Source organism: Enterovibrio qingdaonensis (genome assembly GCF_028683135.1).
GTDB lineage: Bacteria > Pseudomonadota > Gammaproteobacteria > Enterobacterales > Vibrionaceae > Enterovibrio > Enterovibrio qingdaonensis.
The window spans coordinates 1-57,671 of the sequence record NZ_JAJUBB010000022.1; the positions used below are offsets into that span (position 1 = coordinate 1).

At 46.9% G+C, this 57,671-nt stretch carries 54 protein-coding genes (1 of these 54 running past the window's edge); 30 read left to right on the forward strand and 24 right to left on the reverse strand.

The genetic code is table 11. The annotated features are described in order from the left end of the window. The 3 genes from LRP49_RS21065 to punR all read right to left on the reverse strand — a co-directional run. Window positions 1–906 (reverse strand): DUF4238 domain-containing protein (locus LRP49_RS21065; protein WP_274144704.1); only part of this gene is annotated, 906 nt, incomplete at its 3' end. Window positions 907–1,197: 291 nt separating this feature from the next. Next, on the reverse strand, window positions 1,198–1,890 hold the full coding sequence (locus LRP49_RS21070) for an MOSC domain-containing protein (protein WP_274144706.1): 693 nt from the start codon (window positions 1,888–1,890) through the stop codon (window positions 1,198–1,200). Between the two features lie 136 nt (window positions 1,891–2,026). Further along, a complete protein-coding gene (gene punR / locus LRP49_RS21075; RefSeq protein WP_274144708.1) occupies window positions 2,027–2,929 on the reverse strand; it encodes a DNA-binding transcriptional activator PunR in 903 nt (300 codons plus the stop codon). A 156-nt stretch (window positions 2,930–3,085) separates the two neighbouring features. Here punR and punC point away from each other — a divergent pair, with 156 nt between their 5' ends. Continuing rightward, window positions 3,086–4,297: a purine nucleoside transporter PunC gene (punC, locus tag LRP49_RS21080; protein WP_274144709.1), complete on the forward strand. Its 1,212-nt coding sequence runs from the start codon at window positions 3,086–3,088 to the stop codon at window positions 4,295–4,297. A gap of 82 nt (window positions 4,298–4,379) precedes the next feature. Here punC and LRP49_RS21085 read toward each other — a convergent pair whose 3' ends face one another. Further along, the gene (locus LRP49_RS21085; protein WP_274144711.1) at window positions 4,380–5,273 is read right to left on the reverse strand and encodes a LysR family transcriptional regulator; all 894 of its coding nucleotides are present in this window, start codon (window positions 5,271–5,273) and stop codon (window positions 4,380–4,382) included. Window positions 5,274–5,402: 129 nt separating this feature from the next. On the opposite strand from LRP49_RS21085, the gene LRP49_RS21090 reads away from it, so the two are divergent. Further along, on the forward strand, window positions 5,403–6,074 hold the full coding sequence (locus LRP49_RS21090) for a type 1 glutamine amidotransferase domain-containing protein (RefSeq protein WP_274144713.1): 672 nt from the start codon (window positions 5,403–5,405) through the stop codon (window positions 6,072–6,074). 123 nt (window positions 6,075–6,197) lie between these two features. Here LRP49_RS21090 and LRP49_RS21095 read toward each other — a convergent pair whose 3' ends face one another. The 5 genes from LRP49_RS21095 to htpX all read right to left on the reverse strand — a co-directional run bounded on the left by LRP49_RS21095 (window position 6,198) and on the right by htpX (window position 12,908). Continuing rightward, window positions 6,198–7,496, reverse strand: a complete 1,299-nt coding sequence (locus tag LRP49_RS21095; RefSeq protein ID WP_274144715.1) for a DUF1501 domain-containing protein — start codon at window positions 7,494–7,496, stop codon at window positions 6,198–6,200. Beyond that, window positions 7,493–9,040 carry a DUF1800 domain-containing protein gene (locus tag LRP49_RS21100; protein ID WP_274144717.1) on the reverse strand — a complete coding sequence of 516 codons (1,548 nt, stop codon included), beginning with the start codon at window positions 9,038–9,040 and terminating at the stop codon, window positions 7,493–7,495. The genes LRP49_RS21095 and LRP49_RS21100 overlap by 4 nt, the downstream gene beginning before the upstream one ends. 111 nt (window positions 9,041–9,151) lie before the next feature. Beyond that, entirely contained in the window at window positions 9,152–11,452 is a 2,301-nt protein-coding gene (locus tag LRP49_RS21105; protein WP_274144719.1) for a penicillin acylase family protein, read from the reverse strand. Window positions 11,453–11,563: 111 nt separating this feature from the next. After that, on the reverse strand, window positions 11,564–11,926 hold the full coding sequence (locus LRP49_RS21110) for a VOC family protein (RefSeq protein ID WP_274144721.1): 363 nt from the start codon (window positions 11,924–11,926) through the stop codon (window positions 11,564–11,566). A 100-nt stretch (window positions 11,927–12,026) separates the two neighbouring features. Next, complete coding sequence (gene htpX, locus LRP49_RS21115) at window positions 12,027–12,908, reverse strand: protease HtpX (RefSeq protein WP_274144722.1); 882 nt, start codon at window positions 12,906–12,908, stop codon at window positions 12,027–12,029. Window positions 12,909–13,187: 279 nt separating this feature from the next. Here htpX and LRP49_RS21120 point away from each other — a divergent pair, with 279 nt between their 5' ends. Continuing rightward, window positions 13,188–13,364, forward strand: coding sequence for a hypothetical protein (locus tag LRP49_RS21120; RefSeq protein ID WP_274144723.1), 177 nt, complete (start codon window positions 13,188–13,190; stop codon window positions 13,362–13,364). Between the two features lie 58 nt (window positions 13,365–13,422). On the opposite strand, the gene bioD is transcribed toward LRP49_RS21120, so the two are convergent. From bioD to bioB, 4 genes are read right to left on the reverse strand one after another with little or no spacing between them, the layout of a single operon-like run. Next, window positions 13,423–14,103, reverse strand: a complete 681-nt coding sequence (gene bioD, locus LRP49_RS21125; RefSeq protein ID WP_274144724.1) for a dethiobiotin synthase — start codon at window positions 14,101–14,103, stop codon at window positions 13,423–13,425. Continuing rightward, window positions 14,096–14,911 carry a malonyl-ACP O-methyltransferase BioC gene (gene bioC / locus LRP49_RS21130; protein ID WP_274144726.1) on the reverse strand — a complete coding sequence of 272 codons (816 nt, stop codon included), beginning with the start codon at window positions 14,909–14,911 and terminating at the stop codon, window positions 14,096–14,098. Before bioC ends, bioD begins: the two co-directional genes overlap by 8 nt. Continuing rightward, window positions 14,908–16,083, reverse strand: coding sequence for an 8-amino-7-oxononanoate synthase (bioF, locus tag LRP49_RS21135; RefSeq protein ID WP_274144728.1), 1,176 nt, complete (start codon window positions 16,081–16,083; stop codon window positions 14,908–14,910). Before bioF ends, bioC begins: the two co-directional genes overlap by 4 nt. Window positions 16,084–16,099: 16 nt before the next feature. Next, window positions 16,100–17,152, reverse strand: a complete 1,053-nt coding sequence (bioB, locus tag LRP49_RS21140) for a biotin synthase BioB (RefSeq protein WP_274144729.1) — start codon at window positions 17,150–17,152, stop codon at window positions 16,100–16,102. A 151-nt stretch (window positions 17,153–17,303) separates the two neighbouring features. Between bioB and bioA the strand changes: the two genes are divergently transcribed. The 8 genes from bioA to LRP49_RS21180 all read left to right on the forward strand — a co-directional run bounded on the left by bioA (window position 17,304) and on the right by LRP49_RS21180 (window position 25,508). Then, window positions 17,304–18,560: an adenosylmethionine--8-amino-7-oxononanoate transaminase gene (gene bioA, locus LRP49_RS21145; protein ID WP_274144731.1), complete on the forward strand. Its 1,257-nt coding sequence runs from the start codon at window positions 17,304–17,306 to the stop codon at window positions 18,558–18,560. 87 nt (window positions 18,561–18,647) lie between these two features. Beyond that, window positions 18,648–19,214 (forward strand): LON peptidase substrate-binding domain-containing protein, encoded by a 567-nt coding sequence (locus LRP49_RS21150; RefSeq protein ID WP_274144732.1) that lies wholly within the window; start codon window positions 18,648–18,650, stop codon window positions 19,212–19,214. A gap of 68 nt (window positions 19,215–19,282) precedes the next feature. Further along, window positions 19,283–19,915 (forward strand): sigma-70 family RNA polymerase sigma factor, encoded by a 633-nt coding sequence (locus LRP49_RS21155; RefSeq protein WP_274144733.1) that lies wholly within the window; start codon window positions 19,283–19,285, stop codon window positions 19,913–19,915. After that, entirely contained in the window at window positions 19,908–20,579 is a 672-nt protein-coding gene (locus LRP49_RS21160) for a ChrR family anti-sigma-E factor (protein WP_274144824.1), read from the forward strand. Before LRP49_RS21155 ends, LRP49_RS21160 begins: the two co-directional genes overlap by 8 nt. A 355-nt stretch (window positions 20,580–20,934) precedes the next feature. Continuing rightward, window positions 20,935–22,173: a serine/threonine transporter SstT gene (gene sstT / locus LRP49_RS21165; protein ID WP_274144735.1), complete on the forward strand. Its 1,239-nt coding sequence runs from the start codon at window positions 20,935–20,937 to the stop codon at window positions 22,171–22,173. Window positions 22,174–22,417: 244 nt separating this feature from the next. After that, the gene (locus LRP49_RS21170; protein WP_274144737.1) at window positions 22,418–22,966 is read left to right on the forward strand and encodes an ECF-type riboflavin transporter substrate-binding protein; all 549 of its coding nucleotides are present in this window, start codon (window positions 22,418–22,420) and stop codon (window positions 22,964–22,966) included. An 8-nt stretch (window positions 22,967–22,974) separates the two neighbouring features. Further along, a complete protein-coding gene (locus LRP49_RS21175; protein WP_274144739.1) occupies window positions 22,975–24,669 on the forward strand; it encodes an ABC transporter ATP-binding protein in 1,695 nt (564 codons plus the stop codon). Beyond that, entirely contained in the window at window positions 24,666–25,508 is an 843-nt protein-coding gene (locus tag LRP49_RS21180) for an energy-coupling factor transporter transmembrane component T family protein (RefSeq protein ID WP_274144741.1), read from the forward strand. The genes LRP49_RS21175 and LRP49_RS21180 overlap by 4 nt, the downstream gene beginning before the upstream one ends. A gap of 62 nt (window positions 25,509–25,570) precedes the next feature. Here the strand turns inward: LRP49_RS21180 and mlc are convergent, their stop codons facing one another. Continuing rightward, window positions 25,571–26,785 carry a sugar metabolism global transcriptional regulator Mlc gene (mlc, locus tag LRP49_RS21185; protein ID WP_274144743.1) on the reverse strand — a complete coding sequence of 405 codons (1,215 nt, stop codon included), beginning with the start codon at window positions 26,783–26,785 and terminating at the stop codon, window positions 25,571–25,573. Window positions 26,786–27,043: 258 nt separating this feature from the next. Between mlc and queE the strand changes: the two genes are divergently transcribed. Continuing rightward, the gene (gene queE, locus LRP49_RS21190; RefSeq protein ID WP_274144745.1) at window positions 27,044–27,706 is read left to right on the forward strand and encodes a 7-carboxy-7-deazaguanine synthase QueE; all 663 of its coding nucleotides are present in this window, start codon (window positions 27,044–27,046) and stop codon (window positions 27,704–27,706) included. A 47-nt stretch (window positions 27,707–27,753) separates the two neighbouring features. Here the strand turns inward: queE and queD are convergent, their stop codons facing one another. Further along, entirely contained in the window at window positions 27,754–28,116 is a 363-nt protein-coding gene (gene queD / locus LRP49_RS21195) for a 6-carboxytetrahydropterin synthase QueD (protein WP_274144747.1), read from the reverse strand. A 346-nt stretch (window positions 28,117–28,462) separates the two neighbouring features. Here queD and asnS point away from each other — a divergent pair, with 346 nt between their 5' ends. The 3 genes from asnS to LRP49_RS21210 all read left to right on the forward strand — a co-directional run bounded on the left by asnS (window position 28,463) and on the right by LRP49_RS21210 (window position 31,833). After that, the gene (asnS, locus tag LRP49_RS21200; RefSeq protein ID WP_274144826.1) at window positions 28,463–29,863 is read left to right on the forward strand and encodes an asparagine--tRNA ligase; all 1,401 of its coding nucleotides are present in this window, start codon (window positions 28,463–28,465) and stop codon (window positions 29,861–29,863) included. 185 nt (window positions 29,864–30,048) lie between these two features. Beyond that, window positions 30,049–30,306 carry a hypothetical protein gene (locus LRP49_RS21205; RefSeq protein WP_274144749.1) on the forward strand — a complete coding sequence of 86 codons (258 nt, stop codon included), beginning with the start codon at window positions 30,049–30,051 and terminating at the stop codon, window positions 30,304–30,306. A 333-nt stretch (window positions 30,307–30,639) separates the two neighbouring features. Continuing rightward, window positions 30,640–31,833 (forward strand): amino acid aminotransferase, encoded by a 1,194-nt coding sequence (locus LRP49_RS21210; RefSeq protein WP_274144751.1) that lies wholly within the window; start codon window positions 30,640–30,642, stop codon window positions 31,831–31,833. 79 nt (window positions 31,834–31,912) lie between these two features. Here the strand turns inward: LRP49_RS21210 and folE are convergent, their stop codons facing one another. Further along, complete coding sequence (gene folE / locus LRP49_RS21215; protein WP_274144753.1) at window positions 31,913–32,566, reverse strand: GTP cyclohydrolase I FolE; 654 nt, start codon at window positions 32,564–32,566, stop codon at window positions 31,913–31,915. 269 nt (window positions 32,567–32,835) lie between these two features. Here folE and moeA point away from each other — a divergent pair, with 269 nt between their 5' ends. The 8 genes from moeA to LRP49_RS21255 all read left to right on the forward strand — a co-directional run bounded on the left by moeA (window position 32,836) and on the right by LRP49_RS21255 (window position 41,041). Next, complete coding sequence (moeA, locus tag LRP49_RS21220; RefSeq protein WP_274144755.1) at window positions 32,836–34,071, forward strand: molybdopterin molybdotransferase MoeA; 1,236 nt, start codon at window positions 32,836–32,838, stop codon at window positions 34,069–34,071. A 9-nt stretch (window positions 34,072–34,080) separates the two neighbouring features. Then, window positions 34,081–34,830 carry a molybdopterin-synthase adenylyltransferase MoeB gene (gene moeB, locus LRP49_RS21225; protein ID WP_274144757.1) on the forward strand — a complete coding sequence of 250 codons (750 nt, stop codon included), beginning with the start codon at window positions 34,081–34,083 and terminating at the stop codon, window positions 34,828–34,830. A 129-nt stretch (window positions 34,831–34,959) separates the two neighbouring features. Next, window positions 34,960–36,579, forward strand: a complete 1,620-nt coding sequence (locus tag LRP49_RS21230) for a putative bifunctional diguanylate cyclase/phosphodiesterase (RefSeq protein ID WP_274144759.1) — start codon at window positions 34,960–34,962, stop codon at window positions 36,577–36,579. 198 nt (window positions 36,580–36,777) lie between these two features. Then, window positions 36,778–37,599: a phosphate ABC transporter substrate-binding protein gene (locus tag LRP49_RS21235; protein WP_274144761.1), complete on the forward strand. Its 822-nt coding sequence runs from the start codon at window positions 36,778–36,780 to the stop codon at window positions 37,597–37,599. Between the two features lie 88 nt (window positions 37,600–37,687). Then, window positions 37,688–38,599, forward strand: coding sequence for a phosphate ABC transporter permease subunit PstC (pstC, locus tag LRP49_RS21240; protein WP_274144763.1), 912 nt, complete (start codon window positions 37,688–37,690; stop codon window positions 38,597–38,599). 5 nt (window positions 38,600–38,604) lie between these two features. Beyond that, window positions 38,605–39,450 carry a phosphate ABC transporter permease PstA gene (gene pstA, locus LRP49_RS21245; RefSeq protein WP_274144765.1) on the forward strand — a complete coding sequence of 282 codons (846 nt, stop codon included), beginning with the start codon at window positions 38,605–38,607 and terminating at the stop codon, window positions 39,448–39,450. Between the two features lie 17 nt (window positions 39,451–39,467). Continuing rightward, entirely contained in the window at window positions 39,468–40,232 is a 765-nt protein-coding gene (gene pstB / locus LRP49_RS21250; RefSeq protein WP_274144767.1) for a phosphate ABC transporter ATP-binding protein PstB, read from the forward strand. 362 nt (window positions 40,233–40,594) lie between these two features. Continuing rightward, window positions 40,595–41,041: an META domain-containing protein gene (locus tag LRP49_RS21255; protein WP_274144769.1), complete on the forward strand. Its 447-nt coding sequence runs from the start codon at window positions 40,595–40,597 to the stop codon at window positions 41,039–41,041. 31 nt (window positions 41,042–41,072) lie between these two features. On the opposite strand, the gene LRP49_RS21260 is transcribed toward LRP49_RS21255, so the two are convergent. Both LRP49_RS21260 and metE read right to left on the reverse strand, forming a co-directional pair. Then, window positions 41,073–42,677: a CHASE domain-containing protein gene (locus LRP49_RS21260; RefSeq protein ID WP_274144771.1), complete on the reverse strand. Its 1,605-nt coding sequence runs from the start codon at window positions 42,675–42,677 to the stop codon at window positions 41,073–41,075. Between the two features lie 147 nt (window positions 42,678–42,824). Beyond that, complete coding sequence (metE, locus tag LRP49_RS21265; RefSeq protein ID WP_274144773.1) at window positions 42,825–45,095, reverse strand: 5-methyltetrahydropteroyltriglutamate--homocysteine S-methyltransferase; 2,271 nt, start codon at window positions 45,093–45,095, stop codon at window positions 42,825–42,827. A gap of 106 nt (window positions 45,096–45,201) precedes the next feature. On the opposite strand from metE, the gene metR reads away from it, so the two are divergent. Next, window positions 45,202–46,113, forward strand: a complete 912-nt coding sequence (gene metR / locus LRP49_RS21270) for an HTH-type transcriptional regulator MetR (RefSeq protein ID WP_274144775.1) — start codon at window positions 45,202–45,204, stop codon at window positions 46,111–46,113. A 9-nt stretch (window positions 46,114–46,122) separates the two neighbouring features. Here the strand turns inward: metR and LRP49_RS21275 are convergent, their stop codons facing one another. Together LRP49_RS21275 and LRP49_RS21280 are read right to left on the reverse strand one after the other, a co-directional pair. Next, window positions 46,123–46,317 carry a DUF4250 domain-containing protein gene (locus LRP49_RS21275; RefSeq protein WP_274144777.1) on the reverse strand — a complete coding sequence of 65 codons (195 nt, stop codon included), beginning with the start codon at window positions 46,315–46,317 and terminating at the stop codon, window positions 46,123–46,125. Window positions 46,318–46,482: 165 nt separating this feature from the next. Further along, window positions 46,483–47,154 (reverse strand): hypothetical protein, encoded by a 672-nt coding sequence (locus LRP49_RS21280; RefSeq protein WP_274144779.1) that lies wholly within the window; start codon window positions 47,152–47,154, stop codon window positions 46,483–46,485. 264 nt (window positions 47,155–47,418) lie between these two features. Here LRP49_RS21280 and LRP49_RS21285 point away from each other — a divergent pair, with 264 nt between their 5' ends. Next, window positions 47,419–48,642: a GGDEF domain-containing protein gene (locus LRP49_RS21285; protein ID WP_274144781.1), complete on the forward strand. Its 1,224-nt coding sequence runs from the start codon at window positions 47,419–47,421 to the stop codon at window positions 48,640–48,642. Window positions 48,643–48,654: 12 nt separating this feature from the next. Here LRP49_RS21285 and LRP49_RS21290 read toward each other — a convergent pair whose 3' ends face one another. After that, a complete protein-coding gene (locus tag LRP49_RS21290) occupies window positions 48,655–49,854 on the reverse strand; it encodes an MFS transporter (protein WP_274144783.1) in 1,200 nt (399 codons plus the stop codon). A 117-nt stretch (window positions 49,855–49,971) separates the two neighbouring features. Here LRP49_RS21290 and LRP49_RS21295 point away from each other — a divergent pair, with 117 nt between their 5' ends. The 4 genes from LRP49_RS21295 to LRP49_RS21310 all read left to right on the forward strand — a co-directional run bounded on the left by LRP49_RS21295 (window position 49,972) and on the right by LRP49_RS21310 (window position 54,941). Beyond that, window positions 49,972–50,841 (forward strand): LysR family transcriptional regulator, encoded by an 870-nt coding sequence (locus LRP49_RS21295; RefSeq protein WP_274144785.1) that lies wholly within the window; start codon window positions 49,972–49,974, stop codon window positions 50,839–50,841. Window positions 50,842–50,849: 8 nt separating this feature from the next. After that, the gene (locus tag LRP49_RS21300; RefSeq protein WP_274144786.1) at window positions 50,850–51,386 is read left to right on the forward strand and encodes a DUF6942 family protein; all 537 of its coding nucleotides are present in this window, start codon (window positions 50,850–50,852) and stop codon (window positions 51,384–51,386) included. A gap of 132 nt (window positions 51,387–51,518) precedes the next feature. Then, window positions 51,519–52,505: a DUF2860 domain-containing protein gene (locus tag LRP49_RS21305; protein WP_274144788.1), complete on the forward strand. Its 987-nt coding sequence runs from the start codon at window positions 51,519–51,521 to the stop codon at window positions 52,503–52,505. A 132-nt stretch (window positions 52,506–52,637) separates the two neighbouring features. Beyond that, on the forward strand, window positions 52,638–54,941 hold the full coding sequence (locus LRP49_RS21310) for a YgiQ family radical SAM protein (RefSeq protein WP_274144790.1): 2,304 nt from the start codon (window positions 52,638–52,640) through the stop codon (window positions 54,939–54,941). A 66-nt stretch (window positions 54,942–55,007) separates the two neighbouring features. Here the strand turns inward: LRP49_RS21310 and LRP49_RS21315 are convergent, their stop codons facing one another. Beyond that, complete coding sequence (locus LRP49_RS21315) at window positions 55,008–55,163, reverse strand: hypothetical protein (protein ID WP_274144792.1); 156 nt, start codon at window positions 55,161–55,163, stop codon at window positions 55,008–55,010. Between the two features lie 334 nt (window positions 55,164–55,497). On the opposite strand from LRP49_RS21315, the gene aqpZ reads away from it, so the two are divergent. After that, window positions 55,498–56,190: an aquaporin Z gene (aqpZ, locus tag LRP49_RS21320; RefSeq protein ID WP_274144794.1), complete on the forward strand. Its 693-nt coding sequence runs from the start codon at window positions 55,498–55,500 to the stop codon at window positions 56,188–56,190. Window positions 56,191–56,226: 36 nt separating this feature from the next. Here aqpZ and LRP49_RS21325 read toward each other — a convergent pair whose 3' ends face one another. Both LRP49_RS21325 and ydiJ read right to left on the reverse strand, forming a co-directional pair. Next, window positions 56,227–56,643 carry a VOC family protein gene (locus LRP49_RS21325; protein WP_274144796.1) on the reverse strand — a complete coding sequence of 139 codons (417 nt, stop codon included), beginning with the start codon at window positions 56,641–56,643 and terminating at the stop codon, window positions 56,227–56,229. Between the two features lie 151 nt (window positions 56,644–56,794). After that, window positions 56,795–57,671 carry the final stretch of a D-2-hydroxyglutarate dehydrogenase YdiJ gene (gene ydiJ, locus LRP49_RS21330; RefSeq protein WP_274144798.1) on the reverse strand. Its footprint extends 2,180 nt past the window's final position, so the window shows 877 of its 3,057 coding nt (coding positions 2,181–3,057); its start codon lies beyond the right edge, outside the window; its stop codon occupies window positions 56,795–56,797.

Below are 57,671 nucleotides of genomic sequence, written 5' to 3' on the forward strand. Positions count from 1 at the left end.
TGCGATTGTTTTCTCTGGATAGTCAGGGGTTAGCCTTTCTATCTCCCATTTTGGATAGTCATAGCCATCAGTAATAGACATAATTCGTCTGATACTATCGAATGCCGATTCTGCAGATTGTTTATCTGTAACGTGTAGCGAGAAAGGCGGCTGAGTGTATGCACCCAATATCTCCGTAAACATAGTATCCGAAATGACACCAGCATGCTCAGGACTGAGTACTAGTGAACGATAGGCTGACTTTGCCAGATAAAAGTTGACCATGTGAGCCCACCCTTTGGGCATCTCATAACCCATGGTTGGGTTAATGTTATCGTCAAAAGGATTCCAACTATCACTCATTGGTGTAGCAACAAAGCATAAGTTAGGCGTCAAAGGATAGAGAATGTAGCTATCAGGAAGTTCAATGAACCCTGTTTGTAAAACGGGATTATCAGATCTTACTAAATAGTCGTCGCTATGAGTTTTCAATAACAGCCAGTTTCTATAGGCTACAAAATTCAAATCGAGACACTCTTGGCAACCTACCCGATCACAATTTGGCTCTGATTTAACCCCTGTTAATTCAACCGACTTCTTTTCATATTCCATATAACTAGGAGTGCGAACTAATTGGGACAAGATAAATTGTGCCCATAAAAAACGTTCACTTCGGCTAAGTTCATTGTAGTTAATAAGTTTTTCATAAATTGGAGCAACTTTAGTTTCTAGCTCCTTGTCTAGGGCATTTTCAACAGCCCAAGTATACAAACCTCTCTTTCGACCCCACTGTTTTTTCCCTTTTGGCTCTTTTTTAACGGTTCGTGAGAACTCACACCAAAAGTAAGATATAAAATTAGATTCATCAGCCCAGTATTTGTTACTAAACTTTGGTACATAATGAGACAGAGGTTTTTTCTTTGCCACTAGTTACTTACTCCAACAAATCGCATAACAGTGTATTAGATGACAAAATGTCCTGTTTAAACACGACATTTTGTCTATCAATAACAATGCATTGTACCTTAATCGTTCATTACCGCTTGATTTCACGTCAATTTTTCTTCATTTAAGATATCGGTTTGTGAAAAAGCCCCAAAATGGCATTTTTCATCACTAAGTATTAGCTTCTTCGGTGCTGTAATTATCAACAGTTATAAAGCTTGGTTTGAAAAACAGACAGCAGGGTGCAGACTCATCCACCGTCGCCTCTTCCATTCATTCACTTTCCGCTCGACCTAGCAGCCGGAAATCCCATCGCTCAACATCATTGCTTTCAAGGCGTGCGTTCACTTTAGACATCCAACTGTTTGATAACTTACGTTGCTGTTTTAACGTCAACAATCTGTCTTTGTTGAGCGGATCCCCAAAGAAAATGTCGCACGTTTCATGAAGTGTCATCGCATTCGGTTCTTGAGCAATCAGTTCTAACGGTTCCGTTACGCTGACCATTCCGGGTTGGATAACACGATAAAGCCAACCGCACCGACTTATTTCCTGCATATCAACAGAAAACCCTTCGATACCCCAACGCTTGTTCAGTTTAAAACAGGGTGATCGAGGTTGGCTCACTTCAATAATTGCCTCTCCCCATTGATAGCGGTCTCCCAAACAAACGTTATGCTCGGTCATGCCTTCCGCACTGATGTTCTCGCCCATCCCCGGGGCGACCCAATCAATGTCTTCGCCATATTTATCTCGCCAATACGTATAATGCTCTAACGGGTATTGATGTAATGCCCGCTCTAAACCGCCGTGATGCCGCATATCCGCGCACTCATCACCATCTAGCCCTTCAAGTGATAGGTATACGCGGTCTGTAATGGGCGTCTTATTTATCGCGGTTTGAAACCCATAACACGGGTTTACTTTGCCTCGGTAAATGCCTTTTAGGGTGTGCTTGTTTTTCATATCAGCATAATCCATTTACTGCGCATATTACTCGTTGCTGTGTTGCGAATAACATAGCATCGCTCATGTAAGGGTTTGCCACACGCCAAAGCGCCGTAATGCAACCTGGTTCTGCGGTGAAATCTTTCAATTGAGACTACTCCAGCCACTCGCGATACGCGGTGTCTGCATCGCCTAAATAATCCAATATCCAGTTAATCGCTGGGTTTTCTTTGTCTGTGCGCCACGCAATACAACATGGGCTTTTTACTGGGGGCTCGATGAGCTCTTTTTCCACCAATTCACCCGATGCCAAATACGGTTCGGCCATGTGCGAAGGCATGGCTCCTATGCCTAAGCCACTTCGAAAACACTGAATAGCACTGTGCCAATTCGGTACCGTTAAGCGGCGTTGGTTGTCCAGCAGCCAAGTGGCACGTTTAGGTAAAATTCGCGATGTATCCTCAAGACAGATGGCAGGATATGCCATCAATTGTTCTGTGCTGAGTGGCTCTGGTGCACTTGCCAGTGGGTGGTCTTTTGAAACCACAAACCGCCATGTAAGGATGCCCATATCACGGTAGCTGAGGTTACCGCTCACTGGCACGGCGGCCGTCGCACCGATAGCAATATCTGCACGGTCATACGCCAGTGCGTCCCAGACGCCGTTAAATACTTCCATCGTCAGTAGCAGCTCCACATCAGGAAACGCATCATAGAAGTCGCGCACCAAGGAGTCGACGCGGTCTTCACGCACTACGTTGTCCAACGCGAGAGAGACACTGCGCGTCCAACCATTCGCCACCCGCTGTGTCTGCTCTCTGATCTCATCCATGCGTTTTATGAGCGCGCGCGCTTCTTTGACAAAAAACTCGCCTGCTGGCGTTAAACGGACAGCACGATGCAGTCGCTCAAATAAATTCACAGCAAGCTTTTCTTCCATTTGGCGAACGGTATAGCTCACTGCACTCGGTACTTTATGAAGCTCATCTGCTGCTGCGGAAAAGCTTCCCCTGCGAGCGACAGCATCAACGACCTGAAGATCTTGATAAGAAAACATAATAAGCAGCCCTTCTATCGACGAAAAAACAACCTATTGTGGGTGCCTTATTCATCAAATCAAAATTTTTGAAAGCAGTTGACAAATATTAGCGTTTCACAGTGGTTTTCGCTAGATATACACTCCGCGACCTAGGTAAATGAACGGACAAGTAAAATGAAAAATTCTGTTCCAATGACAACAATGGTTTGGTTCGCTGGCTTGAGCATGCTCGGTTTTCTGGCGACGGATATGTACCTGCCCGCGTTTGAAAGCATTCGTTTTGAAATGGGTACTACTCAGTCGATGATCGGCCTGTCTCTCACCGTATTCCTGTTGGGTATGGCGCTGGGTCAAATTGTCTATGGACCTCTTTCTGACCGCATCGGCCGTATCAAGGTATTGGTTGGCGGTATGGTGTTGTTCACTGTTGCAACGGCTGCTTGCTTCATGTCTAACAGCATCGAAACATTTTTGGCTGCACGTTTCGTGCAAGCATTGGGCGCGTGTAGTGCTTCTGTTATTTGGCAAGCAGTGGTTATTGACCGCTACGACAGCAAAACATCTCAGCGCGTATTTGCGACCATCATGCCTTTGGTTGCGCTATCTCCAGCACTGGCTCCACTTGCAGGTGCAGCGTTGGAAGCTCACTTTGGCTGGCGCAGCATTTTCATCGCACTGGTTGCTTTGGGTGTAATTCTGGCTGTTGCGACGCTACGTCAAACTGAAAGTGCGCCTGTTGCAAACACCGATGAGAAAGTTGGTGCAAAACTGGTTAGCGATTACAAGCACATCGTCAGCTCTCGCAAATTCATCGGCAACATGCTGGTATTCGCTGGCTGTTCTGCAGCGTTCTTCGCTTGGCTGACAGGTTCACCATTCGTGATGACAGCAATGGGCTACAGCGGTGCCGACATTGGCATGAGCTATGTTCCTCAGACTATCGCGTTTATCGTCGGTGGTTACAGCTGTCGCGCACTGCTAAACAAATATGATGGTTCAGCTCTGCTGCCATGGTTTGTTGGTCTGTTTGTAGCAAGCGTTGTGTCGATTTTCGTGGTGTCTTGGCAGACAGACGTAACAAACATCTGGCCTGTTTTGATCCCATTCTGCTTCTTGGCAGTGGCAAACGGTGCGATTTACCCAATCGTGGTAAACAAAGCACTGGAAGAATTCAAAAGCTGTAGCGCAACTGCTGCTGGTCTTCTGAACTTCCTGCAAACCATGATCTGTTTTGTTGCGAGCGGTGTGGTATCGGCACTGGCAATCCACGGTCTGCTGACAGTATCAGCTGTTATGATAGGTGCAGCAGCGGCAGTAGTGCTGGGTCTGGCCCTGAGCTGGAACGGTAACCGAGTTGCGATTGAAGAGAGCGCACAAGCAGCTTAAGTTTCAATCAAGCTAAAAACACCGTCTGCGGTTTCGTAGGCGGTGTTTTTGTTTGTGCTTGCATCTTCGAACCTTTCGATCTCTATTCCCGCCACTCGCTAAAGTGATTCAGAAGATGGTCAATAGCTAGACGCGCTTTAAGCGGTAGGAAGCGGCGGTTTTGATACACCACCCAAGAGGTGATATTTTTCGTCCAAAATGGCGTTAAGATCGGAACCAGGCTTCCTTCAGCGAGCGATTGTTTGAAACTGCTTTTCGGCATATATCCAATACCCAACCCTGCTTTGCATGCATCAACAATGGCATTCGCGTTATTACACCGAAACCGACCTGATACTTTTACTGGTATCTCTCTACCCTCTTTTTCAAACATCCATGTATCGTTATTGGTCACTAAGCATGAGTGCTTTGTCAGTGCCTGAGGGTCGGTTGGCTCGCCGTTTTCCAATAGGTATTCCGTTGAGGCGACAGCCATAAGACTTCGATCTGCTAGCTTTCGCGCCACTAAACCAGAATCTTGTAAGCGACCATAACGGATCGCGAAATCAAACCCATCTTCAACAAAGTTGACACGTCGACTACTAAAGTCCACCTCGACAGTAAGATCTGGATGACACTTTGCGAATTCTACTAATGCAGGAGCCACAAACTGCTCTGCGAATGAGCCAGCCATGCTGATTCTCAACGTTCCCTGCAAGTCGAACTGTGTTCTTGTTACCAATTCGTTGGCTTGCGATAGCCCACTCACCAGCTCCTGACATTGCAGATAATATTGCTGCCCACTTTCCGTCAGCTTTACCGAACGTGTAGAGCGCGCAAATAACGCGGTACCAAGCCGTTGTTCTAAGCGGGAAACTTGTCGCGATACGTGACTCACAGAACAATTCAGCCGGCGCGCTGCTTCGCTGAATCCTTTTGCATCTGCCACTGTCACGAACTCAACGATGCCTTCAAAACTGAGGGAGTGTTTGTTCATTTCATTATTGCCATATAGCAAAGACGGTTTTCAATATTAGTGGATTATCACTCAATTAGCGAAAGTATAAAGTGTGCCCATCAAGCGATTCGATATCTAATTTATCGGCCACGTCAAAAGGATTACAGTATGAAAAAGGTTCTGATCATTGTTACCAATCACGCTACGCTTGGCACGACCGAGAAAGCAAACGGCACTTACGCACCCGAATTAACTCACGCGTTGGACGTTTTTCTGCAAGCAGGTTTTACTTATGACGTAGCCTCAATTAATGGTGGCGACGTGCCTTTTTACGGCGAAGACATGGAAGGCGATGAGGTGAACACCCGCGTCTTTAACAACGATGAATTCCAATCCCGCGTAAAAAATACAATTCCCGTCAACCAACTAAACCCTGACGATTATGATGCGATATTTTATCCGGGTGGTTTTGGCTTACTCTCTGATCTGGCAATGCATGCGCCGACTGCAAGCCTTGCAGCGAAGCTCTATGAAAATGGCGGCGTTGTAGGAGCGGTATGCCATGGCCCAGCAGCATTGCTGCCTATCACACTGAGTAATGGTCAGCCACTTATCGCAGACAAAACGGTCACTGCATTCACTCGTGAAGAAGAAATCGATTTCGGAACCATCGATGATATTCCGTTCTTGCTCGAAGAATCTCTGGCACGCAAAGCAGCCAAATACAGCAAGATCCAACCTTGGGGAGTGCATGTGATTATCGATGGCAAGCTTGTGACAGGGCAAAATCCTGCGAGTGCGCATGGTGTGGGTGAGGCCATGGTGGAGCTGTTGAAGTAATCGCCCTGCATGAAAGGAAAGACGTAAAAGCGTCGGTGTTGAGCAATCCACTGCCACTCAACACTGACGTTTCCCTACAAATCTGATTATGTCGGCGGTGACTTCCCGCCCCCAAAAAAGCAGTTAAACAAGCCCACCAAATTGAGAGAGGCGAGGAAAAATGGTGTTTACTCCCTGCTCACTCAAACCCAGCCACTTCACCATGTAAGCCGCATATTGTTCATGGCTAATTTTCGGAATTAAACGTCCGTCACCATTGTCATCAGGACCATTGCGTTTGAATGCCGGATATTCACCAATGCATTTTCCCCGTAAACCACCGCCAAAGATAAACTGTCCGCCTCCCCAGCCGTGATCTGTGCCTTTTCGTGAGTTGTCATGCAGTGTTCGCCCAAACTCAGACAAGGTACCGGTCATGACATGATCGGCTGTTCCGTCTTCTTCTAGGGCATGATAGAAACCCGCAACAGCCTCGGAGAATTCCTTCATCAGTTTGTCTTGTCTGCTGATTTGATTGTCATGTGTGTCGTAACCACCCACTGCAAGATAGAACACCTGTCGGTTGTGCCCAAACATAGGCGCGGCATCCATCATTTGTTTGATTGCCCGAAACTGGCGGCCCAAGTTAGATTTTGGAATGCGATTGTCCAGCGGATAACTGGACACGACTTTCGCCATCTGTTTTTGCGCAGTAATCGCTTCGGCGACGACGTTCGCGTAGCTTTTGGCTAGCGGGGAAGTGTATGACGCACCAGCAATGGCTTGATAGGTATGTCGCATTGCGGGGCTGGTTAACCCTTTCAGTGACTGGAACCCATTTTTATTCACGTACATAGTACGATTGCTGTGGCCATCCAGCAGCGAGTTTGCGCCAGTGAAAAAGCTCGATGGCATGCCTCCCATCTCATCCATCAGCACATCCGCTGTCATGCCCAGCCAACCTGCTTTGCTGTATGTTTCACCCAGCCAACTGTGCTGCCATGCTTCTTGCTGTTTGTTGTGCGCAAACAGATTCGGCGGCAGCAGTGCCTTACCTGACTCAATATCTAATGGGGTGATTGGCGCAATCATCGGCCCGACATTTAAAACCAGACTCGCTTTTCCCTGTTGGAAAAGTGGCAGTAATGGCTTTAATGATTGATGCAGCCCCAACGCAATGCCCTGGCTGTCGCGCATGCCTGTCTTAAGTAAACGCGCTTTTGGCACCGCCAATTTTTGACGGCTATTGGCGTAGTCTTGGTGATGTTCAGTATTTAAAGGAACGACTTGATGAAAAAAATCATTGCCCCCTTTGAGAAACACACAAACTAGGGCTCTGTAGTCTTCCGCTTCGCTGGCATAAGCACTAAAGCTTGCAGGCACTAACGCCGCAGTGCTCGTCGCGCCCATTGCTGTCATAAACTGGCGTCTGCTCAATGTCATGCGCGATTCTCCATCACATGAAAGTAGGGAGAAGACAAGGCGATAAACAACAGTCTTTGAACTGACTTTCCTGCAACCTGCTTAACGCTGTTATGTTGCTCTGTCAGATGGTGTTTCAAATCGGATGGCATCTGTGCGTTAAAAAATCGTGCTGAGACTTCATGAATAAAACCGGTTATATCACCGTTCACGAGATGATTTTTCAACGACTCCACATCAACATAGAGCTGTTTTTTGTTGGGTGTTTTTGGCCCTTGCAAGTTCAATCGAGTAAGCGCGAATATCTGATTGTGAACATAAATGACATGCGACCAATCGATGATCTCCATCTCGGGAGCCACTAATCCTTGGTTACTCACAACGCCTTGCGGCGCGTAATCAGGCTGATAGAAATTAAAAACGGACGGTGAACCCAATGGGTATTGATTGCACGTACGGAGGTACACCAAGTCTGTCCCCACTAACGGACTGTTTCCGCCAGGTTTTGCATTCAACGCACGGTATATATACACCAGAGAAAGCCACGGTTCGCGCGCTTTACTGATTTGAGGTGGCAGCTTTGAAAACGCATCGTTGTCAGACAAGATCGCCCAAAACACGGCTTTCATGTCACCGCGAACGCCCTTTCCATTGTCCACAAACACTGAGGCGACACGTTTTACATAGTCAGGAGAGGGGTTTGACGTCACCAACTTTTGGATAAGGTTTTTACACAGATTCGGCGGCGTCGACGGGTGCTGGCTCAATATCTCCATGACCTTATCCATTTCTTCTTCCGCAGCGACATTCGCCGGAAATCGATGACCCAGAATGTGCTTTTCCCCGCGGTCATGAAACGATTCGTTAGTCGTCATCGGGTCAACGAGCTTTTTATCTTTGCTGACCCAACCAGTGAAAACCCGGGCGAGCTCCTGAATGTCTTTTTCGGAATAACAAGGCTTGGGCACCCCATCAGCATCCAAGACATAACTGCCATCCAGATTGCGTTCGTTGAGACCCACCGAGAACAATTGCATGATTTCACGGGCGTAGTTCTCGTCAGGTTTCCGCCCTGTCTCATCACCTTTTTTGTTATCTACCATGGTGAGGTAATGCCCCATCACAGATGAGGTCGACACCGCCTTCAGTAACGTTTTGTAATGACTAAAGGCATTGAGACAGAGCAGGTCGTTATAGGCAGCGAGGGCTTCTGCGTGTTTGCTTAAGGTGGCATCCTTATCCGAAGCGACGAAGATTTGGCTCAATACGTAACCTACCCGCTGCCGCAGCTGATCGTTTCCGTATAACGCAATGTCGAGCCAAGCCCGGATCCGCGACGAACGGGAAGGAATTTTCCCTTTATCTAATGCCTCAAACTGTCTCAGGATTTGCATACGGTGGGAACTTTGGGGAAGTGCGATTTGAGCGTCGAACCACGCTTTTGCGCTTTGGTTGATGAGCTTATCCGGCTCGTCCATTTTTGGGCCAAATGTTGTTAGGTCTAACCATCGAGAAGCGCGAGAAAACGTCGAGAGTTGCAAAGAGTCTGTGTCTGTCGATGTCATAACCGCGCCCCAAATATAAAAGACATTGGGAGTGACAACTCACTCCCAACAACCTTCTCATTTTAATGCGAGTCACACATCAACGCGAATTCGATGACAGCACCAAGGTGTCTAAGGTGCAGGACGGAAAGTAATCTCATGTACAGGCTCTCCAGGCAATAAAGGCGTTGAGCCTTGCTCGGCATACTCATCAAACCCTCTCCGATAAAACGGCGATAACGGGTGTCCGCTCTGCCCACCTGGCACCGTTAAGATACCTTCCTTTTCGTTGCCAGGTTGCACAATCAAACGTTGTGACGCACCAAATGACCGCCCTTGAACCGCTGGCATATAACGGTCACCAAAGCCTTCGACTGCTGGCATATCAAGCAATTTGCTCAGTAGTGGCATCTGACGACTGAATGGATGCTGCACTTTCAGTGTGTTTACATCGCCCCAACGCAACGCACTGAGTGGCCCCTGAGTATGTCCCGTCATTTCAAGCATGAGAGCTTGCTTCATGCTTTCATAAGTGGAAATAAAGAACACATCCCAATCGTTAAACCCTTTTGGTAACCAGCTTTTTGGGGTTTGCCCTACGAGTTGCCAAAGTGCCGGCTCCAGTTGCCTCTCAATACTCCATATCGACACACCGTTGTGGTTCAGCACCGTTTCAACAGATGCGAACAAACTATCCATCAAAGCATCACGGTACTTGCGAACCAACGTGTACCCAACAGAGTCAGCGCATGCGCACGCTTGCCAATCCTTTAAGGCTTGGATGTCTTGCGCATACAGTTTTGGTCTTTGTTGCAGTTTTTGCAGCAGCAATTCATGCCAACGCGCTAGAAATTTCGCTTCATTGTCGAGTTGGATGTCATAGAAGTCATCCGCCGCGAAATCGGCTTTCTCATTTAACCTGTCGCGAATTTGTTGGCTGCGCGCGCCTAAGGCGTAGCCACCATTTCCAAATCGGGCATCTTGTTCGACACTGACTACGCGACTATTGCCCGTCCAAATCCTCGCGTTTTCGGGGTTGACCACAAACGGCACATCCGTTGCTTGGTAACGCCATTCTTCATCAAAATGTGCGGCGTTCTTTGGAAAGCTTTGTGGGGCTCGCCGATTTGGAATTGCGCCTGTCGCTTGCCAAGCAATACTGCCGTTTGAGTCCGCTAACACCATGTTCTGAACTGGTATCCCAATCTCTTTTGATGCAGCAAGCCCCTCTTCAACAGTCGCTACACCTTCCAATTTCAGAAGACCCAAATTAACGGCATAGTCTTGATACGCGACCCAAGACAGCGCATAAGGCTGACCATTGAAATAACGCACTGGCCCATAGTTACTGATTTCCAACATATGGGAGTGATCACCTGATTTTGTCGGGATCTTTTCGGTAACGAACTTTGTGCTGTCTGTATCAGCCAGCTTGTACCAATCAGCCGAATCCAAGTAACCATTGGTGAAGCCCCAAGCAACATGCCCATTTGTCCCAACTACCACAGCGGGTGCGCCTGGCAAGGTAACACCGGTGATTTGTCTTGCGTCGCCATCTTGCTGATAATTTAACTGAGCACGGTACCAAATGGTGGGAACATTCATACCCAGATGCATATCATCTGAAAGCATCGCCTTGCCTGACTCGGTCAGTTCACCACCTACCGCCCAATTATTGCTGCCAACCAGTGGCGACTTATCAATTTCAGTCACGACTGCGGCTTGCTGGTACTTTTCGTCAATTTTGGGAATACGAGCGGGGCTAATAGCAAATTCACTGCCATCTAAAGCGGCTTGGTAAGAAGAAGGCTGATTAACGAATGCGACCATTTCAGGACCAAAATTCGTATTCAGAATCTCCATCATCATGTCGCGATCGATAGATCGCCCTTGTAAGTCCAAATACATACTGAAAATGACTAACAGTGAGTCTTCGGGTTTCCAAGGTTTTCGCTCTGAACGCGACAATACATATTCAAAGGAGGGGTAAGCCTGATGGCCCAACGCATCATTCACACCGTCTGTGTAGGCTTGCAGGTGGGCTTGGTCAGCGGGGGGTAACTGCTTTACGATTTCTTGGCTGCGTTTTCTAAAGAGATGAAAGCGTTTATCTTCATCTAATTTAAGTGCGCCATTTCCAAATAACTCGGTCAACTCACCCGCCGCGTTTCGTCTGAGTAAATCCATTTGGAAGAAACGATCTTGCCCGTGTGCATAACCGAGCAAATAAGAAGCATCTTGGCGATTTTCAGCGATGATGATGGCAGTACCTAACGCATCGCGCTGAATTTTACCTTCTTGTGTCACGCCTTTAGAAACCGTCGTGCCAGACAATGTGGGCAGACTCATTGTGAGTATCCCATACACCACGGCTGTCGCCAGAAGTGACAGCAAGATCAGAACAATGATTACGGCTCTGATTTTTCGAAACATTCCGTTGTCCCTGTTAACTATTTCAGACCTGTGTATTTAAAATACAGACAAAGGTCGTAAACGCAACGTGACTCCCCCCGTCATGAGATCATTGAGACAACAATTACCATATTATCCGTGGCTATGAATACCTATTCGATTGCCTTCACTGTCTTGAATATGCGCGTAAATACCGAATTCTCCAATGGACGTTTTGGGGTGCAAAATAGCCGCTTCAGGTAGCCTAGCTAATACGTCATCGATGTCCTCGACACTTAGGTAAATCGTAATTGCCGATGCACCCGGTACGGCACCTTCACACGCGATAAGCGTTCCTGTTGCGCCATAGGCCGCCCCTTCCTCTACAGGAAACCAAGCCATGTCAGTTCCATCCATATCATGTCTTTTAAGCGACATTTGGAATGTCTTTTCATAGAACGCGATAGCACGTTCCATATCTTCAACCGCAATTTCAAACCATCCTACAGGGTTCATTGTATATACCTCCTTTGACAATCAGTGTTCAATAACACTAGCAGGCAGAAACAAAAACGCCCCCCAATTGGGAGGCGTTTTTTTTTACTCTTAAATGTGATTACAGGTGCTCACCACGGCGTAGCGAGTCGATGCGCTTGTCCAACGGTGGGTGCGTCATGAACAGCTCACTCAGCGATTTCTTACCGTTAATACCGAAGGCCATCATAGAACCTTCTAAGCGGCTCTCGTGGCTTACCTTCAGGCGCTCAAGCGCAGCAATCATCTTCTCTTTACCTACCAACTTCGCAGAGCCCGCATCCGCTTTAAATTCACGATGACGGCTAAACCACATGGTCAGGATGCTTGCCAGCAGGCCGAATACGACCTCCAGAATCGATGACACGATGAAATACGTCATCCAGCTGCCGCCTTCGCCCTCACCGTCTTCGTCACTGTTCATGCCGCTAATTGCGCCAGCAATGAGGCGAGAGATGAAGATGACGAAGGTGTTCACTACACCTTGCATCAGAGCCATGGTAACCATGTCACCATTCGCGATGTGGCTAACTTCGTGTGCCAGTACCGCTTCAGCTTCGTCGCGCGTCATGTTCTCAAGAAGGCCGCTTGATACTGCAACCAGTGAATCATCACGCTTTGCGCCCGTTGCAAATGCGTTGATATCGTCTGAGTAGTAAATAGCAACCGTCGGCATACCAATGCCTGATTGTTGAGCTTGACGGCTTACTGTGCTCATCAGCCAATGTTCGGTTTCATTGCGAGGATGTTCGATGACCTGCCCACCTACGGAGCGAAGTGCCATTGATTTCGACATCATCAATGAAATCAAAGAGCCACCAAAACCGAACACCACAGCCATTATCAATAGAAAGGAAAGGTTCCCCTGAGGTATCCCCGTTACGGCATACACAAGATTCAATATAATGTTGAATACAAACAGAACCGCGAGGTTGGTTAGCAGAAATAAACCGATGCGTTTCATTACTTATCTTTTCTCCGATTGATAGAAGCGCTTACACCCCTGATAGTAGGGTCATAACGGCGAAAAACAAGCCTGTGTAACATTTTAAAACACAAATTCTTGCAAACTGTTTTTTCTTGCTATGTTTATACGGAATGCTTGATGGATAAAAGTTAAGCAACGTTAGACTTTGGTCGAGTTGAATTTTCAGCACAGAGGAAATAATGTGTTGGGAAAAGGTAGCGTGTCGTTGAACATGCCATTGCGTTCCCTGGAACGCGATTCTAAGGAGAGAAGAAAATGGCTGACAAAGAAAATTATCGAGTAGCAATCGATATCCTTTGCTGTCACTTAGGTATGAGCTTTGATGAAGCCTGTGCAGAGCTCGGTCTTGCTGATGACGAAAATAGTAAGTTGCAACAAGTATCCGAAATGCAGCAATCACTGATGGGTTTACTACCGGAAGACAACAAGTAATCGGCAGCTCGCTGTACCAATTATTTAAAAGCCAGCTCTTGAGCTGGCTTTTTCTGTTTTATAGCCCCAGTGGAGCAATGTCGATGTATTCGCTAAGGTCTCTCGACTTCACTGAGCACAAGTACGGGATCTCTCCCAGTTTGGGAACCTGCAAATGATGCTCAAGCGTCTTAACGATGTCGCTGTAATGCTCCGTGCCCGGATTCACACGGTTGGCAATCCAACCCACTACTTCGAGTCCATCGCGACGCACCGCTTCAGCTGTAAGATAAGCATGGTTTAAACACCCAAGCTTAATACCGACCACAAGGATCACGGGTAGCTTTTCTTCACGAACCCAATCGGCCAGTGTACTGTCATAGCTAACCGGCACTCGCCAACCGCCTGCACCTTCAACCAAGGCGACATCTGCCTTTGCTTGAATGTCACGCAGACCTTTTGACAGCACTGAAAAATCGACACTGCGACCTTCAATGTCTGCTGCAATGTGGGGGGAGCACGCTGCATCCAACAAACATGGATTTACTTCTTCATACGCCAACTCAACGTTTGATGCTGCACGCAAGCGAATGGCATCTGAATTCATCAAACCTTCGTCAGTTTCTTTACTTCCAGCGGCAACGGGTTTGTACCCCGCAATGCGGTAGCCTGCTTTTGAAATCGCATGCATCACTGCCATTGATGCCACTGTTTTTCCAACTTCTGTATCCGTGCCTGTCACGAAATAGCTTTTAGTCATTATGAATCGCTCCAAAGCCAACCTGGTATGTTGCGGGAACCGAACCGTCTTCATTCTGGAATTTTCGGTATGCATTTTCCAATGCAGTAAACCGCGCTCTTCCACTCAGTCCCGCATTTCGCCCTTCAGACAAGTGTGTTGCTCCAATACCCTTCAAATCACGCATCAGAGCCATTGCAGAAGGATATCTTTCAACAAGTGGCTTACATTCTAGGGTGTAGTTCTGGCAGCCAGCTTGAGCAAGCGCAAGGTTTACCTGATTTAATGTTAAGAACTCATTAACATGTTGATGCAGATCAACGTCCTGCCAAGCCTGTTTTAATTCGTGAAGAGAGCCATTAATAAGTGTGGAAAAAAGTATCTTGCCGCTCGGTTTTACTACGCGCTTTAGCTCCCTTAGCGGGACAGACAAATCTTGACACCATTGCAAAGCTAACGAACTGAAGGCGGCATCAAAGTGGTTATCATCGAACGGTAGATTCTCGGCATCCCCGGAGACATAACGCACACTGTCCCCGCAACGTTGTCTGGCTTGCTCCAACATTTGTTCAGACAGATCAAGGGCAACGACATGAGCACCCAAGTCACGCAATTTCTCGCTGAAATAGCCTGTTCCACAGCCCAAATCGAGTACGGTTTTTCCTGTCCAATCCGCTTCCCGCTTTAAGAGATCATTCCCCACTCTGCGCTGAAAAGCGGCACTTTTATCATACGTGGCCGCTGCCCGCCCAAAGGCTGCTTTGATCGCGGCCTTTTCTTCGGCAAGTTGCTCTACGTTGTCAAACGCGAAGTTTTCCGCTTGGCTCATACATCCTCCATTTCTAACAACGTACGTACCGATGAAGCAAACTTTCTCACTTGCTCCACGCGATGGTTCACGGACAGTGTCGCTCTTAGTCTCGCGGTATTCACTGGCACCGTCGGTGGGCGTATCGCACCCGCCCAATACCCGAGTTCTCTAAGTGATGCCGATATAGTTTGCATCTTGACTACATCGCCAATCACGACAGGTTTAATCGGCGTCATTGTTTCTATAACGCCTGAGATGCCGGAAAGTTCTTCGTGAAATGCATTAGACAATTCGGCCAGTTTTTCTCTGCGCCAAGAGTCCGTGCGAAGGGAGTTTAGTGCATGTAGCAACGCGTGAGCTTGTGCTGGCGGCATCGCCGTCGAATAGACGTAATGGCGAGCGAACTGCGTGAGATAGTCATGGACAGCTTTACTGCATAGAACCGCTGCTCCCATCATCCCAAAAGCTTTCCCAAACGTGACGATCAGAATATCGGGCTTGATCCCCGCGAAATCACAGCTTCCTCTACCCTCCTCACCCAAAACACCCACACCATGGGCGTCATCAACCATCAGCCATGCGTTCGCTTGTTCACATCTGGATTTGATAGCAGTGAGAGGCGCAAGGTCACCGTCCATGCTGAAAACACCTTCAGTCACGACAAAGCGCGCTGATGATGTGTGATTCGCTGCCAGCATCGCGTTAAGACGCTCGACATCGTTATGGGGGAAGCGGAGCATTTTCGCATCCGACAACATGCCCGCCTCCATTAAAGAGGCGTGGTTAAGTTTGTCTTGGATGAGAACATCGTTTTTCTCCAACAACGAAAACAAGACGGCTTGGTTTGCGGCAAAACCACTGCTGAACAAAATGGCTTGTTCAAAGCCCAACCAATCACTCAGTGCTGATTCCAGCTCCGCATGCGGCTTCGAATACCCTGTCACTAATGGCGATGCCGTGCTTCCCGCACTATAACGAGACAAGCCCTCCTGCCATGCTTGAACTAACCGAGGTTCAGATGCCAATCCTAGGTAGTCATTGCTGGAGAAGTTAATGTACTTCTGTCCTTGCTCGTCCAACAGGCTGCCGTGCTGATGCGCAAAGGCATAAACCTGCCTATGAAGATTATTTTGCCGGCGATCCTCGAGCTTTTGCTCAATACGTCGATGCAACTGGCATGTCTGCGTCATGGTTTAAGGATGCTCCCTAAACATTCGCTTCGTAGAACAAATCATCTTTATCAGGGCGAGAAGCAACACGCTGAGCGACCTGACTCATCAACACTTCTTCTTGTACTTCATCCGGTTTTTGGCTGGTTTGCTCTCGGTTGATCCCAAGCTTTTTAAACAGCTGCATATCGGAATCTTCATCAGGATTTGGCGTGGTCAGGAGTTTGCAGCCATAGAAGATGGAGTTCGCACCCGCCATAAAACACATTGTCTGCATTTGCTCATTCATGTTTTCACGACCTGCAGATAAGCGAACTGCTGACTTTGGCATCATGATTCGCGCGACAGCGATAATACGCACGAAGTCAAACGGCTCGACATCCTCAACCGACTCGAGTGGCGTACCTTTCACTTTCACCAACATGTTGATTGGTACACTTTCTGGGTGGTGAGGAAGGTTTGCGAGCTCCACCAGCAAACCTGCACGGTCTGATGTGCTTTCACCTAAGCCAATAATGCCACCCGAACACACTTTCATCCCGGCTTCACGTACATGGGAGAGCGTATCGAGGCGATCTTGGAAGGTGCGCGTAGTGATAATATTGCTGTAGTGTTCGCGCGAGGTATCAAGGTTATGGTTGTAGTAATCTAACCCTGCATCGGCAAGCTCAGAAGCTTGATCCGATGTCAGCATCCCTAGCGTCATACAGGTTTCCAAACCCATCCCTTTTACGCCTTGGATCATGTCTTTTAGATAAGGCATGTCGCGAGCTTTCGGGTTTTTCCACGCAGCCCCCATGCAAAAACGCGTTGCTCCAGAACTTTTTGCCTTTTGTGCTGCATCAAGCACGCGTTCCACTTCGAGTAGACGTTCTTTTTCTACATCAGTGCGATAGTGGGCACTTTGGGGACAATATTTACAATCCTCTGGGCACGCTCCTGTTTTAATTGAGAGCAATGTACTGACTTGAACCTGATTCGCAGGTTGATATTGACGATGAACTTGCTGCGCTTCAAACATCAAATCCATAAAAGGTTTTTCAAAGAGGGCCTGCACTTCCTCGACCGTCCAGTTATGGCGAACTTCCACCTGTAATACCTCGAATTGGTTGATTGATATACGGAAAAACACTCCGACAAAAAGTAAGTGTTTTTCCGTATCACTTGTTCAGTCTAAAGTCCGCCTTTACAATGTCAACATGGAATGAAAATCATGGTTTACAACTGGGCATTATTTATACATGGATATCACTTTCGATCGCGACCATATTTGGCACCCTTATACGTCTACTCTCACGCCTCTTACCTGCTATCCCGTCACGCACGCCAAGGGCGTACACCTGTATCTCGAAGACGGCACGGAACTTATTGATGGCATGTCTTCTTGGTGGGCAGCCATTCATGGTTACAACCATCCTGCTCTCAATCAGGCGGTGACTGAGCAGCTAAGCAAAATGTCCCATGTCATGTTCGGCGGGATCACCCACGATCCGGCGATCAATCTATGCAAGCTACTCGTGGAAATGACACCGGCTGAATTGGAAAAGGTGTTTCTGTGCGATTCTGGTTCGATTTCCGTGGAAGTGGCCCTGAAAATGGCGTTGCAATACTGGCACGCTAAAGGGCAGCCGCGCTCCAAGTTCCTTACGCTGCGCCACGGTTACCACGGTGACAGTTTCGCCGCGATGTCAGTGACCGATCCTGATAACTCAATGCACAAGCTATATAAGGGATTTTTGCCAGAACACATTTTTGCAGATTCCCCTACCTGTGGTTTTCACGAGGAATGGCGTGAAGAAGACATCGCGGATTTCGAATCAAAACTCATCGAAAATAGAGATGTGATTGCAGCTGTAATCCTTGAGCCAATTGTCCAAGGCGCAGGTGGCATGCGGATCTATCACCCTAAATACCTTAAACGTGTGCGTGAACTATGCGACGACATCGGCGTTTTGCTGATCTGCGATGAAATTGCTACGGGATTTGGCAGAACGGGCAAACTTTTCGCCTGTGAGCATGCGGGAATTGCACCTGACATCATGTGTGTAGGAAAAGCTCTGACTGGTGGCTACATGACCATGGCAGCCACGATCACGACGAAACACGTCGCAGACACTGTATGCAGCGGAGAAGCAGGATGCTTTATGCATGGTCCAACCTTTATGGGCAACCCACTCTCAAGTGCGGTCGCTAATGCCAGTCTTCAGCTATTAAAGGACACAAACTGGCAAGAAAAAGTTCTAGGTATAGAAGCTATCTTTCGTGCCTCTCTCCCCACTCTGACTGACCATGTAAAAGTCAAAAATGTTCGATGGCTTGGCGCAATAGGTGTTGTAGAACTTCATGAGCCCGTTGATTTAGCAGAAATTCAGAAACGATTTGTCGAAAAAGGCGTCTGGATTAGACCATTTGGACGATTGGTTTACATGATGCCTCCTTATGACATCTCTGACGCGCAACTCAAGCAACTCATTGATGCCATCGAATCTTGTGTCTAGAGCCTTGATTTTGATGTGATCCCAACCAAAGCCGCCTTCGTAATAACAGTACCTCCGCATCAGTGGAGGTATTTAACGGAGGTATCAATGCAACTAGGTCTTTTTCCACTGCCCATTTTCCTGCTACCTAATGGCATTACGACATTGCGTATCTTCGAACCCAGATACGTGCGTTTAGTCAAAGAGTCGATGGCTGACAATCGGGGATTCGTTCTTGCGATGAGAGAGGGTGATGCGATTTGTGCCTATGGAACCCTCGTTCACATTATTGACTTTGAAATGCTTCCAGACGGTTTGCTCGGCATCACGATACAAGGCACCTCCCGCGTTCAACTCTCTGATATTACGCAACAAAATGAAGATGGATTGTGGGTTGGAGAAATCACCTCTCTCCCTGATTGGCCAACATCAGAAGAGCAATCAGGCGTTCTGGGTGACGCGTTAGGATTGCTGTTCGAATCACACCCTGAACATGCCGCTCAATACCGCCAGACCTTAAACCTGGAAAGTCTTTCTTGGGTTTGCCAACGCTGGCTGGAGATCCTTCCTCTTGCAAATCAACAGAGACAATGGTTTTTAGCGCAATCCGACCTTGATGAAGCAAAAAGCTTCATTTCATTGTTGCTAACACAAGAAAATGTCGAGTTGGAGTGATCCATTTGTTCCAGCCGACCGTTTTGTTAAGGAAGTCAAGAATCGACAGAATTTAGGAAATCTGCATCATGGAAAGGGTTGAAAACACGTATAATCCTACTATCAAGCATCGCCCCAAAAGTCATTCTTCTATGTCAGCATCGTCACCAGAACAACTTGCCGATTGGTTGCGTTGTGTCGCCGACCATCGAGACGAAGCCGCATTTGCCGCTTTGTTTAAACACTTTGCGCCCAAAGTCAAAGCGTATGGCCATAGCCATTTACGTGTAGACGGACAAGCCATGGAGCTGGTTCAGGAAACGATGACGCTAGTCTGGCGTAAAGCTCACCTCTATGACGGGTCGAAAGGTGGCGCATCAACGTGGGTTTTCACGATCATGCGTAACGTCAGCTTTGACATGTTGAGGAAAGTGAAAAGTAACCGGGAAGATTGCTTAAGCGGCGATATATGGCCATTGATTGATGGCGAAAGCGGTGAACAAGAAGACGACGCGTTGCAGGATCAAATTCAGTCACAACTTCTTTCTTACATCGACCTCTTGCCCGATCTCCAACAGCAAGTTGTCCGTGGCGTATATTTGAAGCAGCTCACCCACCAAGAACTCGCAGACCAACTCCATGTTCCTCTCGGCACGATAAAGTCGCGTCTTCGCTTAGGTTTACAGAAACTCCGCTCTCATCTGGAGGTAAATGATGATTAAGTATCACCCGTCTGATGACCTCCTCAGAGATCATGCTGCAGGCACACTTCTCGCGTCTATGTCTATTGCTGTATCTGCGCACTGCGAAATGTGTAAAACATGCCGTCAGAGAGTCATGCAATTGGAGCAACAGATCGCTGATGATGTTTTCGCTGATAACCACTCAGTAGGCGAGCAGCATGATGACCTAGATGACACATTTGAAAACATGATGACAGCGATAACCAGTGACAGCAGCGCGCCTGTAACACTTGTTACACCCTCACCTGCTTCAAACATTGATGTTGGCGGTGAACGTTACGCATTACCCATTGCTTTGAGACGGTATCATCACCTTGGTTGGAGTTCGATCGGTGCGATAAGCCGTGCAAGGTTACCGCTAAATGAAGGAGACACACGTGCAAGTTTGCTTCATATCGGCATGAACGGCAGCGTCCCCAGCCATACACACAAAGGTATGGAGGTGACCCTATTGCTAAGTGGTCATTTTGAGGATGAGCATGACACGTACGTGCCTGGCGACTTCATTGTACTGGATGCATCCAATAACCACACGCCACACACACGTGACGGGTGCTTGTGCTATACCGTAGCGGACGCACCTTTGCACTTTACGAAAGGCGTGAGCAAGCTTCTGAACACTGTTGGACGCGTAATCTATTAATACGCGACATGCTTCAGCCATCATCTAGAAAAAGCACCTTAGGGTGCTTTTTTATTGCTGAAATAAACGTTTTATAAACAATTTGGTCAACAATATTTTACATTAGCTATTGCGATTAGATTGTTATTAAATCAGGCAATTGCGATCTAAGAGGATATATTGTGTTACTTTCTGCTTTACAGATTGCTCAATGACCTGATTTAATCACATCGATTAACAAGCGTTAACACAACTATACCGAAACATCCTCAAGCCTTTTTTGTCACGAATGACCTTTCATAGTGAGCACATTGACATGATGTCATTGCGGCGCGTTGAGGCGGTTTCAGTATAAATACACAGTGAAGTGAGAAAAATGAAGCAAACACAATCACCTTTCGCGAAAATTGCTAATACCAGTCTGGTTGTCCAGATCTTGGTCGGTATTATCGCAGGCGTCGCCCTAGCCAGCGTTTCGCCAGACAGCGCAAAAGCCATTGGTTTTTTGGGTAACTTATTTGTTAATGCCCTAAAAGCCGTTGCTCCAATTTTGGTTTTTGTCCTTGTAGCCGCGTCTATCGCTAATCAGCGTAAAGGCCAGCACACCCACTTACGCCCTATTATCACACTTTATCTTATCGGCACATTTTCTGCGGCGATCACAGCGGTAGCACTGAGCTTTATGTTCCCAACGGAACTGACGCTCACCGCATCTAAAACTGCGGTCACGCCACCAGAAGGTATCGTTGAAGTGATTACAACGCTGCTTTACAGCGTTGTAGATAACCCAATCCATGCCCTAATGAACGGTAACTTTATCGGTATTCTTGCTTGGGCAATCGGTTTAGGTATTGCACTGCATCATGCGTCTGACACAACGAAAACTGTGTTTGGCGATGTTGCTGAAAGCGTATCGTTCATTGTTAGAAACATCATCAAACTCGCACCTATCGGTATTTTTGGCTTGGTTGCTAAAACCTTTGCTGAAACCGGTTTTGAAGCGTTAGTCGGCTATGCTCACTTACTGTCAGTATTGCTAGCATCTATGGCGTTCATTGCTCTGGTCGTTAACCCGATCATCGTTTATGTGAAAACACGCACTAACCCTTACCCGCTAGTATTCCAGTGCTTGCGTGAGAGTGGCGTAACCGCATTCTTTACCCGTAGCTCTGCGGCAAACATTCCTGTGAACATGCAGCTGTGTAGCAAACTCAAGTTAGACAAAGACACCTATTCAGTGTCAATCCCATTGGGTGCGACCATCAACATGGCGGGTGCTGCAATTACCATCACAGTGCTTACCTTGGCAGCGGTACATACCTTGGGTATTGAAGTGGACATCGCTACTGCATTGCTTCTGAGTATCGTAGCGGCAGTCTCTGCTTGCGGAGCATCAGGCGTTGCAGGTGGCTCCTTACTATTGATTCCACTGGCATGTAACCTGTTTGGTATTCCAAACGATATCGCAATGCAGGTTGTTGCGGTTGGTTTCATCATTGGTGTTGTTCAGGATTCAGCGGAAACGGCATTGAACAGTTCGACTGACGTAGTGTTTACCGCTGCTGCATGTCGTGCCGTTGAACGACAAGCGGTGCAAGAGCGTCTTGCAAAATAACGCTAACGCACTCTTTTAAAAGGCGCTTCGGCGCCTTTTTTATTTATCTCAACTCTGGTGCCTACTGACTGACAAAATAGTGTCTATTCTGATTTACAGGATTTTTTAGACGTCTAGACTGTTAGCTTTCCTTTCTGGGTCTTTATCCTATATAATCCCGCCTCTTTTTTGTGAGCCACTTAAAATTTTTGCATTAGATGCGGCTTCCTAAGGCCTTCTTCGCATCCAAAGCAAAGGACTATTTATGAATTTCTCTGCGAAAACAGTTGTAATTATCGCCATCGGAGCGGCGCTTTACGGGATTGGCGGTCTACCTATGTTCGGTATTCCTGTGTTTGCCAATACTACGCTGAAGCCTGCTATGGCGATTTTGGCTATGTTTTCTGTGCTATTTGGCCCTGGCGTGGGTTTCCTCGTTGGCTTCATTGGTCACTGGGTGACAGACCTTTTTGCTGGATGGGGAATTTGGCTAAATTGGGTACTGGGTTCTGGCATTGTAGGACTGGTCATTGGTCTGTTTCCTATTCTCACGAAAAAACGCCTGAAGTACGGCAACTTCCCTAAGATTGACGTTGTCCTGTTCTCCATTTTGGCTTTACTCGGAAATGTTGTGGGCTACGGTTTCTCTGCGTTTTTAGACACCGTTTTATACGCCGAACCTTTTACGAAAGTATTTTTGCAGCTTTGCATTATCGCTGCGGGTAATGCACTTCTCGTGTCCGTTGTTGGCTACTTCATTCTCCAATCTGTCGCCAAACGTAACAAACAGTGCCGTAACCTGACCGAAGCGTAATTTTTGCTATGACCATCGAATTTAAAAACTTTACTTTTCGCTACGACGCATTGGTCAATCCAACGCTAAAAGGCATTGACCTAACAATTAATAAAGGCGAAAAAATCCTCATCATTGGCCCAAGCGGCAGTGGTAAATCTACACTTGGCCAATGCATTAATGGCCTTATCCCCCATTCCATTGAAGGTGAAACCACGGGTTCACTGCTGATCAACGGTATGGATGCACAAACCATGAAATTGGTGCACTTCACTGAACAAGTAGGCACCGTACTTCAAGATACTGACAGCCAATTTGTTGGCCTCAGTGTTGGCGAAGATATTGCGTTTGCGCTTGAGAACCAACGCATGCCTGTCGCAGAGATGTATCCGTTGGTTAAGTCCACCGCGAAAATGGTGGAACTCGAAACACTGCTCAACCATGCACCTCAAGACCTTTCTGGCGGTCAAAAGCAGCGCGTTTCTCTTGCCGGTATTTTGGTAGATGACGTCGAAATCCTGCTGTTTGATGAACCGCTCGCTGCACTTGATCCGAAAACGGGTAAGCGCACCATCGAGATCATCGACCAACTGCATCGTGATACCGGCAAGACGGTTATCATCATCGAACACCGTCTGGAAGATGTACTGACCAAACATGTCGACCGCGTTATTTTGATGGAAAGTGGGCAAATCATTGCTGATATGTCACCAAACGACATGCTGGTATCAGGCCTTCTTGAAAAGCACGGCATTCGCGAACCTTTGTATTTTTCTGCCATAAAGCACGCAGGTTATGACCTCAAAGCCAGTGATAACCCAGCCTATCTCGACCAAATGGATATTGAAGCCATCGCGCCAACCATTCAGTCTTGGCATTCGTCTTACGCACAACAGGAACCGGTTGCTGAAAACGAAACACTGCTGACGTTGGAGAATATCTCCTACTCCTATGACGGCGAAAAAAATGCACTAGAAGACATTTCTTTTTCAGTTCGTCGTGGCGAAATCGTGTCTGTTCTTGGCAAGAATGGCTCAGGAAAATCGACACTAACCAAACTCATCATGGGCGTCGTTGAACCTGATGCTGGCTCCATACATTTCGATGGACAGGACTTTGCTGATTTAACAATTTACGAACGCAGCAAGAAAGTTGGCGTTGTCATGCAAAACCCAAATCATATGATTTGCCATCATATGATCATGGATGAAGTCGCGTTTGGCCTGCATAACCAAGGTTTAAGTGACGTAGAAATCGAAAAGCGTGTGCTCGACGTACTTGAATTTTGTGGGCTTAGCAAATACCGCCATTGGCCGATTGATGCGCTAAGTTACGGTCAGAAGAAACGTGTGACCATTGCGTCGATTCTGGTTATGGAGCCAGAACTACTGATCCTCGATGAGCCGACGGCTGGCCAAGATTATCGCAATTACACAGCCATGCTGTCGTTCATTAAACGTTTGAACAAAGAGCGTGGGATCACCGTGATGATCATTTCACACGATATGCATCTGGTGCTGGAATACACCACACGTTCCATTGTTATCGCTGACAGCAAACTGATGACAGATGCGCCAATGACCACGGTATTCAGCCAGTCTGAATTGCTGGATGCAGCTAACTTAACGACCACCAGCCTTTATCAGCTTGCAGAGAAATGCGGAATAGCCGATATCAATGGCTTTATGCAGCAGTTTATCGACGCAGAGAGCAGTGCGAAATGAAGACCTCTAAGATGAAATTTGGAATCAACTACGTTGATACAAAGTCTCCGTTGCATGGGCTTAATGGCATCACAAAATTTGCCTTGCTGATGGCATGGATAACCGTTGTTCTGACCACATTTGACCTGCGCATTATTGTCGTCATGATTTTGTTGGGCTTAACCCTTCTGAAAACAACGGGTGTTGCTTTTCAGGTATATAAACCTCTATTGCTGGGCACGCTTAGTGTGTTAACCACAAACGCCATTTTTATGTTTGCGGTCGCGCCACAACAAGGCTCTGAGGTTTTAGGCACAACCACTGAACTCATGACGTTACCGGGTAACTACACATTAACCCAGGAAACACTGTATTACCTATGTACAGTCACGCTCAAGTACTTCAGCATGTTCCCTATTGCGTTGGTCTTTGTGTTTACCACGCACCCAACTGAATTTGCATCAAGCCTGAATCGCGTCGGTGTTCCATACAAAATTGCCTATGCGGTTAGCCTGACCTTACGCTACCTGCCGGAAGTGAAAAACGACTTTGTTAACATCATGCACGCTCAACAAGCGCGAGGTGTCGATTTTTCTAAAAATGCTCCCTTGATGGATCGATTTCGCGGCGTAACCAAGATTCTTATCCCGCTGATTTTTTCAAGCTTGGATCGGGCTGATGAAATCTCCAATGCGATGACACTGCGTGGATTTGGTCGTTACAACTCACGTACTTGGTACAATCAACGCGTGCTGACAAGTAAAGACTGGGGTGTGCTTGCCATTCTTGCCCTCGGCGTCACTTTGGCACTCATCAAGCGTAACGCTGATACTGTGATGATGTGGTATCCATTTGGGTAATACATAAAACGAAAAAGGAGCCGATTGGCTCCTTTTTTCATGCTGACTACGACAATGCTGGACTAACCTTCCAGCACCTTCATCAATAAATACCCTTCATACATCGCGCGTTTTACGAGTGCTGCTCCCGGCATCGTAGCTTGTGTATAGAAAAAGGCTTCGTCTAATTCCAAGTGCTCAAAGTACTGAGGCAATGTCTGGTTTTGAATACGATCCATAATCGCCGGATAAAGTACTGACTTCGCCTGATTTAACTCACCCCCAATTAATATTCTTTGAGGGTTGAATAAATTCACGGTAATGGCGATGGCTTGGCCGAGATTATGCCCCAATTCTGTGATCACGTTCACGGCTACTGGGTCACCTTTCACAGCTGCTTGGCAAAGGAGGTTTATTGACAGTTTTCTTCCTTGTAAAACACTCTCATGCCCTTGGTCTAATAGCGCCTGTGTGTCTTCTAAAACTGACTGTAGGCTAGCCACCGTTTCCAAACAGCCGTTATTGCCACAGAAGCATCGTTTGCCAAAGGGTTTGATTTGAATATGCCCCAATTCGCCAATGTTTCCGATCTGCCCTTCCAGTACTTTGCCATCAATCATGATGCCAGCACCGACGCCGTGGTGAATGGACACCAACACCGAATTTTCTACGTCTCTTGCATTGCCAAATAGCTTTTCAGCCAGTGCCCATGAACGCGTATCGTTGCCTATAAAAACAGGCAGACCTGTGGAGCGATGAATGGCTGCGCCAAGCGGCATATTGTGGACATTAAAGTGTGGCATTTGAATCACCACACCTTGCGCACTGTTCACCAAACCGGGAAGCGAAACAGCAACCGCTGTTACTCGGTCAACCACGTTGGCATGGACAGAGAAGAAGTGATTGATACGGTTTTGAATCAGCGTTAGCAACGTCTCTTGGTCAAGGATATCAATGTCTTTTCGCTCTTCTACTAAGATATCGCCGCCAAGTTCGTGCAGTGCCAGCGTCAAATACCCTCGGCCTAGGCGCAGAGAAAGAAACTGCCAACCTTCGTTGTCGAGTACCAACCCAATAGCTGGTCGACCTCGGCTGGCGGGCTCGCCATACTCAGTCTCTTTGACTAAATGCGCATCAATCAATTCACGCGTTATCTTAGTGATACTCGCGGGGGCTAGTTGACTGCGCTTAGAAAGTTCAATTCGGGAAATAGGCCCTAGCTGATCGATCAACTTATAAACTGCGCCAGCGTTATTACGCTTTATGTGATCTATGTGTCCTGGCTGGGCGAGAATCATCCCAAATTCCTTTTTACTTTCATTAATAATGAATTTTTTTACTTTGCGAACTAATTGTGAAGCAGCAAGAGAGAATGACGTGATACACATCACGAGCAATTTATTTCAATTACATTAGATTCAGCGCGAAGACCAAAAATCAAGCAGTTATATGCCGTTTATTTTGCTGCGGGTGTATCAGGATGTTTCTAACCAAGACAGCCCTTCGCTAACCTGACATAATCCCGCCCAATCTATGCATTAAGAACGTTTAGCGGTATGTACAACGTCAACGAAATTTTTGAAACCATTCAAGGCGAAGGCACGTTTACTGGCGTACCTTCAGTTTTTGTTCGCTTACAGGGTTGTCCTGTAGGTTGTCCTTGGTGCGACACTCGACAAACTTGGGATACGTTGGCATCTGACCAGCGTGATTTTGGCACTGTCATCGCAAAAACCGGCGACAGTCCACTTTGGGCCGAAGCAACCTCAGAAAATATTGTCGATTATTTGAATGAAAGCTATTCAGCAAAACATGTCGTGATTACAGGCGGAGAGCCTTGCATGTTTGACTTGGTGCCCCTTACCACACAATTAGAGGCGAATGGATACCGTTGCCAAATTGAAACAAGTGGTACTTACGACGTTCGCACATCTGCAAACACTTGGGTCACCGTGTCTCCGAAAATCAACATGCGCGGTAAATTACCGGTATTGAAAAGCACACTGGCGAGAGCCAATGAAATAAAGCACCCAGTTGGGACAGAAACAGACATAGAAAAGCTCACAGAGCTTCTTGCGGACATCGATTTATCAGGAAAAGAAGTCGCACTGCAGCCTATTAGTCAAAAGCCAAGAGCTACAGCACTGTGTATTGAAACCTGCATTAAAAACAACTGGCGTCTTTCTATTCAGACCCACAAATACCTCGATATCGCGTAAGCATCTATCGAAAAGAAAAAAGGGCCGACCGGCCCTTTTTTACTGCGTTACTCGCCAGTGTATAGACAACCTGCCGTACAGGTTTCTTTGATCATGATTTTGCTTAAGCAAGGCAACGCTGGTTTCAACTCATCCCAAATCCATTTCGCTAACACTTCGCTGGTTGGGTTTTCCAGCCCCTCAATATCGTTGAGGTAGTAGTGGTCCAAACGATCATAGATTGGTTGGAAAGCTTTCTTAATCTCGGAGAAATCGATCACCCACCCTGTGTGTGGATCAACCTCGCCCGCCACGTAAATACGCACTAAGAAAGAGTGACCATGCAAGCGACCACATTTATGACCTTCCGGTACATGTGGCAGTCTATGGGCAGCTTCAAACATGAATTCTTTAAACAGTTCAGTGTGCATTTCGTGCATTCCCGTGTTTGTAAGTTAAATCTTTGCGCGGCGATGCTACTGAATATTGGCAGCAAGCTCAAACTGAATTCCACTAACTGTCACTCTTTGACTGGAGGCAAAACGGTATCCGTGTCGTCCTGCGCAGCGAATCAAGACCACAGCCCTGAAATAAGCGTACAAATATGATGGCTTTTTGCACAAAATTTCGTCGAACGTAAAAGATAGTGAAGCCTTGCCAATTCTGCATCTTGAGGTAGTTTAGGTATGCAGGTAAACTCTTCTGTCCTAGTGCGAATTATCCTAGCTCGGTGACAACAGGTCATCGAGTATTCTTCAACGGAGTTAGATGCAAATTATGAACTATGTGCCTGTAGCAGACGTCCTGCACGGCAAAGCGGCAGTAGACACAGAAGTCACTGTTCGCGGTTGGATCCGCACACGTCGTGATTCAAAAGCCGGTATTTCTTTCCTTGCCATTTATGACGGCTCTTGTTTTGACCCAATTCAGGCGGTTGTTCCTAATGAGCTGAATAATTACAACGAAGAAGTACTGCGTCTTACTACAGGCTGTTCTGTAGAAGTTACGGGTAAAGTTGTAGAAAGCCCAGGTCAAGGCCAAGCGTTTGAACTACAAGCAACCGACGTAAAAGTTGTTGGTTGGGTTGAAGATGCTGACACTTACCCAATGGCTAAAACACGCCACTCTATTGAGTACCTGCGTGAAGTTGCTCACCTACGTCCTCGCACCAACGTAATTGGTGCTGTTGCGCGTGTTCGTAACTGTCTGGCGCAAGCGATTCACCGCTTCTACCACGAACAAGGTTACTTCTGGGTTTCTGCACCACTGATCACTGCATCTGATGCAGAAGGTGCAGGTGAAATGTTCCGTGTATCAACACTGGATCTGGAAAACCTACCACGCACTGATAAAGGCACCGTTGATTACAACGAAGATTTCTTTGGTAAAGAGACCTTCCTGACGGTATCTGGTCAGTTGAACGCAGAAGCCTATGCATGTGCGCTGAGCAAGGTTTACACCTTCGGCCCGACTTTCCGCGCTGAAAACTCAAACACCAGCCGCCACCTAGCGGAATTCTGGATGGTTGAACCAGAAGTTGCATTTGCAGACCTGAACGACGTTGCAAAACTGGCAGAAGACATGCTGAAGTTTGTGTTTAAAGCTGTTCTGGAAGAGCGCCGCGACGATCTTGAATTCTTTGCACAACGCATCGACAAAGAAGCGATCACGCGTCTAGAGAAATTCGTTGAATCAGACTTCGCACAAGTTGATTACACGGATGCTATCGAGATCCTGCTTCAGTCTGGTAAAACGTTTGAGAATGCTGTTGAGTGGGGTATTGACCTTGCTTCTGAGCACGAGCGTTACCTTGCAGAACAACACTTCCAAGCTCCAGTTATTGTGAAAAACTACCCGAAAGACATCAAAGCATTCTACATGCGCTTGAACGAAGACGGTAAAACAGTAGCAGCAATGGACGTTCTGGCACCTGGCATTGGTGAGATCATCGGTGGTGCGCAGCGTGAAGAACGTCTTGATGTTCTAGATGCTCGCATGCGCGCAATGAACATCGATCCTGAGCACATGAGCTGGTACCGCGATCTTCGCCGTTACGGCACCGTTCCACACGCTGGTTTCGGTCTAGGCTTTGAGCGTTTGGTTTCTTACGTAACAGGTATGGGCAACGTTCGCGACGTTATTCCATTCCCACGTACTCCTCGTAGCGCGAACTTCTAAGTCGTCCTCACGAGAGTAACTCTAAAAACCTCCGCATTGTCGGAGGTTTTTTTGTTTTAGCCCCTTCTCAACACCTCTCTTTATTTGTTTCTGGAATCTTAGATTGATTCCACCTCTTCGCCTCCAGACAGTGCTAAATTCAAGGCATGTAGGAAAGCAATCGACGAAAAGGATAAGAGGCTATCATGAGTAAATATAACGAAAGCGATATTCACTACCATGGTGAAACAAACGGCGTACATAGCTGGAGTTTGTCAATGGGACAGCCTTACTATTGGCACCCTGACTGGCTTCATATTGCAGAGGACATTACAGGACACGTACCTGTAGAAGAAGGAAAGCTACACGTCGAGCATGGACAAGAAGCGACAAAAGACCATGCGGTACAAGCCATTTTGAAACATATCAATGAGTGGGTACACAAATCACACCACAAACGCTAACATCCTGAAGAGAAAAGGCTGCTAAGCAGCCTTTTTTGAACGTTATATTTTTTCATTCCACTACTCCCTCCCGCATTTCTTCTTTATTCATTTTCCCGCATATATAGTCTGTGGTATTTAATGAATCTTTTGCCCATAGCCATTTAATCGCGAGGTGTTTCGCATATTTCTTCGTTTAACTGCGTCTATTTCTTTGCTCAATTGATAAAAGAATGCCCGAAACTGCCCCTTCTTCATTGAAGAGTGAATTAGTTAAAATTTCCGTTTTATTACAACGAATCAAAATGGTATAAAAAAGGCTGTACCTTTTAACAACGCCATGGATGAACGAAGATGTTTGAAAAAATTGTTGCGGCTCCCGCCGACCCTATTCTAGGCCTCACTGAAGATTTCAAAGCCGATCCTCGCGCTGAGAAAATTAACTTGGGTGTAGGTATTTACAAGGATGAATCTGGAAATACCCCTGTTCTAGCGACCGTTAAAAAAGCGGAAGCCATTCTTCTTGAGAAAGAAACCACCAAATCTTACCTGAGCATTCCAGGTACACCAGAATACGGTCTGGCAGTTCAAAAACTGCTATTCGGTGAAAACGCACCAATTATTGCAGACAAACGCGCGCAAACTGCGCAAGCCCCAGGTGGCACAGGTGCCCTGCGTCTTGCAGCTGAATTCATCAAACGCCAACTTGGTGATGTGAAAGTTTGGGTAAGTAACCCAACGTGGGCAAACCACAACGGCGTGTTTGCTGCGGCAGGCTTAGAAGTAACACAATATGGTTACTATGACGCAGAAGCAAAAGACATGGATTTCGCTGCTATGGTTGCAGATCTGCAAACCGCGAATGCAGGCGACGTCGTTCTTCTACATGGCTGCTGTCACAATCCAACCGGTATTGACCCAGACACGGCACAATGGAAAGAGCTTGCTGCACTATGTAAAGAAAAAGCACTGCTACCAATGTTTGACTTCGCATACCAAGGTTTTGCGAAAGGCGTGGAAGAAGATGCCGCTGGCCTTCGTATTTTTACCGAAGTTTGTCCCGAGCTGCTCATCGCAAGCTCATTCTCTAAAAACTTTGGTTTGTACAATGAGCGTGTAGGTGCATTTACCTTGGTGGGTACATCCCCATCAGAAGCAGCAACTGCATTTAGCCAAGTGAAGAGCATTGCTCGCGTGATTTACTCTAACCCACCAGCACACGGTGCTGCTGTTGTTACCGAAATCCTTGGTGATGCTGCGCTTCGCGCTGAATGGGAGCAAGAAGTTGCCGACATGCGTGACCGCATTCAAGCAATGCGTGAGTTGTTTGTTACTTCACTTAAAGAAGAAGGTGTCGACGCAGACTTTAGCTTTATCGAACGCCAGAACGGTATGTTCTCCTTCTCTGGTCTGAACAAAGATCAGGTTGCACGTTTGAAAGACGAATTTGCGGTATACATCGTAGGCTCTGGCCGTATCAGCGTCGCAGGCATGACCCGTTCAAACATGGGTCCGCTATGTAAAGCGATTGCAGCAGTAATGAAGTAGTCTTCATCACTACCGTGATACCTACAAAAAAAGCACCCTAGGGTGCTTTTTTATTACCAATTTTGAAGAAGCCGCCTGACTATATGCCGTGCAGAAACTCAGCACGTGTTGCCGCATTCTTCTTAAATACACCGCCTAACGCAGTCGTTGTTGTCACACTCGTTGCATCCATCACACCACGCGCTTTAACGCAATAATGGGTCGCGTTCATGTGCACAGCCACGTTGTCGGTTTCCAGCAAGGTTTGCAGTGCCACCAGAATTTGTCGCGTAAGACGCTCTTGTACCTGTGGTCGCTGCGCAAAAAAACGCACGATGCGATTAATCTTAGAGAGACCAATTATCTTATCTTTCGGTAGATAAGCGACAGTACATGATCCATCAATGGTCACGAGGTGATGCTCACACGTACTGGTGAGTGTAATATTTTTCACTCTCACCATTTCATCACAGCCCATTTTGTTATCAATCACCGTGATTTTCGGAAAGTTAGCGTAGTCCAAGCCTGAAAACACTTCGTCGACATACATCTTCGCAATACGCGCAGGTGTTTCCATCAAACTGTCATCTTCAAGGTCGAGATCGATAACGGACAGAATCTCCCGCATGTGATACTCGATTTTTTCTTTCTTTTCTTCGGCGGTCATCGACGAACCGGACTGCATTGGAGTTTCGATACCACGCGCCACTAGCGCTTCACGAACTCGCTTTGCAGAATCGCTCAATGCTGTCATAAAAAACCCTCGGATCGTTCCAATGTTGTTATTGTACCCAGCGTAAAACTTGATTGCGTCAAGGTCTTCAATTTGCTCAGGTATTGTTATTACTCGCCTATTGAGGACAAGGATCAATTTCTGTCAGATTTTTGAAGCATAACGTTAATAGTCATAAAATTACACCTTGAAATGCATGCGGGCATTAGTTTCGACAAACAAAGTCTGAGATAATGCTTTTTTGCTCTGCTGATAGCTAATGTATAGCTTAAAACTACCGAGATTTTTTTATGGGTTGTTGCGATACTCCTGGACTGATGCCCGTTTCCACGGCCATTGAGACGCTTCTTAATGACACTACGCCTATTACGGCTACCGAAACTGTCTCCCTTATTAATGCGCAAAACCGCATTACCTCAGAAGACATTCTATCCCCAATCAACGTACCACCTTTTGCAAATTCTGCGATGGATGGCTACGCCGTGCGATGTGAAGACCTCGTGGCTACCCAGACGTTGCCTCTCGCGGGTAAGTCTTTTGCGGGTGTCCCTTTTGAAGGCGATTGGCCCAAAGGGACTTGTATCCGCATCATGACAGGTGCAGAAATCCCAGAAGGTGCTGACGCTGTCATCATGCAAGAGCAAACAAGCGTTGAAGGCGATAACGTTACCTTCACTGTTCTGCCTGTTGCCCAGCAAAACATTCGTCCAATGGGCGATGATGTAAAAACTGGCGATGTGGTTATTCCAAAAGGAACACTGCTGACACCTCGCGAAGTTCCCCTTCTAGCGACGCTTGGCATCGCCGATGTGCCTGTTATGAGAAGACCAACAGTTGCGTTTTTCTCTACAGGTGATGAACTGCGCCAAGTTGGAGAGACGCTGGGGAAAGGCGAGATATACGACAGTAACCGCTATACCATTCGCGCAATGCTTGAAAAAATGCACTGCGAAGCAATTGATCTAGGCGTCGTTCCAGATTGTCCTGAAAAACTTCGTGAAGCCTTTTTACATGCGGCGGATATTGCCGATGTCATTGTCACATCTGGTGGCGTAAGCGTTGGCGAAGCCGACTACACCAAAGATATTTTGGACCAAGAAGGCGAAGTGGGTTTTTGGAAGATTGCCATCAAGCCCGGCAAGCCCTTTGCCTTTGGCCGCGTGAAAGGTGCGCTATTCTGTGGTTTGCCAGGTAACCCAGTCTCCGTTCTGGTTACCCTGCATGTTTTGGTTCAGCCGCTGCTTGCTAAACTTTCTGGCCACACCCAATGGCAACCAACCATTCAACTGAAAGCAAAAGCAGAGAGCCGTTTTAAAAAATCACCGGGCCGTGCGGACTACCAGCGCGCTGTTTATCGATTGGATGAAAACGGTGACCTTATTGTTGGCACCACTGGCAACCAAGGGTCAGGTGCGTTCAGTTCGCTTTCTGTTGCTAACTGCTTTGCTGTATTGGAGCAAGATCGTGGCCACGTTGAGGTCGGTGAAAGCGTGACTATCGAGCCATTCAACGCTGTTTTAAGTTAAAGGATGAACGTGGATATTCTCTCTCCGGAAGAAGAGCTCAGATATAATCGCCAAATCATATTGCGCCAATTTGATTTTGAGGGCCAAGAAGCCCTCAAACAAAGCAAGGTGCTTGTACTCGGTGCCGGCGGACTCGGCTGTGCTGCCAGTCAGTATCTTGCCGCCGCAGGCGTCGGGGAGCTAACGCTCATCGATGACGACAAGGTTGAATTGTCCAACCTCCAACGCCAAGTGCTCCACAGTGATGCAACGATTGGTGATTTAAAGGTCGATTCTGCGGCACGCTCACTTACTGCTCTCAACCCTCATTTGACGGTTAACACGATTTCTACCCGTTTAAATGACGATGCGCTTTCTGAGTTGATAGAAAAACATAGCCTCGTTCTGGACTGCAGTGACAACGTAGATACACGCAATCAATTGAACCGCTTGTGCTTTAAGCACAAAACACCGCTAGTCAGTGGTGCTGCCATTCGCCTTGAAGGCCAAGTCGCTGTCTTTACTTATGGTGACAATGAGCCTTGCTACCAGTGTTTAAGTGCCATGTTTGGTGAACAAGCACTGAGTTGTGTTGAAGCAGGAATTCTCTCTCCTGTCGTTGGTGTGATTGGCGCGATGCAGGCGTTAGAGGCGATCAAGGTCGTGTCAAAATTTGCCGCTTTACCTACCGGAAAGCTCATGATGTTTGACGCGATGGAAAGCCAATGGCGCAGCTTTAACTTGCTCAAGAATCCAAACTGCCCTGTCTGCTGTGACTAACAGGCATTGGCTCAAAGAGTGACATTGTTCTCAAGTTTGCTATTTCTCAGCTACATTTAAGAATGTCTCGGCTGTCATGCCCTCCGTGACAGCCTCTTTCTTTTAATGAAGTAGGCTGATAGCAATACGATGTTGAAATCGATATCAATAATCCTTGTGCTCCTCGGTATGCTCGCCCTGATATCGGCATTACGATCTTCGATTTCCCTCTATCACAAAGATCGTCGCCCCTCCACCTTCAGCTTTATTCCCGTCATGCTTGGCTTTGTTCTCGGCTACGTCGTTTTTACCGGCTATATGGCGATGATGGATAAAATCAGCGTCATCGAGTTTGTGGTTTCCATGGTGTTTTTTGGTGGCGGGATTTTTTGCGTGATGATTTTTGGTGTCGTCTCACAAAGCATGGAACGGATTGCTTTTGCTGAGTTTCAGCAGCGTCACAACGAATCCCATGACAGTCTGACTGGGCTTCCTAATCGACGGTTTCTGCTGCAAACCATTAATCAACACATTCATGATTTTGAAACTACTCAACAAAGGTTCGGTGTCGCGACGGTGGACATCAATAATTTTAACCATATCAATGAAGTATTCGGGCACCAAGCTGGGGACAGCGTGCTTTATCAGTATTCCGAACGACTACGTGAGTTTGTTGAACAAGATATTTTCCTCGCCAGAACCAGTGGAAATCGATTTACATTCATCATAAATAGTCCAGAAACAACGAACGTTGCACATTACATTGAAACCATACAATCCTATCTTGATCACCCGCAGACCATTAATGACCATGACGTCAACTTAACGAATACCATCGGTGTCTCACTGTATCCCGAGCATGGTTCGTGTTCTGAAGATATTTTGAAACGCTCTGAAATCGCCATGTACAGTGCCAAACGTATCCAAGTCCCCTATGCCGTCTATGAAGCCGCGTCTTACAGACAGCTTTACGATAAAGTCGAATTGGCACAAATGCTCCAAGTCGCGATGGTCAATATGGATTTTGACTTGTACTTTCAACCCGTCCTAAACGTCAACGCCTCTCGTAAAACAACGTTCGAGGTATTGATTCGATGGCCTCTTGGCAATGGTTACACCGTAAGTCCTGATGAGTTCATTCCTATCGCAGAACAAACTAACGCCATTCACCAAATAACGCGTTGGGTACTTCAAAAAACAGTGGCCCAATTGGCTGAATGGGCAGATAAAGGAATGGCACCCCACGTTCAAGTTAACTTGTCGGTACGAGACATTGAAGACAACAGTCTTGAACCCTTCCTGAGAAAGTTACTCAGGGACTATGCCATTCAGCCTTCCCAACTAACGTTAGAAATCACTGAAACCAGCATGATGCAAAACCCCAAAAAAGCCCAAGCAGTGCTGGAAAAAATAAAAACATTGGGCGTTTCCCTTAGCATCGATGATTTCGGTACCGGTTTTTCCTCACTCTCTATATTGAGCAATATGCCGATTGATGAAATTAAGATTGACCGCAGCTTTGTCACCGACCTTCTCTATAGCTCTAATCATGAAGCCATAGTTAGATCAACCATTTACCTTGCACATAGCTTAGATTGCTCTGTGGTTGCTGAAGGTGTTGAGACAGAGGCGTTGGGACAATACTTAATGTCGATCGGGTGTGACAAAATCCAGGGCTTCTGGTACGGAAGACCTATGAACCTTTCCCAAGTAGACTCATGGTTAAATGACGTTCACGTGATAAATAATCGAGTCGCCAGCCAAAACTAACGATTAATATTTCGTATTTTACATATACGACAATATTTTAATCTGACCATTTTTGAGCCACCTGTGTCATTAAAAGTACTTAATCTCGTCATGAATGCTTCAATTAACTGAAACATGACTGTCATATAACTTACCTAAAGTTGCCTTCGTTGATTCAAACACCTCCTTCGAGAAAGGCAACGTTTAAGGAAAGTTACTATGAAATCAAAAGTTTTTACTGCCCTGTGTATGGCTGGCGCATTGGTTGCCCACACAGCTTCTGCTCAAGAAACAATCACAATTTCAGGTTCAACCTCTGTAACAGAAGTCATGGAAGTTCTTGCTGAGACGTATCATAACCAAAACAACAGCACCTTTATTGAAGTTCAAGGTACTGGTTCGTCTGCTGGTGTTAAAGCAGCGAAAAACGGTACTTCAATGTTCGGCATGGCATCTCGCGACTTGAAAGAATCAGAAAAAGAGCCTGCATTGAAAGAAACTGTTATTGCTCGCGATGGCATCGCAGTTGTCGTGAACAACGCAAATACGTTGGATAACCTGACCGTAGAGCAAATTGCAAAAATCTACCGCGGTGAAGTGAAGAACTGGTCTGAAGTCGGCGGTGAAAACAAACCCGTCGTGGTTGTGACCCGTGACACAGCCTCTGGCACACGTGGCGCATTCGAAGACATTATGGGCCTGAAGCGTAAGATTAACGGAACAACGGTTTCTGCTATTTCTCAACGTGCGCAAGTGGGTAACGGTAACGGTGTGATTAAAACCATCGTCGCAAACAACCCATTCGCCATCGGCTACATTTCATTAGGCTCAATCGATGAGTCTCTAAAGCCCCTCAAAGTTAACGGCGTCGCACCTTCATCAGAAGCGGTTGCTGCTGGCGACTACAAAGTAGCACGTCCTTTCCTTGTTCTGAGCAAAGACGGCAAACCTTCAGCAGCAGCTGATGAGTTCTTGAACTGGGTAGTCTCTCCAGACGGCCAAAAAATTGTGTCAAAACAAGGTTACGTACCTGTTCAGTAAACCCGACTAACACTTTGGCCTGACGGTATTTGTCAGGCCTATTTTAAGAAATACCTCCCTGCCAGAGATTGGCAATAAGGAGTGAGAAATGACCATCGCAAACGAACAAACCGTAGTACTGCCAACTCGCAGTCTGAATCGTCGCCAAAAGCGCGACTGGCGTGAAGATATCTTCCGCACACTATTCCTGACAGCAGCAATTTTAGGCGTGCTTTCTCTAGCAACCATCGGCTACTTCATCTTCCTTGAAGGTATCCCAGCGATTCAAGAAGCAGGCGTTACAGGTATCGTCACCGGCTCTGAGTGGCTTCCACCAGCACTTTATGGCATTGCACCGATGATTGTTGCCTCTCTGGCTTCAACCGCAGGAGCCGTCGCTCTGGGTGTGCCCGTTGCAGTACTAACTGCTGTATTCATCGCTGAAATCGCACCAAAGTGGCTAGCGAACATCATCCGTCCAGCAGTCGAACTGTTGGCAGGCATTCCTTCAGTGGTTTATGGCTTTTTTGGTCTGGTTATCATTGTTCCGCTGATTCAAGATGTATTTAACGTACCCGCAGGTAACACGCTGCTTGCAGGTATCATCGTTCTGGCAGTTATGATTCTGCCAACGGTTATCGCCGTATCCGAAACCTCATTACGCGCAGTACCAAAAGTCTACAAAGAAGGCTCTTTGGCTCTGGGCGCATCACAGATGTTTACCACGTTTAAACTGCTCGTTCCTGCCGCACGCTCAGGGATTATGACAGGCGTTATTCTCGGCATAGCGCGTGCACTAGGTGAAACCATGGCAATCATCATGGTGATGGGCAACGCCCCGGCTATGCCAAACGGCTTATTGGAATCTGCACGAACGCTGACAGCCAACATTGCACTTGAAATGTCTTATGCGTCCGGCGTTCACGCAAGTGCGCTGTACGCAACGGGTATCGTTCTCTTGGTATTTATCATGGTTCTGAACGCTGCTCTGCTTTACCTAAATCGTGAAAAAGCGAGGTAATTACGATGCTTTCTCGTCAACTTAAAGACAAGATTTCTCTGGCTACCGTATGGGTTGCCGCAGGACTCACCGTTGGTTTCTTGTTCTGGATTATCTGGTACATCCTGAGTAACGGTCTGCAATACGTAAACTGGTCATTCATTACCAACAATTACACGCGCATTGGCGAAGAGTCAGGCATTTGGCCGATGATCGTATCAACCATCTACATGGTGATTGCGTCCATCTCGATTGCAGCACCCATCGGCATCATGACGGCTATCTACCTGACCGAATACGCGAAGGTAGGCAGTAAGTTGGTTAAGGTCATTCGTTTCTGTACCGAATCTCTGGCGGGTATTCCGTCTATCATCTTCGGTCTGTTTGGTATGACGTTCTTCGTGGCAGTTTTAGGACTGGGCTTTTCAATTTTGTCTGGTGCACTGACACTCAGCATCCTGATTCTGCCGGTAATTATCCGTACAACAGAAGAAGCATTAATGGCAGTTCCTCAGACGTACCGTGAAGGTTCATACGGTCTGGGTGCTTCGAAGATTTATACCATTTGGAAGCTCATTCTTCCTGCCGCGATGCCAGGTATCGTGACATCCATTATTTTGAGTGTAGGCCGCGTTATTGGCGAATCTGCACCTGTATTTCTGACAGCCGGTATGGTTGCACGTATCCCAGATAGCATTATGGATTCGGGCCGTACTCTGACTGTCCATCTTTATAAATTAACCCAGGAGCTCTACACAGTTCACGAGTGGAATCAGGCATATGCCACCGCCACCGTACTGATTGTTGTTGTGCTACTCATCAACATGCTGACCAAGATTATCGCCAGCAAATTTAGCAAAGCCACTTACTGAGCCCGGGAGAGAATACAATGTTGACTGCAAATAAATTTGAAATTGAAAACCTAAACCTTTTCTACGGAAACGGCGCGAATCACGCACTGAAGAACATTAACCTGCCGATCCCGAGCAAGAAAGTGACTGCACTGATCGGTCCCTCTGGTTGTGGTAAATCTACCCTACTACGCTGCTTGAACCGTATGAATGACCTGATTGAAGGTGTGAAAATCGACGGTCGCCTGAAACTAGATAACGAGAACGTTTACGGCAATATCGACGTCTCTAACTTGCGCATTAAAGTGGGTATGGTTTTCCAAAAGCCAAATCCATTTCCAATGAGCATCTATGACAATGTCGCTTATGGTCTGCGCGCTCAAGGCGTGACAGACAAAAAGACGCTAGACGAAGTCGTTGAGAAAAGCTTACGTGGCGCAGCACTGTGGGATGAAGTAAAAGACCGTTTGAAATCCCATGCATTCGGCCTGTCCGGTGGTCAGCAGCAACGCCTGTGCATTGCGCGTACTATCGCGATGGAACCAGAAGTCATTCTGATGGATGAACCAACTTCGGCACTTGACCCCATTGCGACTAAGAAAATTGAAGACCTGATGGAAGAGTTAAAGAAAAACTACACCATCGTCATCGTAACGCACTCGATGCAACAGGCACGTCGTATCTCTGACCGTACTGCATTCTTCCTGATGGGAGAACTCGTTGAGCACGACGAAACCGCGAATATCTTTGCAAACCCACGCGATGATCGTACACGTGGTTATGTAAACGGTGACTTCGGTTAATCCAACCGCCACCGGAAACGAATTCCAACAATAATTACATTTATGCGATGGTAACATTTGCCCCCTATTTCGATAGGGGGCTTTTTTGTCTATAAAACCATATCATCTTGTCTTTCCACGCTTCCTTCGAAGAGATGCCTATTATTTGTGCAATATCCAGCGCAAAATGGTTGGATTTACAATAAACTGACTTGCTTCATTTCCGATAATACGAATAATGACGGTAGTTTTTTTTGGTGGTAAGCCCCTCGCTAAGGGAACCCTGCCTCAACTACAATGTCATTTAGATATCGGCGGCAGTATTCAGGGCATTCGAAACTACTGAAGTGCGCGTCGACCTACTCAAATATCTGGAGTTCAAGATGAAAAAGATGGCAATCGCAATGCTGGTAGCTCCAGCAATTCTGGCTGGCTGTTCAAACAGCGCGTCACTAATGGGTGATTCAATGGAAGTGTCTCAAGCGAACATGCAGCACCACAATTGGGTTCTCGTTAGCGTTGATGGCCAGCCATTGAACCTGCCTGAAGGTTTTGCGGCACCGAATCTGGAGATTGGCGAGTCATTTACTGCAAATGGCCATGCGGGTTGTAACCGTTACTTCGGACAAGCTGAGCTAAACGAAGGCCAATTCCGCATCGACAACATGGCAACCACAATGATGGCATGCCCTGAGCCAGCAATGGCTGTTGAAGGCGTGATGACTAACGTTCTGGGTGACTGGAGTGAAGTGTCTCTTGAGAAGCAAACGCTTGAACTGAAAAATAGTGAGCACACTCTGAGCTTCCAATTGCGCGATTGGGTTAACTAATCACAATCGCCTCGAATCTTCTGCATGCCAATCAGCCTCTTTCTAGAGGCTGATTTTTTTCTGGTGCATTGATCCAATTCGATTGATTACGTCCCAATGCAACGGCCTTACTCAACGCAATCTCAGCGTAAGCAACGAGTTTAGATGCTTCTAGATTTTCAGTATTCGAAACGCTCACGCCACCCACACTAATCGATATAACCTCTCCACCCGCATCTTTATCGAACGGTAATTTCAGTGCCTTAACAGCGTTAATGCAGATATCGGCCATTGGGGAGCCGTCATGTGTATTTGGTAATAAAATCGCGAACGTTTCACCACCATATCTCGCTAACAAATCACTCGGGCGTTTCAACGTATCACTGATTGCCTGCCCAACGAGGCGAATGATTTTGTCTCCCGCGACTCGCCCATGGCGGGTGTTATAACGAGACATATTGTCGATTTCAATGATAAGCAAACTAATGGGAATCCTATCCCTGTGTGCTCTCCCTACTTCACTTTGCACACTGGCTTCAAAGTACTCACGATTGTAGTAACCGGTAAGCCCATCACTTTTGGACATCTTCTCGAGTTTCTTATTGGCTTCTCTAAGTTCTCGCGTTTTGGCATCAACTCGCCTTTGCACACTTAACGCCCGGTGCTGGAGTATGTATATGAGATAAGCCAGCAAGGTGAAAATTGCGACGCCAACAAAGAAAATGATCTGGGGGAAGAGGCTCATCCGGCTGTTTACGTATTGCGAAGAAGGTGCTCCTTGGAGTACCCACTCACGCCCTGCAAAGTAAATGGGCTCTGACGAATACAAAAAGGCAGTGTTAGGCGGCTCCGAGAGATCTACCGTACTTTTGAAGATAACCTGGTTATTGGCACTTAGGCCTTTATCCAACAATGACAGGTTGATCGACTCTTTTACTGTATTGTTGATGGCCATCTGGAAAATATCTTTGACGTCAAAAAGTGCAAGCAAAAAACCATGCAGCGCATCTTCCCTATCCGCATCGGTTTCAGGGGCGCCATGAAACACAGGTAAAAGCATCAAAAAGCCACTGAGATCCTCGAATTCTCGCTTCAATCGTATGGCAGGTGTCGCGATAGGTACCCCTCGATACCAACTCATTTCTAACGCATTTTTCATACTCTCGCGAGACGCAAGATCAAACCCTAATACGTTCTGATTATCCTCATAAGGCGTAATATATTTTACAGGGAAGTAGCGATTTCTCGCCTGCGCTTTTACCAAGTCACCGTTATCACTGAGTTCAACGATTTCAAATAACGCAAATTCCAGCGCAGCCTCTGCTTCATAAAGGTCTCTATCTCTGCTATCGACAACCTCCGCCCATTCCATAGACCGGATATTGGGGTGTCTGTTCATCACGCTTTCTGCAAAACTCACGAAGGTTTCTTCGTTTACTTCGTCACTCACATTTAGCTGATTTCTCAAGGCATAAAGTAGCTCAATCGCGATGTTTAGTTCTCTCCCAAGCGATAAGGCAGCATTCTCAACATCCTTTTGAACTTCATGCGCAACAGCCTGTTTTTCAGACTGATGTAAAGAGACGGCGGCAAGAAACGAAAAAAACAGCCCAACCAGAACTGTTGTAATCGTCGAATATAAAACGCGTTTCGCCATCTAAGCACACCTCCAAATATGTTAACTAATTGTTGAACATATTTTTAGATACCGCCAGAAAGCGGGCTTTTGCCTCCACCTGAATCACAATCCTGATGTCGGCAAAAGCCCTTATTCGCGGTCAATGTGCGCGTTCACGAACAGATTTTAGTTTGACGTTTCTCGAAGGGTAACGGCAGCCTCGACCAAGCTGGACAATGCCGCTTCCACCTCTCCCCAAGAGCGCGTTTTCAATCCGCAATCAGGGTTTACCCATAAACGTTCGTCCGGAATGGTCTTACGCGCTTTCTCAAGCAAGCCCACAATACTCTCAACGGACGGAATGTTCGGTGAGTGAATATCGTAGACACCAGGACCAATTTCGTTGGGGTATGAAAACGCTTCAAATGCTTCGAGTAGTTCCATATCTGAGCGGGACGTTTCGATGGTAATCACGTCGGCATCCAATGCAGCAACAGAGTCGATAATGTCATTAAACTCGCTGTAACACATATGAGTGTGAATCTGAGTCTGCGGCTTAGCACTGCTCGCGGAGATTTTGAACGCTCTCACTGCCCAGTTTAAGTACGTCTTCCAATCACTCGCTTTCAGCGGCATGCCCTCTCGAATAGCTGGCTCATCAATTTGGATAACTTTGATACCCGCATCTTGTAGGTCAGCTACCTCATCGCGCAATGCCAGCGCAATTTGTTCTGCAATCTCTTTACGCGAGAGATCCTCACGAGGGAAAGTCCAACCTAAAATGGTAACTGGCCCAGTTAACATACCCTTTACTGGCTTTTGTGACAGGCTTTGAGCGTACGTTGTCCAATCCACCGTAATCGGTGCATCTCTTGAAATGTCTCCAACGATAATGGCAGGTTTAACGCAACGAGAACCATAGCTTTGGACCCAGCCAAAACGGGTGACCGCGAAGCCATCTAGGTTTTCTGCAAAGTACTCCACCATGTCATTTCGCTCAGGCTCGCCATGCACCAACACATCCAGACCTAGCTTTTCCTGACGTTCTATCGCGTCTTTAATATGACCTTGCATTGCGGCCACATAATCAGGTTCAGATAACGCGCCTGACTTTAAGGCGCGGCGTTGTTGACGTATTTCCGATGTTTGGGGAAATGAGCCAATGGTTGTGGTTGGAAAACGCGGCAATGACAGAGATGCTTTTTGTGCCTCAGCGCGATCAGCATAAGGAAGTTCACGCTCAGCCAATGCATCTGTAATCGTATTCAGACGCGCTTGAACTTGGGGCTTGTTAACTCTTGAACTCGAGGCTCTAGCAATGATTGCTTCACTATAAACATCGCACGCTTCGCGAGCAGACGCGTTGCCAGACAATGCGCTCGACAGGAGTACAACCTCACTCACCTTCTGCTTTGCAAAGGCCAACCAAGATTTCACATCATCATCTAAAGAAGTTTCCTGCTGCAAATCAACGGGCGTATGCAGCAGTGAACAACTTGTTCCAATCCATAGTCGGTTACCCAAGACCTCGGCAACATGACTCAGTTCGTTCACCCACTTACTGAGATTCGCTTTCCATACGTTTCGCCCATTAATCACACCAAGGGAGAGCACCCAATCCGATGGCAGTGTGTCTACAATGGTGTTTAGCTGCTCTGGCGCGGCACTGAGGTCAAGGTGCAAACCATTTACATTCAGGTCTTTGATGATGTCCAGTTGCTGTTCAACGGATTCAAAGTAGGTTGTCAGAAGCAGCTTCACGTCACCACCAATCACCTGATAGGCCAACTTGTAGGCATTGCGCCATTCTGGTGCCAAATCCAACACTAGGATAGGTTCATCAATCTGCACCCATTCGACGCCCTGTGATTTGAGTTTTCCAAGGATTTTCTGATACACAGACAATAAACGTGGCAAAAGATCCAAGCGATTAAAACCAGACTCTTTTTCCTTTCCGAGATACAAATAAGATATAGGCCCAAGCAAAACAGGTTTCACTTTATGTCCTGCTTTCTGCGCTTCATTCACTTCTTCAAAAAGCTGGTTCCAGCAAAGCTTGAATTCGTCGTCCTTTGAAAACTCCGGCACGATGTAGTGATAGTTAGTATTGAACCATTTCGTCATATCAGACGCAGCGCAAGCACATCCTGTGGGTGCTTTGCCTCGTGCAATACGGAAGAGGGTATCGAGATCAGGGTGTCCGTTTCTGTGGCGTTTAGGGATGTGTCCAAGGGTCAAACTGGTCTGTAATACTTGATCATACCAAGCAAAATCACCCACGGTGACATAAGATAAGCCCGCTTCTTGTTGCACATTCCAGTTGTGGTGACGAATCGTTGCTCCAACGTCCAGTAAACCTTGCTGGCTCAAATCACCTTGCCAATATTGCTCTAACGCAAACTTTAACTCTCGCTTATTTCCGATTCTCGGGTAGCCCAAAATATGTGTCGTGGTCATGCTCTCTCTCCAAAATTTAGCCGTCCAGATGTTTACATGTCCACCATGATTGATTATTGTTCATAAAACAAACTCAAATAACTCAAACGGATATTGAGGAATTTTCATGATTGAAGTGAAACACTTGCGGACCTTATCGGTATTGAGAGACACAGGGTCGTTAACAGCAACTGCCACACAGCTCTGCCTGACACAGTCTGCTCTATCGCATCAGCTCAAGGATTTAGAGCAGCGTATTGGTTCTCCTTTGTTTCTCCGTAAAACTCGCCCAGTACGTTTTACGGGAGAGGGAAACGTCCTTCTCACACTTGCTGATGAGGTTCTTCCCAAACTCGCACAAGCCGAGGCGCAACTATCCGCATTAAAAGAAGATGCACAAGGTCGACTTCACATGGCGATCGAGTGCCACTCCTGCTTCCAGTGGCTAATGCCTGCCCTTAAGGAGTACAAACTCAGTTGGCCTTTAGTGACGTTGGACTTTTCGTCCGGCTTTGGCTTTGAGCCTTTACCCGCGCTTGCAAGTGGTGAACTCGATTTGGTTATCACGTCTGACATACAACCGAGAAGTGAGGTCCACTATGAGGCCCTGTTCGACTTTGAAATGCGCTTAGTGCTATCTGACACACACCCTCTCGCCAACAAGAAAACCATTACGCCAGAGGATTTGGCAAACGAGACGCTTCTCACCTATCCCGTGCAAAAACAACGTATGGATATCATCAAACATTTCCTGCAACCCGCGGATATTGAACCGGCCCACGTGAAAACAGCAGATAACACTTTGATGCTTATCCAAATGGTGACCGCAGGCTTAGGTGTAGCTGCGCTCCCTAATTGGGCAATCAGTGAGTTTTCAAGGCAAGGATTAGTTGTGGACAGACCGCTAGGGTCTGGGCTTTGGCGAAGATTGTATGCGGCAGTACGCGCGCAGGAAGCTAAACGTCCTTATTTGCAGGCTTTTTTCGCCACTGCGCGCCATCAATCACATTCACATTTAGAGGGGATTAAAAAGGTCTAAACGTAGACATTATTTTTGTCTGAGCTGATTGACCATCGGGTCATAGTAGCACCCCATTTCATCCAGTTTTTGTTGGAATGACTGGCTATCAATACCAAACTGAAGCAGAAATTCATCCAGGCTGGCGCATTCTAGGCGCAGCCTTTCATTGACGATGCCATACACTATTGCACTATCAAGGCGTTCAAGATTATGGATTTCCATCGACGACACTCCTCTCTGTCATATACCTAAACAACCTGAACCCTGTATCTCCAGATTGTTTGGGTTTACCTTCATTCAGTGTAGCCCTCGCACTACAAGTGACTGTGAGCCAGGTATAAAAAAGGGCACTTCTCGTGCCCTTTTTCAGTGTCGGTACACACGTTGTTAAATTGCTGTCATAGAAGAAATAGCAACGGTTGACGCACTAAACAATAATGCAAAGGCAACAAATACTTGAACGAGACTTGGTGCGACTTGCCTAAACAAATGCAGCGCCCAAACCAAGGTTCCCACCAGCACTAATCCCATGCATGCCACGATGTGTTGCACCATTGCATCGGTGACATTAAAAGAGCCAAAGATTGCCATTACTGCAGCCATCAACATTGCTGCAACTAAACCGGCCACGGGCAATATGCGGTGGAATGCCTGAAGCCGCGAACGCGCTCTGATTAACAAAACATGCGCCGTCACTGCCCCTACAAGTATCACTTGTAACAGCATCAGTAACGCAACCGAAAGGCTTGATTGAAACAGGGTTACGCCAAGTGATAACACACCAAATGCATTGGAAAGGTAAAGAACTGGGATCGGCCCTGACGACTTGGTCTTGCCCGTTTTAGATCGAAGGGAAAAAATGCCTAGCGAGATAAAGGGTAACGCTGCAAACGGGTATAGCGGTGTAACTAACGCCCAGCCAATCACAAGGACCCAAAATACTTTGTGTAATCGACCTCGCTGTCCTGGACAAATATCCCCCTTCAACAGCACCAAGGTCAGTACTAACTGCGCACCGAGAACGCCCGACAAAATTACCGAGCCAAACACATCAATCATATCGCTACCCAAAAATTTACATCGCGCAATTATACCCAAACTGTCTCAATATGCATGACTCTCTAAAGAATCGAATCAACAAATACGATACGCGTGCTGCAACTCAAGCGGTTAATCTCCTGCAATAAAAATTACAGCTCAAAGAATATGCAACAGTGCCGATAACCTCACAGAAACAAATGTTAATTTTGCGTTCGACCGAACTTATATGTAACTGTTTTGATACTTAGTCGATTTGCCTCTAAAAATCGGCATGAAACAAATTTGAAGCCTAAACAATTACTGAACGCCAACCACATCGAAATAAGGGATGACATGGAGTTTTCCGTTCGCCGCTTTATCGTTTCAGTCAAAGAGTTATCAAGTGCGAAACGTCATGCAGCAAGCTTCAACACAACGAGAGCAACGTATTTAAGATCACGTATTATTGCCTTGTGTTACACATGGAGCATCCTTTGTTTTGTGTGGATTCCTGTCGATTTGCTCTTTGTCGACGCGCCAAACGGCATTCTTTTTTCTTTGCGTTTGGTGCTTGTTGCGAGCCTACTTTTCGTCGTTAGATTTTTGCAAAGCCGTAACTCTTTACATGCTTGTCGAATGGCACTTGGCAGCATCGTAATTAGCATGAATATCTTCTATCTCGCCGCGAATCATGTACTGGGCTACCCGCACTCCATAAATAGCATTACTTATTGCTACACCCTGCTGCCTTTTGTTCAGGTGGTGATGCTAACTATTTTCCCGCTAACAATACGAGAGTCATTTAACTTAATGATTGTCACTGCATTGACGCAGGTTTATGTAGACGTGCAAAGCGGCGCCTTACTGACTCTGGATACCTTCGCGCTCTATTGGATACAAACTGTCATTGGCATCCTTGTTATATGGGCACAAACCTCCAAACTGCATATGATGATGCGACTGTACCGTCATGCAACGCTCGATCCTCTGACTGGCGTTTACAACCGAAGAATGCTGTTAACGCTTGCCAAAAGAGACTTTGAGAATACGCGTACCAAGTCTCGCCCCTATTCGGTTCTCTTAATGGATCTCGACCGATTTAAGCGTGTTAATGATAGGTATGGTCATTCAGCGGGGGATTTAGTGCTTAAGGGGTTCACATCGGCTGTTCAGCCTGCACTGCGAAAATCAGACATTTTTGGCCGCTATGGGGGCGAAGAGTTCATTTTGTTCCTCCCAAAATGTAACGCTGAGCATGCACGTCAAGTTGCTGAACGCATCATGGAAAATGTCCGCCAACTTGAGATCAACATGGAAGGATTAGCCCAGCCTATCGAAATCACCACATCTATTGGGATCAGTACCAGCGTCTCAAAGGACGATAATTTCTCATCACTGCTGGAAAAAGCCGACCTCGCACTGTACGAGGCAAAAAATCACGGCCGAGATTGCAGCCGTGATTATGAGGAATGTGAGCAACGAGTCGATGATAATTGCAGACGTCCATGGTTAGAGTTTGCAAATTGACCCAAATCTCGTTTAGGTGTTTTGCTCTACCAACACTGCGCTGTGTTTTGCTTTCAGTAAGTAGATCAGGAAGAACATCAACACACCTAACGTCAAAGCACCAAACGTGACCGCTGTCCAGCCGCCATACTCCCAGCAGCCGATTAAATAAAAACCGCCCAGACTGCCGCCGATATAGTAGTGGCAGAGATAAAGCGCTGTAGCGGCGGCTTTCGAATGCGTTGCTTTCCTGCTTACCCAACCATACGCTAAGGAGTGCGTAAAGAACGCGCCACCGCTAACAATCAACAGCCCCAGCACCACCGTAATTTCAGATTCTATTGAGGCAACTAAAACGCCCAACAAGGTGACAACGGTTCCCAAGTACATCCCTGATATCGGCGAGTAACGATTAGCCCAACGACCGCTAAGGCGTGATGAAAACGTCCCAGCCAAATAACAAACAAATATGGCCGACGCGATACTCACAGGAAGGTGAAACGGCTCTGCGATAAGCCGGAACGTTGTCACTGAATAAATATTGACGAATAACGCAAAGTTCAACCCGCCGATCAACATGGCGACCCAAAGCACAGGGGTTTGCAAGTGATTCACGATGGAACTTATTTGGCTAATCAAGGAGCTCTTAGTCGGTTTGAAGTGCCGTTGATTTGGCAACAATGCATGAACCATCAACGCCCCTACCGTTGTGAATATTGCCATCCCAACAACAGCCCCCTGCCACCCGATATGTTCGGACATAAATCCGCCCGTCAAGCGTCCAACAATCCCACCTAGCGAGTTTGCGCTGATATAGCCCCCCACCGCGACAACCAATGCAGTAGGACTGAACTCATCAGCCATATAGGCAACAGCAACTGCGGCGAATCCCGCAAGTGCAATGCCCATTGCGCCCCGAAGCGCAACCAAACCCCAAAATGACGAAAAAAACAGGGACAAAAAGCCCACCAGCGGCATCATCATCAAGCTCACAACGATGACAGGCCGACGACCAAACCTTTCAGACAACAGTGCCCACGGCAGCAAACTGATAGCCATTCCGAGTGTGGACGCCGCAAGCAACCAATTAACCTTGGTGGCAGACACATGAAAGCTATCGGCAAACAACGGCAACATTGGCTGGAAAAGGTAAAGATTACAAAACACCAGAAATGAGCCAAATGCTAATGCAAAAGCCGCTCGACGATATTCGGGTGTTCTCAGTTCGATCATTCAGATTCGCTCAAATTAACAGGTCTGATAGTAAAATTAACAGCGAAGTTATGATAAAAGAAATATATTCATTTTATGGGTTCTAGATCTTTTTGATCTCGTTAAAGGGAAGTCAACGTGGACGTTCGACAACTTAGATATTTTCTGTGTGTTGCAGAACAAAAGAACTTCACCCGTGCAGCTAAGCACCTCCATATCGCACAGCCTGCGCTCAGTGTTGCCATAAAAAAACTGGAAAGTGCCATTGGTCTACCGCTTTTTGACCGAAATGAAAAGCAAGTTCACCTGACCCATGAAGGAGAGGTGTTACGGGTGCATGCTCAACGTATTCTTCAACAAGTCCAAGACGCAAATATGGCAATGGCGGAGCTACGAGGGCTTCAGAAAGGTGAAGTGCGCGTTGGTGTTCCCGGCATGCTTGGTTCCTATTTTTTCCCACCCATTTTGATGGGATTTAAATCGAAATATCCGGATTTAAAACTGATCGTTGTTGAAGCTGGTACGCAATCGATTCGGCAAATGCTTTTGGATGGCGAATTGGATATTGGTGTCATCCACAACCGAGACGTGCCTTCAGCATTAGAAACCAAACACCTCATCACGTCACAGATGGTCGCTGTAACAGGCCAGGAGCATCCTTTAGCAAACCAAAAATCAATTAGCTTTCGTGCCTTTTTCGATGAAGAGCTAGTGATGTTTAAAAAGGGATACTTTCATCGAGAGTTTATTGATAGGGTCTGCAGTGAGAATAATATCGAGCCGCATCTGTCGTTTGAAACCAATTTACTCGCCATGATCTTAAACATTGTCAGGCATGGGTTTGCTATTACAGCCTTACTAGAGCTTGTTACCGAGCATGAGCCGGGCTTGGTTGCTATCCCCTTCGAAGAACCCGTCACACTCGATATTGCGATGGCATGGAGAAAGCAAGGCTACCTTTCTCTCGCTGACCGCGCGTTTATCGACTTCGTACAAGAACATAAGTAGGGACATCATTGAATACCTTTTCCATCGGCAGTCCTACTGCCACGTTTAACGTCTACGTAAAAAAAGCAGCCCCTCTCGCAGAATTACTGGGCCAAGAGCCCGAGTTTGGCTCGACGACCTCATTACGAATAGGTGACATTAAGTCGTTAGGCGACCTAGGGGGAAACGGTTGGCGCAAGGTGTTTAATGTCTATGCAAAACTGCTGTTTGATTTGCCAAAATCGTCTCAATGGCACCCTCAAAATTTGACGACTTGGCAACGCTTTAGAGACGAAACCCTTCTCCAATCTCATTCAGCAACGGCATTACACTTTGGTTCTGTCTCTGAGGGGCAATTTGAAGGCAACCAAGTCATTCACATTATTGCGGGGCGAACCCATGCCACTAAACTCGGTATCGCTGAGCAGTGTGTCTGGCTAGACCATGAGTTCGCCAAACATCCGAATAAACCCATTCTGATTTGCCCGTACTTTGATTATCGGCAGTTGTCGAATGTCAAAATACAGCATCTCGCGACGCTAATAACCGCGATAGAGCACGGCTAAATGTCAATTCCACGCAAGTATCGGTTTTCAAACTTGTTTCTATGCACTACAACTTGTTAGGGTAACGTTGCAAATACGATAATATTCCCGCTTTCAAGAGCGGAAAGTTCGCCATTCAGGGACGGATATATAATGAAAACCACGCTTTTGCTCACCTGTTTCTCCATCTTGCCACTTTGTGCCTCTGCTGGCCTCGCTGAACGTGGAGGCTTAACCGGTGAAATATCAGTTCTCGGTGGCATCGCCTCAACCGACTCTAATCTCTCCACGAATGCCAATGACACGAAAACAGGCTCATTGAACACGGAAGGTAGCAGAGAGAGTGATGCTATTTTCGGCCCCCTTGGCAACGCAAAGTTTACGTTTGGCGAAGGACTGGATAAACAGATCTTCGTTGGAACATCTCGCGAGGACATTGCCATTGGCATTGTTGCTCTGGAGGTTGGCTACAAACAAGAGCTGAAATCTGGAACACAAATTTCCGTTTCCTACTTACCAACTTTGTTAGCAGAGGACGTATGGGCTGATCCATTTCTGATAGGTTCGCCAAGAACAGAAACAGAGAAAACGGGCAACGCTTACCGCCTCCAACTTGACCGCATCGCAGGCTCAATGTGGTCACTCGATATGGCATATGCACAAACCGAGTTCGACAATGAACAAAGTGGCTCAAGCCTTGGTTTAACAGCGCAACAACAGCAAACATTGGCTCGCGAAGGTGACACTTTTTACTCCAAATTGAGCTACCGACAGTTTTTAGGCAAAGGGTTGGGTGTGACGCCAGCGTTTGTCTATTTAAAGCATGATGCAGACGGCGATGCCATGTCTCACCAAACCTTCGGTGGAGAGCTCACTTACTTTAGCTTTTTAGGCCGCAATAAAATCGTCCTGACTGGTAGCTTTAACTACCGAGATTACGACGCCGTCAACCCTGCGTTTGGTATCGCACGAAATGACAACGAATACAGCGCGTTTTTAGCGTACGAATACGCGCACCTCTTTGAGATACATCCTTTGTCTCTGATTTCACTGGCTGGATACAGCCACATCGATTCAAATATTGCGTTTTACAACGAAAGCCAATACCTACTTTCTTTGGGTATAACCTACCGATTCTAAGTAAAAAAGCCGCATTTCATCGAAATGCGGCACCTCTTTCTCAAAAACCTTGCAAAATTGGAGGTTTAATCGTTCTGGCTCTCGCCTGCTCAAGCCGCTATAATTGCCGCCTTGCGAGAAAGAGGTTAAAAAATGCGCAATTCTGTTACTCCAATAAACGAATACCAACCATACTGGGCTGAGTGCTACGGTACCGCTCCTTTTCTGCCAACCAGCAGAGAGGAAATGGACCAACTCGGTTGGGATAGCTGTGACATCATCATCGTCACTGGCGACGCATATGTCGATCACCCAAGCTTTGGTATGGCTGTCATCGGTCGTGTACTGGAAGCGCAAGGTTTCCGCGTCGGTATTATCGCTCAACCAGACTGGCAGGATAAAAGCGCATTTATGGCGCTAGGCCAACCTAACCTATTCTTTGGCGTTACCGCGGGTAACATGGACTCCATGATTAACCGTTACACCGCCGACAGAAAACCTCGTCATGACGATGCCTACACACCAGGTAATGAAGGCGGTAAACGCCCTGATCGTGCTGTGTTGTTGTACTCTCAACGTTGTCGCGAAGCATATAAAGAGACACCGATTGTATTGGGTGGTATTGAAGCCAGCCTTCGTCGTCTCGCACACTACGATTATTGGTCAGACAAAGTCCGTCGTTCAGTCCTTTGTGATGCCAAAGCTGACATTCTGTTATTTGGTAATGCCGAGCGTGCATTAATTGATGTTGCTCATCGCCTATCTCGCGGTGAAGATGTGAGCACAATGACACGTATTCCGGGTACAGCAGTCATGCTGAAAAGTGCACCGGAAGAAATGACAGAGATTGATAGCTCGCGCATCGACAAACCTGGCAAGGCCATGGCGATGCTAAATCCGTATGCCACGGATTCTGCATGTGCAACCAACAAAGAAGAAGACAAACCCGCGAAACCCGTGATGGTTCGTCCTTCTCGCCACGATGCCGAAAACAGCTATGTGCGTATCCCTTCATTCGAGAAGCTGGTGAACGACCGCATTCTTTATGCACATGCTAGCCGTGTTATGCACTTGGAAACCAACCCTTATTCTGCACGCGCTTTGATTCAAAAACACGGTGAGCGCGAGTTGTGGGTCAACACACCACCAATCCCACTAACGACGGAAGAAATGGACTATGTGTTCGGCTTGCCATTCGCACGTGTTCCTCACCCTCGTTATGGCGATGCAAAAATCCCTGCGTATGAAATGATCAAAACATCGGTCAACATCATGCGTGGTTGTTTTGGTGGTTGTTCTTTCTGTTCGATTACCGAACACGAAGGCCGTATCATCCAAAACCGTTCTCAGGATTCCATCTTGAGTGAGATTCAAGAGATCAAAGAGAAAGTACCGGGCTTTACCGGTGTGATCTCTGACCTTGGTGGCCCAACAGCAAACATGTACCGTCTTGGCTGTTCAGACCCACGTGCAGAGAAAAATTGCCGTCGTCCTTCATGTGTGTTCCCAAAAATTTGTGAAAAGCTAAACACTGATCACAAGCACACTATCGATCTCTATCGCGAAGTGCGCAGCATGCAAGGCGTGAAGAAAGTCGTTATCGCATCAGGTGTTCGCTACGATTTGGCTATCGAATCACCAGAGTATGTGAAAGAACTCGTGACACACCACGTCGGTGGCTACCTAAAAATTGCACCTGAACATACCGAGAAAGGCACATTAGATCTGATGATGAAACCAGGCATGGGTTCGTATCATCGTTTTAAAGAGCTTTTTGAAAAGTACTCAAAAGAAGCAGGCAAGAAGCAATACCTGATCCCTTATTTCATTGCAGCGCACCCGGGTTGTACCGATGAAGATATGATGAATCTGGCGTTGTGGCTGAAGGAAAACGACTTCCGCTGCGATCAGGTACAGAACTTCTACCCATCACCAATGTGTAACGCAACGGCCATGTACCATGCGGAAACAAACCCATTGAAACGCGTTAAGTACAAGAAGCGTGAAGATCTGTTTGTTGCCAAAGGCGAACGCCAGCGTCGTTTGCACAAAGCCTTCTTGCGTTATCATGATCCAGCAAACTGGCCGTTGCTTCGTGAAGCGTTGGTGGATATGGGTAAACGTCACCTAATTGGTGATCGTCCAGGTTGTCTGGTACCTCGCGAAGGCAGCGAAGAAGAAATGATGGCAATGACTCAACGTCGTGGCTCTAGCCGTCACGGTGCTAAGCACTTTGCAACCAAGCATCCAAATCAACCAGATATTCGCAAACCACAGGCACGCGGCAAAAATGGCAAGCCTGCTGGCAATGCACCAACAGGTTCCAACGGCAAAGGTAAACCTGCCATTAATAAAGGCGGGAAACCGAAGGTTTCTAGCAACAACGGTAACAAGCCAATAGGTGGTGGGAAAAAACGCCCGTCATCAGGCGGTAGAAACCGACCTGCAGCCCGATAGCATCAAAAAAAGCGAACCCAATGGTTCGCTTTTTCTTTCTTGCCGATAAGGCTTTCAAACGCGACGCTAACGCAAAAGTTCAGACACCACGAGCGAGAGAAATGCGATACCCGCGACAATGCCCATCCCAATCACAACTTTCTTTTGCGATTTTTCATCAAGGAATTTTGCGGCAAGAAATCCCAGAACGATGAGCCCGACAATAAATGTAATCTTAACCATCATTCTCTCCTAACCAAGCAACGCTTTGATTATTAACGTTATCACATGACAGATAAACACGCGACCAAACAGCCTTGGAAATGCAATGTGACACATAGTTGCCCTTCCCAGTCTTAACTACGTTTGGCAGCTTGTTGATGGATTACCTACCCTAAAAGCAAATGCTTATGTCCAAACAACCTGAAAATGCAGAAATCAGGGGGTTTAGGTGTATGTTCGGGCCGGTTTTTCGCATTTCCGCATCGTTGAGTAACTATGTGTTCACGTTTGCTCTTGATACGCGTTATCTGAATAAGCTCCCTACGAATAAAAACGTAGAAAGGAAGGTTATGTTATGTTGAAAAAGCTAACAGCAGAATTTATTGGCACTTTTTGGCTAGTCCTTGGGGGTTGTGGCAGCGCAGTATTCGCTGCAGGATTCCCAGAGCTAGGTATTGGCTTTCTGGGTGTGGCGTTCGCGTTCGGTTTAACGGTGCTGACAATGGCTTATGCCATTGGCCACATTTCGGGGTGCCACCTCAACCCTGCTGTGTCTATTGGCCTTTGGGCCGGCGGCCGGTTTCCGACCACTGAGTTACTCCCTTATATTGTCGCGCAAGTCGCTGGTGCCATCGTGGGTGCATTCACGGTATATATCATCGCGAGCGGTCAACCCGGCTTTGATCTGGCCGGCGGGCTAGCATCCAACGGATACGGTGCTCACTCTCCGGGTGGATACAGCATGCAAGCAGGGTTTATTACCGAAGTAGTAATGACCTTTATGTTCCTCATTGTCATTCTAGGTGCAACGCATCATCTCGCTAACCCCGGATTTGCAGGACTTGCTATTGGTCTTTCCCTTACTTTGATTCACCTTATCAGTATTCCGGTAACCAATACGTCGGTAAACCCGGCGAGAAGTACCGGCCCTGCACTGATTGTCGGTGATTGGGCAATGGCTCAACTGTGGATGTTTTGGGTCGCACCCATCATTGGTGCTCTCATTGCAGGTGTCGTTTATCGCTGGTTAAGTCCAAACGAAGAATAGCGTTATACCCCACCTAAAGCCCCATATCTCGGGGCTTTATTCATTTGATTTGACTGAGCAACTTAACATCCATCGGATACCAAATTTATCCGTCAATATGCCAAAGCGGACATTCCAAAACGTATAATCGAGAGGCATGACGACTTGCCCTTGATCAGCCAGTGCACTGAACACATGGCTCTGACGTTTTTCATCATCAAAACTGACATGCAACGCGACATCACCAGAGCCTTGTGCGAGCGAGCCATCCAGTCCATCCGACGCGAAAAATGACACCTCTGGCGATACAAACTCTGCGTGCATTACGCGATCTAATACGTGCTGCTGAAACTCAACCGGTGAGTCATTGAACGTCTGCAAAGTCAGCACTTCACCATCAAGAGCTTGCTTGTAGAAATCCAACGCCTCTCTGCACAATCCATGAAACGTAATATGCGGCTGAAGCTGACTCATAGAGGTAGCTCCCTGTTGCCCTCAAGATATGAGTAAGACTATCAGGCAGGGAAGTTTGGCTCGCCTAACTATTAAGACGAACGTAAGAAATGAAAAAGGAAGTGCTAAATACACTTCCTTTTTTTCATTGAATGAACCGCTTTAACCGGCGTTAGGCAAACTTCATTAATATCTGTACCGGATGGTAAAGCTTCTTGTGCTCAAAGCGTTTGACCTGACTACGACAAGAATACCCCGTCGCCATACAACGTTCGATGGGTAAGGATTCCAAGCGTGGTTTCCAACTCAGTCCGTAAATCCCTTTTGATGTTTCAAGCTTGTCAGACTCATGGCCATACGTACCCGCCATGCCGCAACAGCCCACTGAAACTGCCTCTAACTTGGCACCAAAGTGCGTGAATATACGCCCCCATTCGGCTTCTGCATTTGGCATTTTGGTTTTTTCAGTACAATGGGCAAGCAAGTACCACGCATCCGAATCAACATTTTGCTCTCGAACCGGTTGATCATTGATCTCTTCGAGCAACCATTCATGGGCGGTATGCACAACAAACTCCCCTCGCTTATCACCCAGAATTTCATTGTATTCATCGCGATAGCAAAGGACTAATGCGGGATCTACACCTACCATAGGAATATTAAGTGCTGCCACTTGGTTCAGGAACTCTGATGTTGAAGAGGCGGTTTTTGCAAACTTCTTGAGGAAGCCTTTAATGTGCTGCGCTTTACCGTTCGGTTTAAATGGCAGCAGCATGGGCTTCTTACCGAGCTTTTCAATCAGCGTAACAAAATCCTTCACTACGTCCGCTTCATAAAAACTCGTAAATGGATCCTGAACGATCAGAACGTAGCGAGCACGCTCTTCTTCACTTAGAGCTTGCAACCACACCAAATCAAATTTGGTTGCATGATGACCGTCCAAAGATTCCTTTAATGTCGGAACAGACAACACTGGCGCATCCACATAACCGATCGCCTTTTCAGTCGCCGCTCTTGCCCATTTAGGCTCAATAAAGGCGTTAACAATA

Coding starts and splice junctions, on each gene's coding strand:
- LRP49_RS21070 (WP_274144706.1), bottom strand. CDS start 1,890: ATGAAAAACAAGCACACCCTAAAAGGCATTTACCGAGGCAAAGTAAAC.
- punR (WP_274144708.1), bottom strand. CDS start 2,929: ATGTTTTCTTATCAAGATCTTCAGGTCGTTGATGCTGTCGCTCGCAGG.
- punC (WP_274144709.1), top strand. CDS start 3,086: ATGAAAAATTCTGTTCCAATGACAACAATGGTTTGGTTCGCTGGCTTG.
- LRP49_RS21085 (WP_274144711.1), bottom strand. CDS start 5,273: ATGAACAAACACTCCCTCAGTTTTGAAGGCATCGTTGAGTTCGTGACA.
- LRP49_RS21090 (WP_274144713.1), top strand. CDS start 5,403: ATGAAAAAGGTTCTGATCATTGTTACCAATCACGCTACGCTTGGCACG.
- LRP49_RS21095 (WP_274144715.1), bottom strand. CDS start 7,496: ATGACATTGAGCAGACGCCAGTTTATGACAGCAATGGGCGCGACGAGC.
- LRP49_RS21100 (WP_274144717.1), bottom strand. CDS start 9,040: ATGACATCGACAGACACAGACTCTTTGCAACTCTCGACGTTTTCTCGC.
- LRP49_RS21105 (WP_274144719.1), bottom strand. CDS start 11,452: ATGTTTCGAAAAATCAGAGCCGTAATCATTGTTCTGATCTTGCTGTCA.
- LRP49_RS21110 (WP_274144721.1), bottom strand. CDS start 11,926: ATGAACCCTGTAGGATGGTTTGAAATTGCGGTTGAAGATATGGAACGT.
- htpX (WP_274144722.1), bottom strand. CDS start 12,908: ATGAAACGCATCGGTTTATTTCTGCTAACCAACCTCGCGGTTCTGTTT.
- LRP49_RS21120 (WP_274144723.1), top strand. CDS start 13,188: ATGGCTGACAAAGAAAATTATCGAGTAGCAATCGATATCCTTTGCTGT.
- bioD (WP_274144724.1), bottom strand. CDS start 14,103: ATGACTAAAAGCTATTTCGTGACAGGCACGGATACAGAAGTTGGAAAA.
- bioC (WP_274144726.1), bottom strand. CDS start 14,911: ATGAGCCAAGCGGAAAACTTCGCGTTTGACAACGTAGAGCAACTTGCC.
- bioF (WP_274144728.1), bottom strand. CDS start 16,083: ATGACGCAGACATGCCAGTTGCATCGACGTATTGAGCAAAAGCTCGAG.
- bioA (WP_274144731.1), top strand. CDS start 17,304: ATGGATATCACTTTCGATCGCGACCATATTTGGCACCCTTATACGTCT.
- LRP49_RS21150 (WP_274144732.1), top strand. CDS start 18,648: ATGCAACTAGGTCTTTTTCCACTGCCCATTTTCCTGCTACCTAATGGC.
- LRP49_RS21155 (WP_274144733.1), top strand. CDS start 19,283: ATGGAAAGGGTTGAAAACACGTATAATCCTACTATCAAGCATCGCCCC.
- LRP49_RS21160 (WP_274144824.1), top strand. CDS start 19,908: ATGATTAAGTATCACCCGTCTGATGACCTCCTCAGAGATCATGCTGCA.
- sstT (WP_274144735.1), top strand. CDS start 20,935: ATGAAGCAAACACAATCACCTTTCGCGAAAATTGCTAATACCAGTCTG.
- LRP49_RS21170 (WP_274144737.1), top strand. CDS start 22,418: ATGAATTTCTCTGCGAAAACAGTTGTAATTATCGCCATCGGAGCGGCG.
- LRP49_RS21175 (WP_274144739.1), top strand. CDS start 22,975: ATGACCATCGAATTTAAAAACTTTACTTTTCGCTACGACGCATTGGTC.
- LRP49_RS21180 (WP_274144741.1), top strand. CDS start 24,666: ATGAAGACCTCTAAGATGAAATTTGGAATCAACTACGTTGATACAAAG.
- mlc (WP_274144743.1), bottom strand. CDS start 26,785: ATGATTCTCGCCCAGCCAGGACACATAGATCACATAAAGCGTAATAAC.
- queE (WP_274144745.1), top strand. CDS start 27,044: ATGTACAACGTCAACGAAATTTTTGAAACCATTCAAGGCGAAGGCACG.
- queD (WP_274144747.1), bottom strand. CDS start 28,116: ATGCACACTGAACTGTTTAAAGAATTCATGTTTGAAGCTGCCCATAGA.
- asnS (WP_274144826.1), top strand. CDS start 28,463: ATGAACTATGTGCCTGTAGCAGACGTCCTGCACGGCAAAGCGGCAGTA.
- LRP49_RS21205 (WP_274144749.1), top strand. CDS start 30,049: ATGAGTAAATATAACGAAAGCGATATTCACTACCATGGTGAAACAAAC.
- LRP49_RS21210 (WP_274144751.1), top strand. CDS start 30,640: ATGTTTGAAAAAATTGTTGCGGCTCCCGCCGACCCTATTCTAGGCCTC.
- folE (WP_274144753.1), bottom strand. CDS start 32,566: ATGACAGCATTGAGCGATTCTGCAAAGCGAGTTCGTGAAGCGCTAGTG.
- moeA (WP_274144755.1), top strand. CDS start 32,836: ATGGGTTGTTGCGATACTCCTGGACTGATGCCCGTTTCCACGGCCATT.
- LRP49_RS21230 (WP_274144759.1), top strand. CDS start 34,960: ATGTTGAAATCGATATCAATAATCCTTGTGCTCCTCGGTATGCTCGCC.
- LRP49_RS21235 (WP_274144761.1), top strand. CDS start 36,778: ATGAAATCAAAAGTTTTTACTGCCCTGTGTATGGCTGGCGCATTGGTT.
- pstC (WP_274144763.1), top strand. CDS start 37,688: ATGACCATCGCAAACGAACAAACCGTAGTACTGCCAACTCGCAGTCTG.
- pstA (WP_274144765.1), top strand. CDS start 38,605: ATGCTTTCTCGTCAACTTAAAGACAAGATTTCTCTGGCTACCGTATGG.
- pstB (WP_274144767.1), top strand. CDS start 39,468: ATGTTGACTGCAAATAAATTTGAAATTGAAAACCTAAACCTTTTCTAC.
- LRP49_RS21255 (WP_274144769.1), top strand. CDS start 40,595: ATGAAAAAGATGGCAATCGCAATGCTGGTAGCTCCAGCAATTCTGGCT.
- LRP49_RS21260 (WP_274144771.1), bottom strand. CDS start 42,677: ATGGCGAAACGCGTTTTATATTCGACGATTACAACAGTTCTGGTTGGG.
- metE (WP_274144773.1), bottom strand. CDS start 45,095: ATGACCACGACACATATTTTGGGCTACCCGAGAATCGGAAATAAGCGA.
- metR (WP_274144775.1), top strand. CDS start 45,202: ATGATTGAAGTGAAACACTTGCGGACCTTATCGGTATTGAGAGACACA.
- LRP49_RS21275 (WP_274144777.1), bottom strand. CDS start 46,317: ATGGAAATCCATAATCTTGAACGCCTTGATAGTGCAATAGTGTATGGC.
- LRP49_RS21280 (WP_274144779.1), bottom strand. CDS start 47,154: ATGATTGATGTGTTTGGCTCGGTAATTTTGTCGGGCGTTCTCGGTGCG.
- LRP49_RS21290 (WP_274144783.1), bottom strand. CDS start 49,854: ATGATCGAACTGAGAACACCCGAATATCGTCGAGCGGCTTTTGCATTA.
- LRP49_RS21305 (WP_274144788.1), top strand. CDS start 51,519: ATGAAAACCACGCTTTTGCTCACCTGTTTCTCCATCTTGCCACTTTGT.
- LRP49_RS21310 (WP_274144790.1), top strand. CDS start 52,638: ATGCGCAATTCTGTTACTCCAATAAACGAATACCAACCATACTGGGCT.
- LRP49_RS21315 (WP_274144792.1), bottom strand. CDS start 55,163: ATGGTTAAGATTACATTTATTGTCGGGCTCATCGTTCTGGGATTTCTT.
- aqpZ (WP_274144794.1), top strand. CDS start 55,498: ATGTTGAAAAAGCTAACAGCAGAATTTATTGGCACTTTTTGGCTAGTC.
- LRP49_RS21325 (WP_274144796.1), bottom strand. CDS start 56,643: ATGAGTCAGCTTCAGCCGCATATTACGTTTCATGGATTGTGCAGAGAG.